55 protein-coding genes and 1 riboswitch (2 of these 56 cut by a window edge) are annotated in these 56,132 nt (G+C 58.0%); of the genes, 37 read left to right on the forward strand and 18 right to left on the reverse strand.

Features of this window, described 5'->3' with window-relative positions:
- The 8 genes from ACR0NA_RS09200 to smpB all read left to right on the forward strand — a co-directional run.
- Nucleotides 1–51 carry the end of a queuosine precursor transporter gene (locus tag ACR0NA_RS09200; protein ID WP_170653600.1) on the forward strand. 600 nt of this gene lie to the left of the window's left edge, so only the last 51 of its 651 coding nucleotides appear in the window; the start codon falls outside the window, past its left edge; the stop codon is at nt 49–51.
- 64 nt (nt 52–115) lie between these two features.
- Complete coding sequence (arfB, locus tag ACR0NA_RS09205) at nt 116–535, forward strand: alternative ribosome rescue aminoacyl-tRNA hydrolase ArfB (protein ID WP_480728244.1); 420 nt, start codon at nt 116–118, stop codon at nt 533–535.
- 61 nt (nt 536–596) lie between these two features.
- Nucleotides 597–1,343, forward strand: a complete 747-nt coding sequence (locus tag ACR0NA_RS09210; RefSeq protein WP_480728245.1) for an SDR family oxidoreductase — start codon at nt 597–599, stop codon at nt 1,341–1,343.
- 57 nt (nt 1,344–1,400) lie between these two features.
- On the forward strand, nt 1,401–2,420 hold the full coding sequence (locus tag ACR0NA_RS09215; protein WP_480728247.1) for a P1 family peptidase: 1,020 nt from the start codon (nt 1,401–1,403) through the stop codon (nt 2,418–2,420).
- 115 nt (nt 2,421–2,535) lie between these two features.
- Nucleotides 2,536–2,949, forward strand: a complete 414-nt coding sequence (locus ACR0NA_RS09220; RefSeq protein WP_480728249.1) for a c-type cytochrome — start codon at nt 2,536–2,538, stop codon at nt 2,947–2,949.
- Between the two features lie 171 nt (nt 2,950–3,120).
- Nucleotides 3,121–3,663 (forward strand): isopentenyl-diphosphate Delta-isomerase, encoded by a 543-nt coding sequence (gene idi / locus ACR0NA_RS09225; RefSeq protein WP_480728251.1) that lies wholly within the window; start codon nt 3,121–3,123, stop codon nt 3,661–3,663.
- Between the two features lie 55 nt (nt 3,664–3,718).
- Nucleotides 3,719–4,969 carry a flavin-dependent oxidoreductase gene (locus tag ACR0NA_RS09230; protein ID WP_480728253.1) on the forward strand — a complete coding sequence of 417 codons (1,251 nt, stop codon included), beginning with the start codon at nt 3,719–3,721 and terminating at the stop codon, nt 4,967–4,969.
- 61 nt (nt 4,970–5,030) lie between these two features.
- Nucleotides 5,031–5,507 (forward strand): SsrA-binding protein SmpB, encoded by a 477-nt coding sequence (gene smpB, locus ACR0NA_RS09235; protein ID WP_480450851.1) that lies wholly within the window; start codon nt 5,031–5,033, stop codon nt 5,505–5,507.
- Between the two features lie 14 nt (nt 5,508–5,521).
- Here smpB and ACR0NA_RS09240 read toward each other — a convergent pair whose 3' ends face one another.
- The 4 genes from ACR0NA_RS09240 to panB all read right to left on the reverse strand — a co-directional run bounded on the left by ACR0NA_RS09240 (nt 5,522) and on the right by panB (nt 10,295).
- On the reverse strand, nt 5,522–7,186 hold the full coding sequence (locus tag ACR0NA_RS09240; RefSeq protein ID WP_480728256.1) for a sulfatase-like hydrolase/transferase: 1,665 nt from the start codon (nt 7,184–7,186) through the stop codon (nt 5,522–5,524).
- Between the two features lie 18 nt (nt 7,187–7,204).
- Complete coding sequence (locus ACR0NA_RS09245; RefSeq protein WP_480728258.1) at nt 7,205–8,434, reverse strand: DUF3179 domain-containing (seleno)protein; 1,230 nt, start codon at nt 8,432–8,434, stop codon at nt 7,205–7,207.
- Between the two features lie 173 nt (nt 8,435–8,607).
- A complete protein-coding gene (gene panC / locus ACR0NA_RS09250) occupies nt 8,608–9,459 on the reverse strand; it encodes a pantoate--beta-alanine ligase (protein WP_480728260.1) in 852 nt (283 codons plus the stop codon).
- Nucleotides 9,456–10,295: a 3-methyl-2-oxobutanoate hydroxymethyltransferase gene (panB, locus tag ACR0NA_RS09255; protein WP_480728263.1), complete on the reverse strand. Its 840-nt coding sequence runs from the start codon at nt 10,293–10,295 to the stop codon at nt 9,456–9,458. The genes panC and panB overlap by 4 nt, the downstream gene beginning before the upstream one ends.
- Before the next feature lie 171 nt (nt 10,296–10,466).
- On the opposite strand from panB, the gene ACR0NA_RS09260 reads away from it, so the two are divergent.
- The 11 genes from ACR0NA_RS09260 to cobO all read left to right on the forward strand — a co-directional run bounded on the left by ACR0NA_RS09260 (nt 10,467) and on the right by cobO (nt 22,438).
- Complete coding sequence (locus ACR0NA_RS09260; RefSeq protein ID WP_480728265.1) at nt 10,467–11,954, forward strand: ABC transporter substrate-binding protein; 1,488 nt, start codon at nt 10,467–10,469, stop codon at nt 11,952–11,954.
- A gap of 48 nt (nt 11,955–12,002) precedes the next feature.
- Complete coding sequence (locus ACR0NA_RS09265; RefSeq protein ID WP_480728268.1) at nt 12,003–13,085, forward strand: ligand-gated ion channel; 1,083 nt, start codon at nt 12,003–12,005, stop codon at nt 13,083–13,085.
- 40 nt (nt 13,086–13,125) lie between these two features.
- On the forward strand, nt 13,126–14,073 hold the full coding sequence (locus ACR0NA_RS09270) for an ABC transporter permease (RefSeq protein WP_170653624.1): 948 nt from the start codon (nt 13,126–13,128) through the stop codon (nt 14,071–14,073).
- Entirely contained in the window at nt 14,070–14,885 is an 816-nt protein-coding gene (locus ACR0NA_RS09275) for an ABC transporter permease (protein WP_480728270.1), read from the forward strand. The genes ACR0NA_RS09270 and ACR0NA_RS09275 overlap by 4 nt, the downstream gene beginning before the upstream one ends.
- Nucleotides 14,882–16,480 (forward strand): ABC transporter ATP-binding protein, encoded by a 1,599-nt coding sequence (locus ACR0NA_RS09280; RefSeq protein ID WP_480728272.1) that lies wholly within the window; start codon nt 14,882–14,884, stop codon nt 16,478–16,480. Before ACR0NA_RS09275 ends, ACR0NA_RS09280 begins: the two co-directional genes overlap by 4 nt.
- Before the next feature lie 48 nt (nt 16,481–16,528).
- Nucleotides 16,529–17,980, forward strand: coding sequence for an aldehyde dehydrogenase family protein (locus ACR0NA_RS09285; RefSeq protein WP_480728274.1), 1,452 nt, complete (start codon nt 16,529–16,531; stop codon nt 17,978–17,980).
- A 252-nt stretch (nt 17,981–18,232) separates the two neighbouring features.
- A riboswitch (FMN riboswitch) is annotated at nt 18,233–18,380 on the forward strand.
- Nucleotides 18,381–18,453: 73 nt separating this feature from the next.
- On the forward strand, nt 18,454–18,894 hold the full coding sequence (locus ACR0NA_RS09290; RefSeq protein ID WP_480728275.1) for a 6,7-dimethyl-8-ribityllumazine synthase: 441 nt from the start codon (nt 18,454–18,456) through the stop codon (nt 18,892–18,894).
- Between the two features lie 149 nt (nt 18,895–19,043).
- Nucleotides 19,044–20,144: a chorismate synthase gene (gene aroC / locus ACR0NA_RS09295; RefSeq protein WP_480728277.1), complete on the forward strand. Its 1,101-nt coding sequence runs from the start codon at nt 19,044–19,046 to the stop codon at nt 20,142–20,144.
- Between the two features lie 37 nt (nt 20,145–20,181).
- Nucleotides 20,182–20,790 carry an HD domain-containing protein gene (locus ACR0NA_RS09300; RefSeq protein WP_480728279.1) on the forward strand — a complete coding sequence of 203 codons (609 nt, stop codon included), beginning with the start codon at nt 20,182–20,184 and terminating at the stop codon, nt 20,788–20,790.
- Between the two features lie 54 nt (nt 20,791–20,844).
- Complete coding sequence (locus tag ACR0NA_RS09305) at nt 20,845–21,780, forward strand: DMT family transporter (protein WP_480728281.1); 936 nt, start codon at nt 20,845–20,847, stop codon at nt 21,778–21,780.
- 58 nt (nt 21,781–21,838) lie between these two features.
- Nucleotides 21,839–22,438: a cob(I)yrinic acid a,c-diamide adenosyltransferase gene (gene cobO / locus ACR0NA_RS09310; protein WP_480728283.1), complete on the forward strand. Its 600-nt coding sequence runs from the start codon at nt 21,839–21,841 to the stop codon at nt 22,436–22,438.
- A 21-nt stretch (nt 22,439–22,459) separates the two neighbouring features.
- On the opposite strand, the gene ACR0NA_RS09315 is transcribed toward cobO, so the two are convergent.
- The 4 genes from ACR0NA_RS09315 to ACR0NA_RS09330 all read right to left on the reverse strand — a co-directional run bounded on the left by ACR0NA_RS09315 (nt 22,460) and on the right by ACR0NA_RS09330 (nt 26,618).
- Nucleotides 22,460–23,980 carry a trimethylamine methyltransferase family protein gene (locus ACR0NA_RS09315; RefSeq protein WP_480728286.1) on the reverse strand — a complete coding sequence of 507 codons (1,521 nt, stop codon included), beginning with the start codon at nt 23,978–23,980 and terminating at the stop codon, nt 22,460–22,462.
- 220 nt (nt 23,981–24,200) lie between these two features.
- Complete coding sequence (locus tag ACR0NA_RS09320) at nt 24,201–24,566, reverse strand: SPW repeat domain-containing protein (RefSeq protein ID WP_480728288.1); 366 nt, start codon at nt 24,564–24,566, stop codon at nt 24,201–24,203.
- Between the two features lie 110 nt (nt 24,567–24,676).
- Entirely contained in the window at nt 24,677–25,627 is a 951-nt protein-coding gene (locus tag ACR0NA_RS09325; RefSeq protein ID WP_480728290.1) for an AraC family transcriptional regulator, read from the reverse strand.
- A 124-nt stretch (nt 25,628–25,751) separates the two neighbouring features.
- Complete coding sequence (locus ACR0NA_RS09330) at nt 25,752–26,618, reverse strand: branched-chain amino acid aminotransferase (protein WP_170653647.1); 867 nt, start codon at nt 26,616–26,618, stop codon at nt 25,752–25,754.
- A gap of 158 nt (nt 26,619–26,776) precedes the next feature.
- Here ACR0NA_RS09330 and ACR0NA_RS09335 point away from each other — a divergent pair, with 158 nt between their 5' ends.
- The 7 genes from ACR0NA_RS09335 (at nt 26,777) to dxs (ending at nt 32,860) form a co-directional block, all read left to right on the forward strand.
- Nucleotides 26,777–27,289, forward strand: coding sequence for a MarR family winged helix-turn-helix transcriptional regulator (locus ACR0NA_RS09335; RefSeq protein WP_170653649.1), 513 nt, complete (start codon nt 26,777–26,779; stop codon nt 27,287–27,289).
- Nucleotides 27,286–27,987 carry a response regulator gene (locus ACR0NA_RS09340; protein WP_170653651.1) on the forward strand — a complete coding sequence of 234 codons (702 nt, stop codon included), beginning with the start codon at nt 27,286–27,288 and terminating at the stop codon, nt 27,985–27,987. The genes ACR0NA_RS09335 and ACR0NA_RS09340 overlap by 4 nt, the downstream gene beginning before the upstream one ends.
- 73 nt (nt 27,988–28,060) lie before the next feature.
- Nucleotides 28,061–28,834, forward strand: a complete 774-nt coding sequence (locus tag ACR0NA_RS09345; RefSeq protein ID WP_480728292.1) for a delta-class carbonic anhydrase — start codon at nt 28,061–28,063, stop codon at nt 28,832–28,834.
- A gap of 40 nt (nt 28,835–28,874) precedes the next feature.
- Nucleotides 28,875–29,801 (forward strand): histone deacetylase family protein, encoded by a 927-nt coding sequence (locus ACR0NA_RS09350; RefSeq protein WP_480728294.1) that lies wholly within the window; start codon nt 28,875–28,877, stop codon nt 29,799–29,801.
- A complete protein-coding gene (locus ACR0NA_RS09355) occupies nt 29,798–30,040 on the forward strand; it encodes an exodeoxyribonuclease VII small subunit (RefSeq protein ID WP_170653656.1) in 243 nt (80 codons plus the stop codon). Before ACR0NA_RS09350 ends, ACR0NA_RS09355 begins: the two co-directional genes overlap by 4 nt.
- Nucleotides 30,040–30,906 (forward strand): polyprenyl synthetase family protein, encoded by an 867-nt coding sequence (locus ACR0NA_RS09360; protein ID WP_480728296.1) that lies wholly within the window; start codon nt 30,040–30,042, stop codon nt 30,904–30,906. Before ACR0NA_RS09355 ends, ACR0NA_RS09360 begins: the two co-directional genes overlap by 1 nt.
- A gap of 22 nt (nt 30,907–30,928) precedes the next feature.
- Nucleotides 30,929–32,860, forward strand: coding sequence for a 1-deoxy-D-xylulose-5-phosphate synthase (gene dxs / locus ACR0NA_RS09365; protein WP_480728298.1), 1,932 nt, complete (start codon nt 30,929–30,931; stop codon nt 32,858–32,860).
- 2 nt (nt 32,861–32,862) lie between these two features.
- Here dxs and ACR0NA_RS09370 read toward each other — a convergent pair whose 3' ends face one another.
- Complete coding sequence (locus ACR0NA_RS09370) at nt 32,863–33,714, reverse strand: SDR family oxidoreductase (protein ID WP_480728300.1); 852 nt, start codon at nt 33,712–33,714, stop codon at nt 32,863–32,865.
- Nucleotides 33,715–33,802: 88 nt separating this feature from the next.
- Here ACR0NA_RS09370 and ACR0NA_RS09375 point away from each other — a divergent pair, with 88 nt between their 5' ends.
- Nucleotides 33,803–34,435: a class I SAM-dependent methyltransferase gene (locus ACR0NA_RS09375; protein WP_170653664.1), complete on the forward strand. Its 633-nt coding sequence runs from the start codon at nt 33,803–33,805 to the stop codon at nt 34,433–34,435.
- Between the two features lie 6 nt (nt 34,436–34,441).
- Here the strand turns inward: ACR0NA_RS09375 and ACR0NA_RS09380 are convergent, their stop codons facing one another.
- From ACR0NA_RS09380 to ACR0NA_RS09390, 3 genes are read right to left on the reverse strand one after another with little or no spacing between them, the layout of a single operon-like run.
- The gene (locus ACR0NA_RS09380) at nt 34,442–35,221 is read right to left on the reverse strand and encodes a carnitinyl-CoA dehydratase (protein ID WP_170653666.1); all 780 of its coding nucleotides are present in this window, start codon (nt 35,219–35,221) and stop codon (nt 34,442–34,444) included.
- Nucleotides 35,218–37,233 carry an acetate--CoA ligase family protein gene (locus ACR0NA_RS09385; protein ID WP_480728303.1) on the reverse strand — a complete coding sequence of 672 codons (2,016 nt, stop codon included), beginning with the start codon at nt 37,231–37,233 and terminating at the stop codon, nt 35,218–35,220. Before ACR0NA_RS09385 ends, ACR0NA_RS09380 begins: the two co-directional genes overlap by 4 nt.
- 29 nt (nt 37,234–37,262) lie before the next feature.
- Nucleotides 37,263–38,423: an acyl-CoA dehydrogenase family protein gene (locus ACR0NA_RS09390; RefSeq protein ID WP_170653668.1), complete on the reverse strand. Its 1,161-nt coding sequence runs from the start codon at nt 38,421–38,423 to the stop codon at nt 37,263–37,265.
- 77 nt (nt 38,424–38,500) lie between these two features.
- Here ACR0NA_RS09390 and ACR0NA_RS09395 point away from each other — a divergent pair, with 77 nt between their 5' ends.
- Entirely contained in the window at nt 38,501–39,460 is a 960-nt protein-coding gene (locus tag ACR0NA_RS09395; protein WP_480728305.1) for a GlxA family transcriptional regulator, read from the forward strand.
- Between the two features lie 466 nt (nt 39,461–39,926).
- Here ACR0NA_RS09395 and ACR0NA_RS09400 read toward each other — a convergent pair whose 3' ends face one another.
- Nucleotides 39,927–41,504, reverse strand: a complete 1,578-nt coding sequence (locus tag ACR0NA_RS09400; RefSeq protein WP_480728307.1) for a DUF5928 domain-containing protein — start codon at nt 41,502–41,504, stop codon at nt 39,927–39,929.
- A 144-nt stretch (nt 41,505–41,648) separates the two neighbouring features.
- On the opposite strand from ACR0NA_RS09400, the gene ACR0NA_RS09405 reads away from it, so the two are divergent.
- Nucleotides 41,649–42,467, forward strand: a complete 819-nt coding sequence (locus tag ACR0NA_RS09405) for a sulfotransferase family protein (protein WP_480728309.1) — start codon at nt 41,649–41,651, stop codon at nt 42,465–42,467.
- A 98-nt stretch (nt 42,468–42,565) separates the two neighbouring features.
- Here the strand turns inward: ACR0NA_RS09405 and ilvD are convergent, their stop codons facing one another.
- Nucleotides 42,566–44,398 (reverse strand): dihydroxy-acid dehydratase, encoded by a 1,833-nt coding sequence (gene ilvD / locus ACR0NA_RS09410; protein ID WP_480728310.1) that lies wholly within the window; start codon nt 44,396–44,398, stop codon nt 42,566–42,568.
- A gap of 105 nt (nt 44,399–44,503) precedes the next feature.
- On the opposite strand from ilvD, the gene ACR0NA_RS09415 reads away from it, so the two are divergent.
- From ACR0NA_RS09415 to ACR0NA_RS09435, 5 genes are all read left to right on the forward strand, one after another.
- Entirely contained in the window at nt 44,504–45,061 is a 558-nt protein-coding gene (locus tag ACR0NA_RS09415; RefSeq protein WP_480728693.1) for a helix-turn-helix domain-containing protein, read from the forward strand.
- Between the two features lie 39 nt (nt 45,062–45,100).
- Entirely contained in the window at nt 45,101–45,376 is a 276-nt protein-coding gene (locus ACR0NA_RS09420; protein ID WP_170653678.1) for a CBU_0592 family membrane protein, read from the forward strand.
- Nucleotides 45,377–45,499: 123 nt separating this feature from the next.
- A complete protein-coding gene (locus tag ACR0NA_RS09425; RefSeq protein ID WP_480728312.1) occupies nt 45,500–46,636 on the forward strand; it encodes a Hint domain-containing protein in 1,137 nt (378 codons plus the stop codon).
- Between the two features lie 79 nt (nt 46,637–46,715).
- A complete protein-coding gene (sseA, locus tag ACR0NA_RS09430) occupies nt 46,716–47,570 on the forward strand; it encodes a 3-mercaptopyruvate sulfurtransferase (RefSeq protein WP_480728314.1) in 855 nt (284 codons plus the stop codon).
- A complete protein-coding gene (locus ACR0NA_RS09435) occupies nt 47,570–48,754 on the forward strand; it encodes an amino acid aminotransferase (RefSeq protein WP_480728316.1) in 1,185 nt (394 codons plus the stop codon). Before sseA ends, ACR0NA_RS09435 begins: the two co-directional genes overlap by 1 nt.
- A 131-nt stretch (nt 48,755–48,885) precedes the next feature.
- Here the strand turns inward: ACR0NA_RS09435 and ACR0NA_RS09440 are convergent, their stop codons facing one another.
- On the reverse strand, nt 48,886–50,199 hold the full coding sequence (locus ACR0NA_RS09440) for an ammonium transporter (protein WP_480728317.1): 1,314 nt from the start codon (nt 50,197–50,199) through the stop codon (nt 48,886–48,888).
- Between the two features lie 34 nt (nt 50,200–50,233).
- Nucleotides 50,234–50,572, reverse strand: coding sequence for a P-II family nitrogen regulator (locus ACR0NA_RS09445; RefSeq protein ID WP_170653688.1), 339 nt, complete (start codon nt 50,570–50,572; stop codon nt 50,234–50,236).
- A 259-nt stretch (nt 50,573–50,831) separates the two neighbouring features.
- Between ACR0NA_RS09445 and ACR0NA_RS09450 the strand changes: the two genes are divergently transcribed.
- Together ACR0NA_RS09450 and ACR0NA_RS09455 are read left to right on the forward strand one after the other, a co-directional pair.
- A complete protein-coding gene (locus tag ACR0NA_RS09450; protein ID WP_480728320.1) occupies nt 50,832–53,024 on the forward strand; it encodes a transglycosylase domain-containing protein in 2,193 nt (730 codons plus the stop codon).
- A 203-nt stretch (nt 53,025–53,227) separates the two neighbouring features.
- A complete protein-coding gene (locus ACR0NA_RS09455; RefSeq protein ID WP_480728322.1) occupies nt 53,228–54,037 on the forward strand; it encodes a hypothetical protein in 810 nt (269 codons plus the stop codon).
- 60 nt (nt 54,038–54,097) lie between these two features.
- Here the strand turns inward: ACR0NA_RS09455 and leuB are convergent, their stop codons facing one another.
- Nucleotides 54,098–55,201 carry a 3-isopropylmalate dehydrogenase gene (gene leuB, locus ACR0NA_RS09460; protein WP_480450792.1) on the reverse strand — a complete coding sequence of 368 codons (1,104 nt, stop codon included), beginning with the start codon at nt 55,199–55,201 and terminating at the stop codon, nt 54,098–54,100.
- 91 nt (nt 55,202–55,292) lie between these two features.
- Here leuB and ACR0NA_RS09465 point away from each other — a divergent pair, with 91 nt between their 5' ends.
- On the forward strand, nt 55,293–55,820 hold the full coding sequence (locus tag ACR0NA_RS09465) for a redoxin domain-containing protein (RefSeq protein WP_480728324.1): 528 nt from the start codon (nt 55,293–55,295) through the stop codon (nt 55,818–55,820).
- A 6-nt stretch (nt 55,821–55,826) separates the two neighbouring features.
- Here the strand turns inward: ACR0NA_RS09465 and ACR0NA_RS09470 are convergent, their stop codons facing one another.
- Nucleotides 55,827–56,132: the 3' portion of a LysR family transcriptional regulator gene (locus ACR0NA_RS09470; protein ID WP_480728327.1), read on the reverse strand. The gene runs 588 nt beyond the window's last position; only the last 306 of its 894 coding nucleotides appear in the window; its start codon lies off the right edge, out of view; its stop codon occupies nt 55,827–55,829.

A 56,132-nucleotide genomic window follows, 5' to 3' on the forward strand; every position in this document is an offset into this window, starting at 1 on the left:
CCGTTCCGGGTCATCGTGTCTTGGCTGGATCCAAGAACAAGCACTGCCTGAATACATGGGGCCACCTGCAGAGGTGGCCCTTTTTGTTTGGCCCGACCGCCTGTAAGGTCGCGCCATGTTGCGCGTGAGCGAAGATATCATTCTGCAAGACTGGGAAATGACCGAAAGCTTTGTGCGCGCGTCTGGTCCCGGCGGGCAGAACGTGAACAAGGTTTCGACCGCGGTCGAATTGCGGTTTGAGGCCGCACGCTCTCCGTCCCTTCCCGATCCGGTCAAGGCGCGCTTAAAACGCTTGGCAGGCCGCCGCTGGACCAAAGACGGCGCGATCGTCATTCAGTGTGACGAAACCCGATCGCAATCCCGCAACCGCGATATTGCGCGTACCCGACTGGCCGAACTGGTTGCCCGCGCCCTGAGCAAACCCAAGCGTCGCATTGCAACTAAACCCACCTACGGCTCGGTCAAGCGCCGCCTCGCCACCAAAAAGGCCCGCTCGGATGTAAAGGCGCTGCGCGGCAAGGTGTCCGAAGAATAATCTGGTATCTTTTCGACACGTTGCTACTCTGCCTGCCGAAGTGTCAGGAGAGGGCAACATCATGAGGCTGGAGGGAAAAACCGCGATTGTGACCGGCGGTGCGTCCGGGTTTGGCGCGGGGATCGTTGCAAAGTTCATTGCTGAAGGCGCGCGGGTTATGATCGCCGATATCAACGGCGAAGCGGCCGAGGTAATGGCAAGCCAGCAGGGTCCGAACGCCTTGGCCTATCGCGTGGACATTGCCGATGGCGCGTCTGTCGGGACGATGGCGAACGCCGCCCTGACGACCTTTGGGCAGGTCGACATTCTGGTTAACAATGCGGGTGTGACCCATTTGCCGACACCGCTGGAAAATGTGAGCGAAGACGAATTCGACCGGGTCTTCAACGTGAACATGAAATCCGTCTATCTGACAGCGCGCGCGCTTGTACCACATATGAAAGAACAGGGCAGTGGCGCCATTCTTAACGTCGCCTCGACCGCCGGATTGTCCCCGCGCCCCAACCTCAACTGGTACAATGCTTCAAAGGGCTGGATGATCACCGCAACCAAGACGATGGCGGTGGAGCTGGCCCCTTCCGGCATTCGGGCCAATGCGATTTGTCCGGTGGCAGGGGAAACCCCACTGCTCAAGTCATTTCTGGGCGAAGACACGCCGGAGATGCGCGCCAAATTTCTGTCCACGATTCCCATTGGCCGATTTTCGACACCACAGGACATGGGCAACGCCGCCTGCTTTCTGTGCTCGGACGAGGCCAGCATGATCACAGGTGTCGCGATGGAGGTTGACGGGGGGCGCTGCATCTGACCCGCCTGAAACACCTGCGCCAGAGACCGCGTTCCCCGGCCTAAAAATGAGGTCAGAATGAATCCAGGACCCAGAAACCTGATTACCGATATCCCCGGCCTCAGGGTCGGAAATGCGCAGGATGACAGGCTGAAATCCGGTGCGACGGTTCTGACTGCGGACGATCCGTTCACCGCATCGGTTCATGTCATGGGGGGCGCACCAGGAACCCGTGAAACGGATCTGCTGGCGCCGGACAAATCCGTGGCAAAAATCGACGCGCTGGTCTTGTCGGGCGGATCTGCCTATGGGCTTGATGCCTGCTCAGGCGTATCGGATGCCTTGCGCGCGCAGGGCCGAGGGTACCGCGTGGCGGATGCAGTCATTCCGATTGTACCCGGAGCGATCATTTTCGATCTGCTGAATGGCGGCGAAAAGGACTGGCAGGAAAACCCCTATCGCTCACTGGGCCGGAAGGCGTTCGAGGCCGCTGCGTCTGATTTCGATCTTGGAACCACAGGTGCCGGAACCGGGGCGCTGACCGCCATGCTGAAGGGCGGATTGGGATCGGCGTCCATTGTGCTGGATTCGGGCATCACGGTCGGCGCACTGGTTGCCGCAAATCCCATGGGAACGGTCACGACACCGGGTGATCGTCATTTCTGGGCTGCCAGTTTCGAGATTGGTGATGAGTTCGGCGGTCTGGGCCCGGACCCTTCTTCAGGGCTTGGGCGTGGGTTTGACAGCCGCAAAATGCTGACCATGAAGGCACAAGCGCAGGAGCGCGCGAACACCACAATAGCCGTCGTTGCCACAGATGCGGCTCTGACAAAGGCGGAATGCCAGCGCATGGCCATTGCTGCCCATGATGGCGTTGCGCGGGCCATCGTTCCCGCGCATTCTCCGGGCGACGGGGATCTTGTCTTCAGCGTCAGCACCGGCGCCCACCCCCTGCAGGAGGCAGAGCAAGGTCTGACTGCGATTGGTCACGCCGCCGCCTTATGCCTTAGCCGGGCGATTGCGCGGGCGGTTTATCTGGCGACCCCGCATGACAATGACCTTTTGCCCTGCTGGTCCGAGTTTCTAGAACACGATTAGTCACATCTGGTGGAATTCAGTGCGTCACGTTGCCCTCGCGTGGCAATCTGCGCGTTGACACTTCGGGTATGGAGGGCACCATTCAGGACAGCCAAATCTTATCGGAGCATGAGCTATGAAATGGATTACCGCTACTGCGCTTGTCGGCCTTATGGCCGTTCCCGCCTTTGCTGAAGGTGATGCCGAGAAGGGAAAAAAGACCTTCAACAAATGCAAATCGTGCCACATGATCGAGGCCCCGGACGGCGAGGCCATTGTCAAAGGTGGCAAGACCGGGCCGAACCTTTACGGTATCGCAGGGCGCACAGCAGGCACGCTTGAAGGTTTCAAATATGGCGAAAGCATCGTCGAAGCCGGGGAAAACGGGCTGGTCTGGGACGAGGCGAGCTTTGTCGAATATTCTCAGGACCCAAAGGCATTCCTGAAATCCTATCTGGACAGCACGTCCGCCAAATCCAAGATGACCTTCAAACTCAAAAGCGGTGGCGAAGACGTTTATGCTTATATCCTGAGCGTTTCCGCTGAATAAGCCCTGACAAACCAGAGTTGAGAATGTGCAAAAGGCCGCAGCCCCTGCGGCCTTTCGTGCGCTTGATCAGCAGGCGGTTCGACGTCACCTTGGTGGCGATAGTGGCCCGTGCGGCCACCCCAAAGCCCGTGTAGCATGCCGGACCGGCGCAGCGGCAGCAGGAGACGTCAAATGGGAATACTGATCCCGGCCTGGGTCGATGGCGAACTGGCCCCGGTGGACAAGCTGGAGGCGCACGAACAGGGCCTCAAGCACAAGGCGGTGTCGGTCTTTGTCGTCCGCGGAACCGAAATCCTGATGCAGCGCCGCGCCCTTGGAAAATACCACACGCCGGGTTTGTGGGCGAACACATGCTGTACCCATCCGGATTGGGATGAAAACTCTTCGGTCTGTGCCGTGCGCCGACTGCGCGAGGAACTCGGGATTACCGGGCTTTACCCCGAATACCGCCATCGGCTGGAATATCATGCAGATGTCGGTAACGGCATGGTCGAAAACGAAGTAGTCGATGTATTTCTTGCCCACGTGCGTGGTCCGCTGAAAATCGAGCCTAATCCGGACGAAGTGATGGAAATCCGGTGGGTCGATTACCACGACCTGCTAGCCGAGGTTCGTCGCCACCCCGAACGCTTTACGCCCTGGTTGAAGATTTATCTGCACAACCATGCGGACACGATTTTTGGCCCGGATCTGATCATCTCGGCCAAAAGCTGAACCTTGCAGTTAAGCGTTTTGCCTGCTTCTGTGTCCGCAACGGGAGGGGCTGCGGATGACAGTATTGATTGCAGGCGGTGGTATCGCGGGGCTGAGCCTTGGTCTGACATTGCATCAGATCGGTGTTCCGTTCCGAATATTTGAGGCAGCCCGGGAAATCCGCCCCATGGGTGTCGGTATCAACCTGCAACCCAACTCGGTTCGAGAGCTTTTTGATCTGGGCCTTGGCGACGCGCTTGAGGATATTGCAGTTCGTACCCGCCAATACGGCTTTTATTCCAAACTGGGAAAAACCATCTGGGAAGAACCGCGCGGTCTGTGGGCGGGCTACGCCTGGCCGCAATATTCAGTGCATCGCGGCGCATTGCAGATGATGCTCTACCACACATTGCTCGAGCGGGCCGGACAGGACTGCGTTCTGCCCGGCAAACGCGCGGTGGGCTATGAGACCGGCGATAGTGCGACGCTGTTGCTGGAGGATGGGACGCGTGCTGAAGGGGCGATTCTGATTGGTGCAGATGGCATCCATTCGGCGTTACGGGCACAGATGTATCCCGACGAAGGAGAGCCGATCTGGAATGGCAGGGTGCTGTGGCGTGCAACCACGCGCGCGCCTGAGTATTTCGGCGGGGCCGCCATGGTGATGGTTGGGCATGACACGCTGCGGCTGGTGGCATATCCGATCTCGCAATCGGACAGTGACGGGCAGGCGACAATTAACTGGATTGCCGAAAAGCGGTTTCCGCTGGATGCCACATGGAAGAAAGAAGACTGGAACCGTGCTGCCAATATCGACGACTTTCTATCGGATTTTCAGGATTGGCGCATTGACTGGATCGACATTCCTGCTCTGATCCGCGGCGCTGAGGTGGTGTACGAATACCCTATGGTGGATCGCGATCCGTTGCCGCGCTGGACAGATGGCCGGGTGACGCTGATGGGTGATGCGGCACACCCGACCTATCCCGTCGGGTCCAACGGCGCCAGTCAGGCGATTGTCGATGCACGCCTGCTTGGTGCCAGAATGTTGGAACATGGCGTATCCCCAGAGGCGTTGTGCGCCTATGAGGTCGAGGTCAGGCCACTTACAACCGCCGTTGGAAATGCCAACAGGGCGGGCGGTGGGCCGGATGGCGTCTTGCAAAGGGTCGAAGACCTTTGTGGTGGCGATTTTGAGGATATCGATCAGGTGATTCCGCGTGCCGAACTGGCGGCGCATGCCGAGAAATACAAGACGATCGCCGGTTTCTCGATTGCCGAACTGAATTCTAGACCCGGCACAATTCCGGCGGGTGCACGTATTTGATCGGGCGCCATTTCCAAACCCGACTTGCAAGGGGCGCATAAGCCGCATAAATCAACGCGTCATGGCCAAGCAGAAGACAGATCCGAACTACAAGGTGATTGCCGACAACCGGCGCGCCCGCTTCGATTACGCGATCGAGGACGATATCGAGTGCGGCGTCGTGCTGGTCGGGTCCGAGGTCAAGGCCCTGCGCGCGGGCGGCTCGAACATTGCTGACAGCTATGCAGCCGTCGAGGACGGAGAGTTGTGGTTGGTCAACAGCTATATCCCACCCTACGAACAGGCCAAGGTATTCAAACACGAAGAACGCCGCCGCCGAAAACTGTTGGTGTCGCGCAAACAGATGTCGGACCTGTGGAACGCAACACAGCGCAAGGGCATGACGCTTGTACCATTGGTGCTGTATTTCAACCACAAGGGTCTGGCAAAGGTAAAGATCGGCATCGCCAAGGGTAAGAAAACCCATGACAAGCGCGAAACTCAGGCCAAACGTGACTGGTCACGGCAAAAGCAGAGGCTTTTGAAAGATCACAGCTGACGTCGTGTCAGACCCTATTTCTGAACGGATGCGCGCTTGATCTGAAACGCCTCAACCGCTTTGGCAGTCTCGGGCCGTATATTTTCCACACCTTCATATGGCATACCAAAGGCGGGTGGTTGGTCCGGGTATTTTTCCTTGCGGGCCAGATGGCGGCCAAGGATGCGGACAAACTCCTGTCCGCCCCAGGCGCCTACTTCGGTTGAAACCGGATACTTCTCGTGCGTGTCGCGGTAGATATCGAAAAACTCGGCCAGAATGGGGCTTTCACCGGGCGCGGGCAAGTTCAGGCGCAGCTTGTCCTTTACGATCGCCTTGGGCTTGTCCACCGAATAGATGATCACACTGTCACGGCGGCCTTTGGTTTCATCCTCGAACAGGATCGAGGCCGACTGATCAACACCATCCACCAGACGATCTGTCGGGATATGGCTTTCGGCCCCGGCAAAACGCGACAGCGTTGTATAGAGGTCAGAGACATGAATGATGTTGTTGATCATCGAATCCGCTTCGATCATGCCGGGCCAGCGAATAAAGGCATCGACGCGGACGCCGCCTTCGGTCGTATCTCCCTTGCCTCCCTTGTAGATCATCGGTGAAAAACCGGATTGCGGGGCATATTTGGTGAAATGACCGTTGTCGCCCATCACGATGACAACAGTGTTTTCAGTCAATCCCAGTGCATCAATTTCTGCAAACAGATCGCCCAGCCACCCATCCAACTGTTGCATCTTGTCGACATAAAGACCCCCGTTGGGGCTTTGCGGTCCATCGCGTCCGGTTCGGGTATTATCCAGCGGAATCATGGGCCAATATTGCAGGAAAAATGGCTCTGACCCGTCCGCCATCCGCCTCAGTTCGTCCAGCGTCTTGTCCTGAAACGCCTGATTCATCTCGTCATATTTTGCCGAATTCCAGCGCTCACCGGCCTCCATCCGAACTTCGCGGACAGGCCCGCCTGCCTCGCCTTCGATGACGGTCATCATCGCCGAAGCGTCTGGCCTGAACAGATCGTCCAGAGTGTAAACTGGGTCGAAATCCGCGATTCCGACCGAGACCTGCTCGCGGATTGCGTCGTCATGAAAGATCGTCAGCTGACCTTGCTGGTGAATCGCGTGCTGGGCATAGTCGAATCCCTGATTCATCGCCCAGCTTTCGGCGATGTCGCCCATGTGCCATTTCCCTACATGGCTGGTTGCATAGCCTGCCTGTTTCAGCACCTCGGCCAGCGTGACCTCATTTTCAGGCAGGCCGAACCCGGCGATGTCGACCGTGGTGTCGCCCATGCCCATGCGAACAGGCAACCGGCCGGTCATTTGCGCAACCCGTGTCGGTGTGCATGAGGGTTCGGTATACATGCGCACCATACGCATTGCCTGATCGGAAAACGCGTTGATATTCGGCGTCTCATATCCGCGAACGGCGTTCAGCTCGGGGATTCCCATATCGCCGAATCCCATATCGTCAATCAGAACGCTGACGATATTTGGGGGTTTGCCCTCGTTTGCTGCGCGAAATTCCTCGAGCACTGCGTTCACCGCCGCATCATCCTGCGCCCACTGGTCCGCGTGCTGTGCCTCAAGGATGTAGTATTCGGAATCGTGCACGACGTCCGTGCCCTGCGCCGCAGCCGTGGTTGCCGCGGTTCCCAATGCAAAAACCAAACATAGACTCTTCACAATATTCCCCCTTGCTTGTCAGGCGGCTTTGACCTGATCGGAAACACGATTGATGTCGGTGTGCGGAAAAAACTCGACCCAGACATGCCAGAACATGCCCGGCTTTAGCACCTCGACACGCTCCAGCTTGCCAGCCGGGGTATTGCCGAAGAAATCAATCTCGGTGATCGGAGCGCCGGTGGTGTTATACCAGACCCCCAGACTTTCGTAGCGGGGATGCCAGGCCACCACGACCGGCTGACCGCCGACCTGAGCGTTGATGATGTTGCCGTGTTCGACAACAAAGTCGTCGGTCCAGCACACGGCATCGCCACCGATATTCACGCCCCAGACATAGGTCTTGTTATCCAGCCGCTCATCGGAATGGCTCATGTTGTCCATGACTGGCGCCGCTTCGCGATGCTGTTTGCCGATCGACGCCGAGAACAGCATTTCAAGCGCACTGTCGAATAGGAACAGGACCGGGTTGCCGGGCGGCTTGTTAAGAAAGACCTTTCCATCGGGATAGGCCTTTTGAAAGCCCCGGAATGTCATCCGGAAGGTGGGCCATGGCTTCATCGCCTGCGACGGCTTTAACGGGCAGACCGCGCCGGATTCCGTTTGCGAACTGTCAGCTTCACGAAACCCATAAATCTGCTGGATCGGCTCGCCGGTCTTGTTGTCACGCAGGATCAGGTTGTTGCCGTGCTGGGCCAGTACCTCCAGGTCCAGCGGCTGGCCTTCGATTTCGGGTGAGTAGCCGATGCCCAGATTGGCCATCGCGCAATAGGTCATTATCACATTCCGGCCACCCAGACCTTCGTCATTCCCGGCTAGATGCGGCCGCATGATCTGCGCATCCGGATGCGCGCGCGCGACACCATCGTTTTCGATGACCAGAACGGGACTGGAGGGGCTGACGAATTCGCGGGCTTCGTCAATGCTGTAATAGCTGGCGGTGGATTTCTGATTGCGCAGACCGATATGCACCCAGACATACGGGAAACCGATCAGAACCAGACTCAAAAGCAGGGCAATCCAGTAAATCCATCCGGGACCTGCCCCAAATGCAAAATGCATCAGGGTCATCAGGATCAGCCCGCCGATGGCCGCTGCCAGCAGCTGATACTCATTCCGGATAAAGCGCACCATATTCTCGCGCCTGACCTTGAGGACCATTTGGCTGACGTCGCCAAGGTCCCGGAAATAGATGAATCCAATCCCCAGCGAAACAACTAGGCTGAGGTAAAAGATTATGTTTGCAAACATAAAACCCCTCCACGATTCCCGACCATGTTATTCCGGCCGGGGCGTTACGCAAAGCCTGCACGCATTCAGATGAGTTATTTTAATGTTGGCACCAAGACTCCGAGGGCTGGCCCCTTTCGGAGCCAACCCACAAAGGCGGGGTGTCTCAGAGATCTTGCGACGCCGTCGCCGGATCAGGCTTTGGCAACTTCAAAATTGTCGATCAGCCGCACGCCGTCCGCCCACGCGGCAACGAACAGGCGGGCCGGGCGGGATGCGTGCGTCAGCGGTTCAAGCGATTCGGCGCAGCGCAACTCGACATATTCGACCTGTGAAAACCCGGCCGACAGCAAATCCACCTTTGCCTGATTTTCCAGCGCGTCAAAGGGGTGCCCCTGAGACAAAGCTTCGCTCAGCCGTCGCATGATGGTGCTTTTTTGCGCAGCGATGTCCAGACCTTCGGGTGACAGGCGCAGATTGCGCGATGACATGGCAAGACCCGAAGCTTCGCGCACGGTGGGGCAGCCTATGACCTCAATAGGAATATCCAGATCGCGGGCCATGCGGCGAACGACCATCAGCTGCTGAAAGTCTTTTTCACCAAAATAGGCTCTGTCTGCCTGCGTCTGCAGGAACAGTTTGGCAACCACAGTGGCCACTCCGTCAAAGTGGCCGGGGCGGAACTCGCCCTCCATCACATCTGTCAGACCGGCAACCGCCACCGTTGTGGCAAAGCCGGTGGGATAAATCTGATCTGGGTCCGGAACATAGATTGCGTCAACACCATAGGGGGCCAGTTTGGCGGCATCTTCATTCTCGGTGCGCGGGTACTTGGCCAGATCTTCAGGGTTGTTGAACTGCTTGGGGTTCACGAAAATGGTTACGATGACCCTGTCGCATCCGGCTTTGGCGGCCTCGACCAGTGACAAATGACCCTGATGCAGCGCGCCCATAGTCGGCACAATGCCTATTTCCTCGCCGTTGCGTTTCCACTCACTTACCTGCGCACGCAGGTCGGTGAGGCGGCGCAGGATCATGGCGGTCATGACTTTGATCCCTTATGCGGCACCTGATCCGCAAAGACATGCTCGTCGGCAGGAAACGAGCGCGCGCGAACCTCGGCGGCGTATTCGGCGATGGCTGCCTCGGCCTGCGGACCGAGATCTGCATAACGTTTGACGAACTTCGGTTTGAAGGCGGTGAAAAAACCCAACATGTCATCGACCACCAGTATCTGCCCGTCGCAGCCCGCAGATGCGCCGATGCCAATGGTCGGAACAGGTATTTCGGCTGTAATTCTGTCGGCCAGACCCTGTGGAATCTTCTCTAACACGACGGAAAACGCGCCTGCATCAGCGACGGCGTGGGCATCTGCCAGCACCGCCTCGGCCTGCTCATCACGGCCCTGAACCTTGTAGCCACCCAGCGTATTGATCGATTGCGGCGTCAGCCCGATGTGGGCCATCACCGGGATGCCGCGTTTCACGAGAAACCGGATCGTCTCGGCCATCTCGACCCCGCCTTCCAGCTTGACGGCGCCCGCGCCGGTTTCGGCCATCAGCCTAGCGGCGTTTCTGAACGCCTGCGCCGCGTCGTGTTCATAGCTGGCAAAGGGCATGTCGATGACCATCATTGCCTGGTCCAGACCCCGCGCCACGGCCTGCCCGTGCAGGATCATCATTTCCATCGTCACGCCAAGGGTCGAGGTCAGCCCGTGCAGCACCATACCGACGCTGTCCCCCACCAAGACGAAATCACAATGGGTATCCATCAGCCTTGCCATTGGTGTTGTGTAGGCGGTCAAGCTGACCAGAGGATCGGTCCCTTTCCGGGCGCGAATATCCTCGGCGTTCGGGGCTTTCTTGCGGGCGGTGGCGCTCATGCTCACTCCTGCGGCGTTCATATTGCAGTGCGGCATAGCAGAGAGTGCGCCTGCAGAGAAACCCCGGTTGCGCGAACATTCCCTTGATTGACCCAAAGTTTGCAGGAACACTGTGGTGGTATTGGTCGCCCTACGAAAAGGGCCAACCGGTTATTCAGGGGAGAAAAATTTATGGGACAGCCGCTCTTTCGCACGTTCGCTTCGGCCTTGGCGGTCGGTGCAAGCCTGTTGGCTACACAGGCGCTGGCAAAGTCGGACATCACGATCGCCATGCAGCTCGAGCCGCCGCATCTGGACCCGACCAGCGCCGCCGCGCAGGCGATTGATTCGGTCGTTTACACCAACGTCTTCGAAGGACTGACCCGTTTCATGGGCGATGGATCGATCGTACCGGGGCTGGCGGAAAGCTGGGAAATTTCGGACGATGGCAAGGTCTATACCTTCAAATTGCATGATGGGGTGACCTTTCATGATGGTTCGGCCATGGATGCTGAGGATGTCAAATTCAGTCTGGACCGTGCCCGCGCCGAAGACAGCGCCAACGCGCAAAAAGCGCTGTTTGACGGAATCGAAAGTGTCGAGGTCGTGGACCCGCTGACGGTCAAGGTGACGTTGAGCGAGCCGAACGGGAATTTCCTGTTCAACATGGCATGGGGTGACGCTGTGATCGTTGCGTCGGAAAGTATCGAAGACATCAAAACCAACCCGGTCGGAACCGGCGCCTACAAGTTCGGCGAATGGGTTCAGGGCGACAAGATCGTGCTGGAGCGTAATCCGGATTATTGGGGGGAACAGCCTGCGCTGGAGCAGGCAACGTTCAAGTTCATCTCGGACCCGACCGCAGCCTTTGCCGCAGTCATGGCCGAAGATGTTGACGTGTTCTCAGGCTTCCCGGCACCCGAGAACCTGCCGCAATTCGAGGCCGATCCAAGGTTTCAGGTTCTGGTCGGATCGACCGAGGGTGAAACGATCCTGTCCACCAACAACAAGCAGCCGCCGTTTGATGACGTCCGCGTGCGGCAGGCGATTGCCCATGCCATCGACCGTCAGGCAATCATCGATGGGGCTATGTTTGGGTATGGTACGCCCATCGGCACTCATTTTGCGCCCCATCATCCGGCCTATGTCGATTTGACCGGAAATTCGTCCCATGACCCGGAAAAGGCTAAGGCGCTGCTGGCAGAAGCCGGATTTTCGGATGGGTTTGAAACCACCCTGCACCTGCCGCCGCCATCCTACGCGCGCCGCGGGGGCGAGATCATTGCCGCACAACTGGCCGAGGTCGGCATCAAGGCTGAAATCATCAATGTCGAATGGGCGCAATGGCTTGAAAGTGTATTCAAGGGCAAGGATTTTGGCCTGACTATTGTCAGCCATACCGAACCGATGGATATCGGCATTTACGCGCGGCCGGACTACTATTTTCAGTACGATAATCCCGACTTCCAGCAACTGATGGAGACGCTGAACTCCACGACCGACCCTGCCGAACGGGACAAACTGCTGGGGGACGCGCAGCGGATCATCGCCGAGGATTTCGTCAATGGTTACCTGTTCCAGTTGGCCGCGCTGAGCGTTGCCAAAGCAGGCGTTCAGGGGTTGTGGGTAAACGCCCCGACCGCAGCCAACGACCTTACGGCTATCACTTGGTCTGAATAATGACCCTTGCCGGGGCCTCATACTGAGGCCCCTTTTTGTTTATTAACTATGTGGATTTTTCGTTTCATAAATTCGGCGGTTTTGCGTCTGACGGCGTTGGTAACTGCGCTGGTGCTTTTCGGGGCATCCCTTGGTGCGCAGGAACTGTTCAGCGGACAGTTGGGCGAGCTGGTGGGAACGCCCGAAAACCCTCTGGAAGTTGGTGTTGGAATCAAGATTGACCAGATCACCAGCGTTGATCAGAAGGCTGAAAACTATGGCGCAGTCGTTGTCTTGCGGTTCGAATGGATCGACCCGGCGCTGGCCTTTGATCCCGAGGTGTTGGGGCGCGATATCCGGGTTTTTGATCCGGCGACGTTGCTCAAGCATGCTGGTGAAATAGGCACTGTTGTTCCGGCTTTTGTCATTCATAACCAGCAATCCAACCGCTGGATTCACGAATCCGCCGCCGCACTGCGCCATGATGGGCGGGTTTTGTACGTGGAAAAATCGTCACTGACACTTCAGGCGCCCCACTTCAATTTCCTGAAATACCCGTTCGATACGCAGGAATTCCACTTTGAGGTGGTGTCGGTGTTTCCGTCGGACTTTGTGACTTATGTCCCCATGGAGGAATATTCCGGCCTCGGCGACCTGTTGGGTGAAGAGGAATGGATACTCGACAATGCCCGGCTTCTTCAATCCACGGTCACGGGCTTCTCAGGCCGCGATAGTGATCAGGTTGAACTGGTTTTCGAAGGCAAACGGCATCTGACCTATTACGTGATCCGGGTATTCCTGCCGATGCTCGTCCTGATCACGGTTGGCTGGGCACTGTTCTTTCTGGATGAATATCGCAGGCGGATCGAGATTGCAGGCGGCAACCTGCTGGTATTTGTCGCGTTCAACTGGGCGATTTCAGCCGATCTGCCAAAGCTGGGGTACCTGACGTTTCTCGACTTCATCCTGCAATGCATGTTCGTGATGACCGGGGCGATCATTGTTTTCAATGTTGCCCTGCGGAAAATCAAAACAACCGGTCGCGAGGCATTGGCCAGAAAACTCGACAATTACGCGATCAAGTGGATCTACCCTTTGGGATATGCAGCAATCGTCGGTTACGCGGTTTTTGCCTATTTGCTGGTGCCTTAGGTGCTGGACCCGAACCCGAACCACCCCTAACGTGGCGCTGATGCTTCGTTATGCGCTCAAACGGCTGTTTTCGCTGGCCCTTAGTCTGGCTGTGGCTTCGATCGTCATCTTTGCGGTGATCGAGGTGGCACCGGGTGATCCGGCGTCGTTCATGCTGGGCGTCAATGCGCAGCCCGACACGCTGGCCGCACTCAGGGCCGAGCTTGGACTGGATGTTCCCAAAACCCAGCGGTACTTCGATTGGATCGGCGGTATGCTGAGCGGGGATTTCGGTACCTCCTACACCTATCGTACACCGGTTTCAGGCATGATTGCGGACAGGTTGTGGGTCTCATTACCTTTGGCGCTTTATGCACTGGCCCTGTCCACGCTGATCGCCTTTCCGGCAGGAATTTATGCTGCCGCGCGTCGGGGCAAACCCGGCGATTTGGCTGTCATGGGGACCACGCAGTTGGGGATTGCGGTGCCGAATTTCTGGTTCGCCATGATGCTGGTGCTGATTTTCGCCATTAATCTGCGTTGGTTCAATGCCGGTGGCTTTGCTGGCTGGGACAAAGGGCTGTGGGCTGGGCTGCATTCCCTGACACTGCCCGCAATCGCCCTTGCACTGCCGCAGGCAGCCATTCTGGCGCGCGTCATGCGCTCGGCCCTGCTGGATATTCTGGGCGAGGATTTCATGCGCACTGCACGCGCCAAAGGCCTCAGCCGTCGTCAGGCGCTGTGGCGGCACGGGGTGCGCAACGCGCTGATCCCGGTGCTGACGATTATCGGGCTGCAGTTTTCCTTTCTGCTCGCCGGGTCGATCATCATCGAACAGGTCTTCTATCTTCCGGGTCTGGGAAGGCTGGTCTTTCAATCCATTTCCTCCCGCGACCTCATCGTGGTGGAATCCGTTGTCATGCTGCTGGTCTTTGCGGTCATTACCGTGAACTTCGTGGTGGATCTGGCCTATGCCGCCGTTGACCCCAGACTAAGGAGCAGGACATGAGCCGAAACCTGATCCTTGGCGCTATATTGTCTTCGCTGGTGCTGCTGGCCGCGCTGATCTCGTTTGTTTGGACGCCGTACGACTACGCGGCGCTGGATATCCCGGCCAAGCTGCAACCCCCCAACGCGCAGCACTGGTTTGGTACGGATCATTTCGGGCGCGACATTTTCTCGATGATCATGGTCGGCGCGCGCACCTCGATCGCTGTGGCGCTGGTGGCGGTGGGCATCGGCATGGCGCTGGGCGTACCCCTTGGTCTTACGGCAGCAGCGCGCAAAGGGTCGTGGCTGGATGAGCTGATCATGCGCGGCAATGATCTGGTCTTTGCGTTCCCGTCGCTCGTCATCGCCATCCTGATCACAGCCGTCTTCGGGGCAGGGGCAATCAACGCCATTATCGCCATCGGTATCTTCAACATCCCCGTCTTCGCGCGCATCACGCGCGGTGCAGCCCTGTCGCTGTGGGAGCGGGAGTTCATCCTTGCCGCCCGCGTTGCTGGCAAGGGCGCGGCGCGCATTTCTGCCGAGCACATTCTGCCCAACGTGGCCAACCTGCTGATCGTGCAAGGCACCATTCAGTTTTCGCTGGGTATCCTTGCCGAGGCGGGCCTGTCCTATGTCGGTCTGGGCGCACAGCCGCCCACGCCCAGCTGGGGCCGGATGCTGGCCGATGCGCAGACAATGGTCAGTATTGCCCCGCATTTGGCTCTGATTCCGGGACTGGCCATAATACTAACGGTGCTGGGACTGAACCTGATGGGCGACGGCCTGCGCGATTGGCTGGATCCACGGATCAGGGTGGCGCGCGCATGACCCTGTTGCAGATAGAAAACCTGTCGCTGTCGATCAACACGACCGATATCCTGCGGGACGTCAGCCTGTCCATTGCGCCGGGCGAGATTGTTGCGGTCACCGGCGAAAGCGGCTCGGGCAAGTCGATGACGGCGCTGGCAATCATGCAATTGTTGCCCGGCGGGGCACAGAGCAGCGGGTCGGTTCTGCTTGAGGGGCAGGAGCTGCTGAATGGTTCCGAAGATGACATGTGCCGCCTGCGCGGTGCCTCAATCGGAATGGTGTTTCAGGAGCCGATGACCGCGCTCAACCCGGTCAAGACGATTGGCGATCAGGTGATGGAGACCATCCTGATCCACAAGGCGATGCCACCGGACAAGGCGCGGGATCGTGCGCAAGAGGTGCTGATCCGGGTAGGCCTGCCCCCTGACAGGTTCCCCCTGTCCCGCTATCCGCATGAACTGTCCGGGGGTCAAAGACAGCGGGTGGTGATCGCGATGGCCATCGCTCTTCGCCCGAAACTGCTGATCGCGGATGAACCAACAACAGCGTTGGACGTGACGACTCAGGCGCAGATACTGGACCTGCTCAAGGGGCTGGTCAGTGAATATGGTATGGGCCTGCTGATGATCACGCATGATCTGGCAGTGGTTGCCGACATGGCCGACCGAATTGTCGTGATGCGTCACGGTAAGGTGGTCGAGGCCGGGGAAACCGGCCATCTGTTGCGCAACATGCAGCATCCCTACACCCGCATGTTGTTCGAGGCTTCGGATCATCAGGTCGCCTTGCCTGATCCGCCCGAACCCGACCCGCTGCTGGTGGTGGCGGATGTTGTGCGCGACTATCGCCTGCCACGCAAACGTCTATTTGAATCCCCGCGGCATCATCGTGCTGTCGATCACGTCAGTTTTGCGCTCAACAAGGGTGAGCGGTTGGGGCTGGTGGGTGAGTCCGGGTGCGGGAAATCGACTCTGACACGGGCCATTTTGGGGCTGGAGGAGGTTCAGTCCGGCGAAATCCTGCTGGATGGCCAGCCGGTATTCACCGGCCACAAACCCAATCTGGCGGTGCGCCGCAAAATGCAGGTGGTGTTTCAGGACCCGTTCGGCAGTTTCAACCCCCGTCATCGCGTTGCGCGGCTGATTACCGAACCGTTCCACCTGTTGGAAACGCCCCCGACCGGATCAGAGAGGCAGGATCGTATTGCCGAGATGCTGACCGCAGTCGGACTTGGTCCTGACGACGCGGGCAAGTACATCCACGAATTCTCGGGTGGGCAACGCCAGCGGATTGCCATTGCCCGCGCCCTGATCATCCGGCCGGAACTGATCCTATTTGATGAGGCTGTATCAGCCCTCGACGTTTCGGTCAGGGCGCAGGTTCTCGATCTGCTGGCCGAACTGTGCGCAACCTATGATCTGACCTATCTGTTCATCAGCCACGACCTGAGCGTCGTGCGCACAATCACTGACCGGGTGATGGTGATGCAGGCGGGCCAGATTGTCGAGCAGGGGGAAACCGAGCAGGTGTTTGCCGATCCCCAGCACGGCTACACCCAAAAACTTATCGCAGCGGCGCCGACCTTGCCGAACTTTGCAAGGGGTGCGGCGTGAAACATAAATTTCCCCTATTTAGGGCCTGATTTTGTCAAGGAGGCACCAATGAGCAACCCAATATGGTTCGATCCCGGCCATTGTCTGATTGGTGGCCAGTGGAAACCTGCCACATCAGGTGAAACCCTTGTCCTGACAAACCCCTCCGATGGATCTGAAATCTGCCGCATCGCGCGCGGCGGGCCTACCGAGATAGATCGGGCCGTTCAGGCAGCGCGCCTTGCGATGGAGGGGAAATGGGGCCGTTCAACAGCATTGGAACGGGGTCGCATCCTAGTCCGGTTGGGGCAGCTGGTGCTGGACCGGGTCGATGAGCTTGCCGCGCTCGAAGCGATGGATGTGGGCAAACCCCTGACACAGGCACGCGCGGATGCCGTGGCTCTGGCGCGATATTGCGAGTTCTACGGGGGGGCGGCGGACAAGGTGATGGGCGAAACCATCCCCTATCTGGATGGCTATACCGTTTATACGCTGCGCGAACCGCATGGGGTCACGGGGCATATCGTGCCGTGGAACTATCCGATGCAGATTATCGGGCGCTCTGTCGGGGCCGCCTTGGCGATGGGTAACGCCTGTGTACTGAAACCGGCAGAGGAGGCTTGCCTGACTGCGCTCGCCTTCGCCCATCTGGCGGTTGAGGCGGGGCTGCCAACCGGGGCCTTGAACGTCGTACCCGGATTGGGGGCCGAGGCGGGTGCGGCCCTGTCCGGCCATCCGGGGGTCGACCACATCTCATTCACCGGATCGGTTGCCACGGGCGCTCTGGTCCAGCAGGCAGCAGGGAAAAACGTGGTCCCGGTTACGCTGGAACTGGGTGGCAAGTCCCCGCAACTGGTCTTTGACGACGCCGATCTGGATGAGGCGCTGCCGTTTCTTGTCAATGCGGGCATACAGAATGCCGGTCAGACCTGCTCGGCCTCGTCCCGAATTCTGGTTCAGCGCGGTGTATACGATCAGGTCAGGGCCAGAATGGCCGAGGCGTATTCAGACCTTACCGTCGGACCCGCACAAGAGGATTTGCGGGTTGGGCCGTTAATTTCAGCCCGGCAGAAAGAGATCGTCAGCGGGTTCCTGGCCAAGGGCAGCGATCTGAACACCGCCGCGCAGGGCCGGGTGGTCGACCATGCGCCTGAAACCGGGGCCTATGTGCGCCCAACGCTGTTTGCCGACGTACCGCCGGATCACGTTCTGGCACGGGATGAAATCTTTGGGCCGGTTCAGGTGCTGATCCCGTTCGACACCGAAGACGAGGCCGTAAGAATCGCCAACGGAACAGAGTATGGACTGGTCGCCAGTATCTGGACGCGGGACGGCGCCCGGCAGATGCGTCTGGCCAAGCATCTGCGCGCGGGTCAGGTCTTTATCAACAATTATGGTGCCGGTGGCGGCGTTGAATTGCCGTTTGGTGGCGTGGGCAAATCAGGCCACGGGCGGGAAAAAGGGTTTGAGGCGCTGTATGGGTTTTCACAACTGAAAACGGTGGCCGCCCGCCATGGCTAGGTTGGGGCGGGATTTGCTGCCGACCAGCGGGTGATGTTAACTCTGCCCACATCGATTGGGATTGGACAGTGAAAGCCCTTTGTCGGCTTTAATGTCAATCGTGCCTTAAAGCATCCATGATCCGGGGCCTTCGGAGGCCAAATTTTTTTGCGCACATGTTCTTCCCCGCAAAAAACCGGTGCGGAGCGTACTCTGCCCTTCCGGCTTCGTTCATTTGCTCTTGCAGATGCAGCCCTCCATTTGGCAAGCTTGCACCGTTCTCAGGGCGGGGTGGAATTCCCCACCGGCGGTATGCGGATTATCTCCGCAAGCCCGCGAGCGGCTTCTGGCAACGGAAGTGTCAGCAGATCTGGTGAGATGCCAGAGCCGACGGTTACAGTCCGGATGAAAGAGAACGTGCAGGTCACGCCGCGATCCGGCGCGGCTGCTCGTGATCGCCTTGGGTGACGTGTCTGTTACGAAAGGAGATCACAATGACACACACCCGCTATGCTTTCGTCAAAGCCAACTGGCATTCCGATATCGTCGACCGCGCTCTGGATGGATTCCTCGAATTGATCCCCGCCGATAAGGTCGATGTTTTCGATGCACCCGGTGCCTTTGAAATGCCACTGCTGGCCCGCGATTTGGCCCAGACCGGCAAATACGCTGCAATTACCTGTGCAGCCTTCGTCGTGGACGGGGGCATCTATCGACACGATTTCGTGGCGCAGGCCGTCGTCGACGGGCTGATGCGCGCGGGTCTCGATACCGGCGTGCCAGTTCTGTCCATATCACTGACACCCCATCAGTATCAGGAAACCGATCATCACAATGCGATCTACCGCGCGCATTTCGTCCAGAAAGGCCGCGAAGCCGCGCAGGCTGCCCTGCAGATAACCCAAACACGCCAGAAACTCGATAACGCGGCCTGACCGCTACATCTTGTTTCAAATCCGGTGGCGGTGAATTCAGCCACCGGCTCAAGAGGAGGCAACGCCCACTCCTTTGCCCTTGCCATACGCAAATCCGCTTGAGGCCAAGGACACTCCCCGCTAATCACATCGTTCAAAGGAGCACGCCCATGTCGATGAACAGCTTTGGCCATCTTTTCCGCGTCACCACCTGGGGCGAAAGCCACGGTCCGGCGCTGGGCGCGACTGTTGATGGTTGCCCGCCGGGCGTGCAGGTTGACGAAGCGATGATCCAGCACTGGCTGGACAAGCGTAAGCCCGGTCAGAACAAGTTTACCACGCAACGGCGCGAAGCGGACGCGGTGAAAATAATGTCGGGCGTATTCGAAGGACAAACAACGGGCACCCCGGTCCAGCTTATGATCGAAAACACCGATCAGCGGTCCAAGGATTACGGCGACATCATGGACAAGTTCCGCCCGGGCCACGCCGATATCACCTATTGGCAAAAATACGGTATCCGCGACTATCGCGGCGGCGGTCGCAGCTCGGCCCGCGAAACAGCTGCGCGGGTGGCAGCCGGTGGGCTGGCGCGCGAGGCGATCAAACAGCTGGCCCCGAATGTCCAGATTACTGGGTACATGGTGCAAATGGGTCCGTACAAAATAGACAGAGACCGTTTTGACTGGGTGCAAATCGAACAAAACCCGTTCTGGACCCCCGACGCGCAGGCGGCCGGAGAATGGGCGGACTATCTGGACGATCTTCGCAAATCCGGCAATTCGGTTGGCGCGATAGTCGAGGTGGTTGCGCGCGGTGTCCCTGCTGGGCTTGGCGCGCCAGTTTATGCCAAGTTAGACACTGATCTTGCCGCCGCGATGATGTCGATCAACGCCGTCAAGGGTGTCGAGATCGGCGAAGGCATGGCCGCCGCCGAACTTACCGGCGAAGCCAATGCGGATGAGATTTTCATGGGTCAGAACGGCCCTCAATACAGCTCGAACCACGCAGGCGGCATTCTCGGCGGCATCTCGACAGGGCAAGATATCGTTGTACGTTTTGCTGTTAAGCCAACGTCTTCGATCCTGACGACGCGAAAAACCATCACCAAGTCCGGTGAGGAGACCGAAATAATTACCAAAGGCCGTCACGATCCCTGCGTCGGTATCCGGGCGGTGCCCGTGGGTGAGGCCATGATGGCTTGCGTTATTCTGGACCACCTGCTGCTGCATCGCGGCCAAATCGGCGAAAACCGTGGTCAAATTGGCTGATCTTCGCAACCAATTTCGTAGCATCGCCGCGTCCCGCATGGCGACGGATCCGGCGCATGATCTTGCGCATCTGGATCGTGTCTGGGTTAACGCCCGTGCCATCGCAGACGTGCAAACCGATATGCGCGTTCTGCTTGCTGCCTGTTATCTGCACGATCTGGTCAATCTGCCCAAAAACGCGCCTGACCGTCACCTTGCGTCGCGCCTGTCCGCTGAAGAATCAGAGCCTGTGCTGAAGGAAATCGGCTATTCGAGGACGGAAATTCAGGCCACGCAGCATGCTATCGCTGCCCATAGTTTCTCGGCTCAAATTCCTCCTGAAACACAGGAAGCCCGCATTTTGCGCGATGCCGATCGTCTGGACGCGCTTGGTGCAATCGGTATTGCGCGCACTTTTTCGGTTTCCGGTTCACTGGGGCGGGAGCTTTATGACCCCGCGGACCCGTTTGCCAGCGCACGGGCCTTAGATGATCTGCGCTTTTCGGTCGATCACTGGAAGGTCAAATTACTTAACTTGCCTGACGATATGTTGACCGATGGTGGAAAAGTGATGGCCGGTGCCCGGATCCAGCGAATGATCCGGTTTCTTGAAGAATTCGCCGAAGAAATCGGCAGCGACCTGCCACCGGACTGGATACCAAATTAATCGCGCCCCATCCGGGCGTTGATCTTTAGCCCATAAAGGCGCAGGGTCGCGCCGATGGCAAAATCCTTAACATCGCATCGACCCGTTCTTGCTGTGGTGCTCAAACTGAGCGCCCTTTTTCTGTTCACGGCGATGTCGGCACTGGTCAAGGCCCTGTCGGACGACTTTCCACCCGGTGAGATGGTGTTTTTCCGGTCGCTTTTTGCAATCCCGGTCATCGTCATCTGGTTGATTTCACGCGGAGAACTGGCGCACGGGTTCATTGTGAAAAAGCCATCGGGTCATTTCTGGCGCGGCGTTCTTGGGACGACCGCGATGGGGCTGACCTTTACCGGGCTCAGTCTGTTGCCTTTGCCCGAAGTTACCGCAATTGGGTATGCGACGCCGATCTTTACCTTGATTCTGGCGGCGCTGATGCTGGGGGAACGTATCCGGATGATCCGCATCGGCGCTGTAGGGATCGGGTTGCTTGGTGTTCTGATCATGTTGTGGCCCCGGCTGGGCAGCGGCGGAATGGAGACCGCTGCCACCATCGGCGCCCTGTGCGTGCTGGGTGCAACAATCGCCCGCGCTTTTGTGCAGATACACATCCGGCAACTGGTACAGGTTGATCATCCCGCAGCTATCGTATTCTATTTCTCGGCGACCGCGACAGTACTGTCCGCCCTGACGGCCTTTTTCGGGTGGACCATGCCAACCTGGGAACAGGCAGCGATATTGATCGCGATGGGGCTGATCGGGGGCGTGGCGCAAATCCTTGTCACGTCGTCTTATCGGTTTGGTCAGGCCTCGATGCTGGCGCCCTATGATTATACGACCATGCTGTTCGCTATTGTCATCGGGTACGTCTGGTTTGACGAGCTGCCGACGCTGGTGATGTTGTGCGGGGCGGCATTGGTCATTGCAGGCAACGTTCTGGTGATCTGGCGCGAACGCCAGCTTGGGCTTGAACGTGGCAAGGCACGATCGGTCACGGACCCCAAAGCATGACCTTTACCTTTTCCAAACTTCCCCTAGTTTGGCCCTGACAATGAAATGAGGTTCCCCCATGAGCGACGCGCAGGATCACAAGGAAAAGATGCAGCAGGTGCAGGCCCAGCACCGCAAGAAAGTGTCCGAGGCGGTCGATCCCGAACGCGGGCTGGTCCTGATCAACACCGGCAAGGGCAAGGGCAAATCCTCGGCTGCGTTCGGTGTCGTGATCCGGGCGCTGGGCTGGGGAAAGAAAGTCGCCGTTGTGCAGTTCATCAAGGGCAAGTGGAAAACCGGCGAGCGTCGGTTTTTTGAAGAACACAATCTGGTCACCTGGCACACGATGGGCGAGGGTTTTACCTGGGACACGCAGGATCGCGAACGCGATATCGCCGCCGCCACCGCTGCCTTTGGCAAGGCACGTGCGCTGATGGAAAGCGGCGAATACGATCTGGTGGTGCTGGACGAGATCAATATTGCCCTGCGTTATGAATATCTTTCGGTGGCCGATGTTCTCGAGGGTCTGAAGGCCCGGTCCGACAAGACCAGCGTGTTCCTGACCGGTCGTGACGCTCCGCAGGAGTTGCGCGACTATGCCGATCTTGTCACCGAGATGACCGAGGAGAAGCACCCGTTTCAGGCAGGGATCAAAGCCCAGCGTGGCGTGGATTTTTGAATCGACGCACGTCGAAACTAGCTAGTGCCAGATGTCGGGCAAGCTTGATTTCTTGCGCGCCATGAAGTCCTGCAAATCCTCTTCAATCGCCTCGTCCAGAGGCGGCGCCTGATAATCCGAAAGCTGCTTTTTCCACTTGGCATTGGCGCGGACCGCCATGTCCGCGCCACCACGCTCGGACCATGTTTCAAAGGGCTGTGTGTCGGACAGTTCGGCGTTGTAGAATGCGGTTTCGTAATTCCTGAGCGTATGGGCGCAGCCAAAGAAGTGTCCGCCGGGCCCAACCTCGGTAAAGGCGTCCATCGCAAAGGCTTCGTCATTCAAGGGCAACCCGGCCACAAATCGGTGCATCGCGCCCAGATAATCCGCGTCCATGACCAGCTTTTCGTATGAGATGGTCAGGGCGCCCTCCAGCCAGCCCGCCGATTGTAAGACAAAGTTCGCGCCGCTCAGTACGGCGGCATGAAGGGCAGTTACGCTTTCCATCATGGATTGCGCATCCGGTAGTTTCGAGCTGGTAAACGCGCCCGAACAGCGGATGGGCAGGCCAACACGTCTGGCAAGTTGCCCGGCCACATAAGACGCAAGCGCCGATTCCGGGGTGCCAAATGATGGCGACCCGGATTTCAGATCCACCGAGGTGACAAAATTGCCAAAAACTACAGGCGCCCCCGGGCGGACCAATTGTGCAAGTGCACATCCGACAAGCACTTCGGAATAGGCCTGAGTGACTGCCGCGATCATCGATACCGGTGCTGTCGCACCACCCAGCACAAAGGGAACGATGACGGGGCATTGATTCGCGGCGGCATAAGTTCGAATGGCGCCCGACATCGCATAATCGAACATCAAAGGTGAATTCATGTTGATGTTCGCCATGATCACACAGTTCTGGTCGGTGAATTCGCGTCCGAATGCAATGCGCGCCATCTCAATGCTGTCTTCTGCTCGTTCGGGTGCTGTGACTGACCCCATGAACGGCTTGTCGCTGTATTTCAGATGGGCAAAAACCATGTCCAGATGGCGTTTGTTCACCGGCAGATCGGTGGGTTCGCAGGTGGTCCCGCCGGAATGGTGCAGCCATGGGGACATGTAAACCAGCTTTGTCAGGTCCTGAAAATCGGCAATGGTGCCGTATCGGCGCCCCCGATCAAGGTCACTGACAAAGGGCATGCCATAGGCAGGACCAAACACCAGGTTGTTCCCGCCCAGATCCACCGTGCGGTCCGGATTGCGGGCGTGCTGACGGAATGTCCGCGGGGCCGTCTTCAGAAGACTCTGTATAAGGCCCGGCGGGAATTGTACCCTATCGCCCTGAACATCCGCCCCGGCTTCGCGCCAAAGTCGCAGCGCCTCGGGGTCGTCGATGAATCGGACGCCGACATCCCGCAATAGCTGCTCGGATCTGACCTCGATAAGCTCCAGCCCTTCTTCGCTCAGCATGTCATAGGGCGGAATTTCGCGCCGTACACCTGCGATGATTGCGGGCTTTGGCGTGCTTGGCACACGCCGGGCGGTGCGTCTTCGAATGGTGCGTTCCATGTCACATCCTGAAAACAGCTGTAATCAAAGACAGTTTCACAAGAAATGGCATCCGGAACTTCGCCGGATGCGACACGAGCCTCCAAACGCGACACAGCGGTTATCACGTTTTTGCGGGTTCGTGGACCCGCTGCGCACTAAGCGCGGATACAATTCGGGCCGCGCATTTCTATATACGCGGCCCGGATTTTAGCGATTTGCCGGATCGGTTCCGGTTGTTTCAGGCTGTCACGCCCCGTTCAGGTGCACTGAGTGAAATCACCAGCACCACCGCTGCGCCGTTCAGCCAGTAATAGGCGGCATCCAGACCGGAAAAGCCCAAAAGACCTGGTGCAAACAGGAAAGTGATGCCAACAACAAGGTCCACTGCAAGGTGGAACCTGTATGGCAGAACCCTCCAGATACCCAGATGGTGATCGGTCAGTACGGTCAGAACAAAGGCCGCCACACCGGTGATCACCGAAAGCCAAAGCGCCATCGGGTTGGACTGCCCCAACCCCAGAACAAATGGCAGAACGACCAGCGCAAGGGCGACCGGATAGTCAAGATAGGCATGCACTGTACGGGTCACAAAACGTAAAGACATTCGAGTTTCCTTTCCCTGGTTAAGATACCCCCAAGTTAGGAAAGTCACCCCGGACGCAGCAGCCCAGATCGTTTAGCATTCTTTGCAGATCGTTCGAAATCCAGCGCGCTTTAGTGCAACGCCCTGTATGCCGCCGGAGACAGTCCGATCTGTTTTTTGAACACGCGCGAAAATGCGGCCTCGGATGCGTATCCCACCTCGATTGCGGCATCGGCCACATTCCATCGGTTTTCCGTCAACCCGTGGCAGGCGATCTGCATCCGCCAGTTGGTCAGGTATTGCAAAGGCGTTGTTCCCATCTTTTGCGCGAACAGCTGCGCAAATGCCGTTCGCGACATTCCGGCCTCACGCGCAAGGGTTTCAACACTCCAACTTTGCGCCGGAGAATGGTGGAACGCCGTCAGGGCGCGGGAAATACGGGGATCGGCAAACCCGGCCAGTGCCGCATTGTCCGGGCTTGAACGTTCGAGATAAGCCCGTATTGCCTGGGCAAACAGCACTTCGGACAGTTTGAGCGCAATCAGGTCTCCCCCAATGCGCGCGCCGCCCACCTCCGAGCCGATCATCCGCAGCGTGGCTTCGATCCAGGTGCCCACTTCTTCGCCATAGTTTTCTATCAGAATGTATGGCGGCAACCGGTCAACCAACATGTGCCCTGCGCCCCGTTTGCCTGGCGCTTGCGTAAATGAGAAATGCCCGCAGATCAGCTGAGTATCCCGGCCTTCTTCAGCTCCGCCATAGACCAGAACGCCATCGCCATTGTAACCGGCGGCTTCCAATACGTTTTCCAGTGGTAATGCATCCACCGGCCGTACTTCGTTACACAGCAGCGCATGCGCCGCGCCATGCGGAATAAGGATCAAATCCCCTTGTTTGAGCCTAAGCATATCTCCCGTTTCAGGCAAAAACACCTTGAGTTCGCCGCGCTGCACAAAATGAAACCGCGCCACGTTTTCAAAACTTGGCACCTGAATTCCGAAGGGCGGCGTAAAGGAAGTTCGAAAATAGAATGTCCCCTTCAGGGACAGGCGGGTGAGGATATCGCTTAGCAGGTCTAACATGGCCAGAAGATAGGCAAGTATTGCCTTTCGTCCACTATGCGGAACGATCTGCAACATAAATTGGATGAATGGCACAAAAAAGCCCCCGCAAAACGCGGGGGCGGGAAAAGGTCGTTAAAAACTCTCAGGACCGGACGAGTTTCTCGTAGTCCTCGGCGATTTCGCGGGTCAGATCACCAACTTCGAAGGTGTATTCGCCAATCTGACCTACAGGTGTGACTTCGGCTGCTGTGCCGGTCAGCCAGCATTGTTCGAAATCTGACATCTCTTCGGGCATGATGTGGCGCTCATGCACGGTGATCCCTTTGTCCTTCAGCATTTGAACCACGGTCTGACGAGTGATGCCGTTCAGAAAACAGTCTGGCAGCGGTGTATGAACCTCTCCGTCCTTAACAAAGAAGACATTGGCGCCCGTCGCCTCGGCCACATAACCACGGTAATCCATGAACAACGCGTCCGAGCAGCCCTTGGCCTCGGCCTTGTGCTTGGAGATGGTGCAGATCATGTACAGACCCGCCGCCTTTGCATGAACCGGAATGGTCTCGGGGCTGGGTCGTTTCCATTCAGCGATGTCCAGCTTGGCACCCTGCATCTTTGCGTCGCCATAATACGCCCCCCACGGCCAGACCGCGATGGCCATGCGAACCGGGTTCTGGGCGGACGCGACACCCATGTCATCGCCCGAACCACGCCAGACAACCACGCGGACATAAGCATCCTGCAATCCGCTGGCTTTCAGCGCCTCTTCTTTTGCGGCCTCAATCTGATCGACAGTGTAAGGCATTGGCATATCGAGGGCTTCTGCCGACGCAATCAGACGCTCGGAGTGCTCGCGGCTTTTGAAGATTTTACCATTGTATGCCCGCTCGCCCTCGAACACGGACGAGGCATAATGCATCGCGTGGGTCAGAATGTGCACCTTCGCGTCGCGCCAGGGTACCAGTTCGCCATCCATCCAGATGACACCTTCACGATCGTCATAGCCCGCCATGCTAACCTCCAAAACCGGCCTGAATTTCCGATTGTTGCGCCCAATAGGTCCGGAGTGGACATAATGTTGCGCAAAAACTGCGAGTCGATACCTGTTCACTATTGGAATGTCAACAACGCTGACATAAACTCGGACAGAGCTAAGAAATGAGGCCCGATATGTCCGAAACCCGCCCCGCCCCTGTCTTTGGTGGTGAAAGCCTGTTGTTTCTGACAGACGAGCAATTGCGGCAGGGAATCGAGGCGATGTTCTTTGCCTATCGCGGATTTACGGCGGATCCTGATCGAATCCTGACCCAGATGGCCTATGGTCGCGCCCATCACCGGGCCATCCATTTCATCAACCGGGCGCCGGGAACCACTGTCAACAATCTCTTGGCCATCCTTGGTGTTACCAAACAGTCTCTGAACAGGGTTCTGAGGACTTTGATCGAAGATGGTCTTGTCGAAAGCCGTGTGGGCAAAGTGGATAAACGCGAACGGCATTTGTTTCTGACTGAGGCCGGTAAGGCGCTGGAAACCCGCCTGTCCGACGCCCAGCGCGCCCGGATGCGCGCCGCCTACAAAGATGCTGGTCCCGAAGCCGTGGCAGGGTTTCGTAAAGTACTTGAAGCGATGATGGATGCTGATATGCGTCGCGCCTATACCAAATTGCGGGAAACAACTTCATGAGCGAAATGGACGCCCACCTGCTGATCGTTGACGATGACGAACGCATTCGCGATCTGCTCAGGAAGTTTCTGATGCGGAACGGCTTTCTGGTGACAGCCGCACGAGACGCCGCGCATGCGCGTCGAGTTTTGTCGGGGCTGGATTTTGACCTGATCGTTCTGGATGTGATGATGCCCGGAGAGGATGGCGTCAGCCTGACGCGGGCGCTGCGTGAAACGCACAACACGCCTATCCTGCTGTTGACGGCGCGGGGGGAAACCGAACACCGGATTGCCGGGCTTGAGGCCGGAGCGGACGACTATCTGGCCAAACCTTTCGAACCCAAGGAATTGCTGCTGCGGATCAATGCGATCCTGCGGCGTATGCCGGAAACACCGGCACAGGACAGCGTTTCCAAGATCCTGCATCTTGGGCCTATTCGATATGACATCGAACGCGGTGAGATGTGGCAGGGCGAAAACCCGGTGCGTCTAACGGCGACGGAAAGCCAGCTGATGAAGATATTTTCTGCACAGCCTGGTGAGCCGATCAGCAGGGCAAAGCTGGTCGAGGACCTTGGGCGTGACCGGGGACAGGCGCAGGAGCGCGCCGTTGACGTTCAGATCACCCGTCTGCGCCGCAAGATAGAACAAGACCCCAAGCGGCCACGTTATTTGCAGACGGTTCGCGGCGCGGGCTACATGCTGGCACCGGACTGACGTTACGCTCTTTGTGAGTAATACTCTGGCTCATGATACACTGCGCGCGATTTTATCGAGTGGAGTGATTATTATGCGTTTCCTCACATTATTTATTGCAATGCTTCCAATGTCTGCAATGGCGCAGGAGTTGTGCCGGAATTACGGACCTCAGTCCCCTCGGGACATCTCCAACGATGCGGGCACGAATCCCATCAGTTTTCCGGTCGCAACAGACATCAGACGGATGAACCTGTGCGACATTCATTCGCATACGCTGGCCGAACACAAGGGGCCGGGATTTTCGGTACTGGCGGCTGAAGACGGGATGGTGGGGTATAGATGCAACCAAACAGATGAGCTTAGCGAAGCGGAACTCACCCAGCCCGAAGGCACTGTAAGCTATGGCGGAGCAAAACCGGGCGACACGATCGAAGTGCATTGGGTGTTTACCACATGCGATGTGGCCCCCGGGCCTACACTGAATTCCTGCTTTAGCGACAGTTGTGCAAACCCTGCACTACTTGTTGAAAGTCAGGTGTTTTTGGTCGTCAATGATGACAAAGCGGCTGATTTCGCAATGTTTGCCTATGACGGCAACATTGCCAACGGCTTTCACCAACCCATGGCCTTGCCGTCCGCTGGCGATGCAGCCGTGACGTACAGGGGCTCGACAACGGGTCCGGACTTTAGCCAGATAATCTGCTCTCCTATGCAGGTGACGTGGAACGTGCGGGCGGATTGCAAGAAAGTTTCGTATAGCTCTCTTCAGGATTGGGCGGCGAAAGGAAATGCGTTCGAAGAGGTTCAGAGCCACGGTGCCCGGCAGTTGGTAACGGCCCCGGAATTGTTGTCGCAAATAGATTGACTATTTACCTTCGCGTCCTCGCGTTGATAGCCTGCGCGCCATGACAACCGCCCTGATTACCCATGCCGATTGCCTCGGCCACGTTACCCCGCAGGGCCACCCGGAAAGGGTGGCGCGTCTGGAACATATTCTTCACGCGCTCGAAGCGCTGGAACTCAGGCGCGTGACCGCGCCGCTTGCCGCCGATGACGATCTGCGCCGGGTCCACCCGGACAGTTACATACGCGATATTCGTGCCGCGCGCCCGGACAGCGGATTTACCCAGATTGACGGTGATACGTTCATGTCGCCCGGATCGGTGGATGCGGCCTATCGCGCAGCCGGGGCGGTGGTGCGGGCCGTCGACATGGTTCTGGGCGGCGAGGTGCCAAATGCCTTTTGTGCCGTTCGTCCGCCGGGTCATCACGCCGAATCCGAAACAGCCATGGGCTTTTGCCTGTTCGGCAACGCGGCTCTGGCAGCTAAGCACGCCCTTGACCATCACGGGTTGTCGCGCGTTGCTGTTGTGGATTTTGACGTTCACCACGGAAACGGAACCCAGGATTTGCTGTGGGACGAGGCGCGCGCGCTGGTGGTAACCAGCCAGCAGATGCCGCTGTGGCCCGGTTCGGGTCGCCCGGATGAAACGGGTGTGCACGACACGATCCTGAACATCCCGCTTGCCCCCGGCTCGGGCGGGGCTGAGATGCGTGCGGCCTATGAGGGCCAGGTTTTTCCGCGCCTGCGCGCATTCAAGCCAGAGCTGATAATAATTTCCGCAGGATTTGACGCGCATCAGGACGACCCGCTGGCCAATCTGAACTGGTCCACCGGTGATTTTGCATGGGTTACCGCCGAATTGTGCGGGATCGCCAATGAGGTTTGTCAGGGCCGTATCGTCTCGACTTTGGAAGGCGGTTATGATCTGAACGCGCTTGCCGACGCGACACGCGCGCATGTGGAAGAACTGTTAAAGGCTGCACAATGACCGAGACACCCGTTGACCAGATGACTTTTGAACAGGCGATGAAAGAGCTTGAGACCGTTGTCGGACAGCTGGAACGTGGCGACGTGGCGCTGGACCAGTCGATTGCGCTGTACGAACGGGGCGCAAAACTCAAGGCGCGTTGCGAGGCCGAGCTGAAACGGGCCGAGGAAAAAGTGGCTGCCATCACGCTGGATGCTGGTGGTCAGCCAACCGGGACCACACCTGTCGAAGGGCTCTGATGTTTCACGAACAATTGGTCGGGGATGCCGAGCGCATTCAGAAGCAGTTCGATCTGGTTCTGGGGGCGCTGGATGATCTGGAGATCACGCAGGCGATGTCCTATGCCACCAGGGGCGGCAAGCGACTGCGCGGTTTTCTTGTGCTGGAAAGCGCGCGTCTGCACGATATCGACGAAGCGCAGGCAATCTGGCCCGCCACCGCAATCGAAGCGTTGCATGCCTATTCACTGGTACATGACGATCTGCCCTGCATGGATGACGATGATCTGAGACGGGGCAGGCCGACCGTGCATGTCAAATGGGATGACGGCACCGCAGTTCTTGCAGGTGATGCACTGCAAACTCTGGCCTTTGAACTTTGCACCCGCCCCGAGGCGGGAATTGCCGAAGTTCGCGCGGAATTGGCCCTAACATTGGCGAAAGCCAGCGGCGCCCAAGGCATGGTGCTGGGACAGGCGCTTGATATCGCCGCCGAAACCGCGTCTGAACCGCTTACGCTAGAACAGATAACCAGACTACAGGCAGGCAAAACCGGTGCCCTGATCGAATGGTCCGCCTGCGCCGGTGCCCGACTGGCCCAGGCAGATGGTACCCCGTTGCGCCAATATGCCCGGGCGCTTGGCCTTGCTTTTCAGATTGCTGATGACATTCTGGATGTCGAAGGTGATGCCGAAAAGGCCGGAAAACGCCTGCAAAAGGATGCACAGGCGGGCAAGGCGACGTTCGTCTCGCTTCTGGGGCTGGATGCGGCCAGATCGCGTGCCGCGGAACTGGTTGAAGCCGCCTGTGCGGCGTTGGATGGCTACGGATCAAGGGCTGAAACCTTGAAGGATGCCGCACGCTTCGTTATTGCCCGGGACAGCTAAGCCGCAAGGGATGCGCCAAAACATGACGTCTGACCGCCCGAATACACCGTTGCTGGATCTCGTGAACCGCCCGGCGGACCTGAAGCAGTTTTCGGATGCACAACTGACCCAGCTTGCGCAGGAGTTGCGGTCCGAGACGATCTCGGCCGTTTCCGTCACAGGTGGGCATCTGGGCGCGGGTCTGGGCGTTGTTGAGTTGACGGTGGCCTTGCACGCGGTCTTTGACACGCCGCGGGACAAGGTCATCTGGGACGTGGGCCACCAGTGCTATCCGCACAAAATCCTGACGGAACGGCGCGAGCGCATTCGCACTCTGCGGCAAAAGGACGGGCTGAGCGGCTTTACCAAGCGCAGCGAAAGCCCGTATGACCCGTTCGGCGCGGCGCACAGCTCAACCTCGATCAGTGCCGCGCTGGGCTTTGCCGTAGCCCGTGATCTGGGCGGCAATATCCCCGAAGGTCTGGGCGATGCGATCGCCGTGATCGGAGATGGCTCCATGTCGGCAGGCATGGCCTTCGAAGCAATGAACAATGCAGGCCACCTGAACAAACGCCTGATCGTCATCCTGAATGACAATGAAATGAGCATCGCCCCCCCGGTGGGTGCATTGTCGAACTATCTTTCCAGACTTTATGCCGAAGAGCCGTTTCAGGACCTGAAGGCCGCCGCCAAGGGTGCCGTTTCGCTGTTGCCCGAACCGTTCCGCGAGGGGGCCAAGCGGGCCAAGGAGATGCTCAAAGGCATGGCCATGGGCGGAACGTTGTTCGAAGAGCTTGGGTTTTCCTATCTCGGCCCTATCGACGGGCACGACATGGATCAGTTGCTGCCGGTGCTGCGTACGGTCAAAGCGCGTGCGAATGGTCCCATCCTGATCCATGTTCTGACCAAAAAAGGCAAAGGCTATGCCCCCGCCGAACAGGCACGCGACAAAGGGCACGCAACCGCAAAATTCGATGTGGTAACAGGCGAACAGAAAAAGGCGCCCTCCAACGCACCTTCTTATACGTCTGTCTTTGGCAAAACTCTGGTCGAGGAAGCTGCACGGGACGACAAGATCGTCGCCGTCACCGCCGCCATGCCCGATGGAACGGGTCTGAACCTGTTTGCCGAACGGTACCCGTCGCGTTGTTTCGATGTGGCAATCGCGGAGCAGCACGGGGTGACCTTTTCGGCCGCGCTGGCCGCTGGGGGCATGAAACCGTTCTGCGCCATGTATTCGACGTTCCTGCAACGCGGATACGATCAGGTCGTGCATGACGTGGCAATCCAGCGCTTGCCGGTACGCTTTGCCATAGACCGCGCAGGTCTGGTGGGTGCGGATGGCGCAACACACGCCGGTTCATTCGACGTTGCCTATCTGTCGAACTTGCCCGGTATGGTCGTCATGGCCGCTGCAGATGAGGCCGAACTGGTGCACATGATCGCCACGGCGGCGGCCCATGACGATGGACCCATCGCCTTTCGCTATCCGCGTGGGGAGGGCGTGGGCGTCGATCTGCCAGAGCGCGGCGAGGTTCTGGAGATCGGCAAGGGACGGATGATACAGGAAGGTTCACGCGTTGCACTGCTGTCCTTCGGCACACGTCTGGCCGAAGTTCAAAAGGCCGCCGAATCCCTTGCTGCCAAAGGTATCACCCCCACTATCGCCGACGCGCGCTTTGCCAAGCCGCTGGACCGGGATCTGATCCTGGATCTTGCGTCAAACCACGACGTTCTGATCACTATCGAAGAGGGTGCGATTGGCGGCTTTGGCAGCCATGTCGCACAACTTCTGGCCGAGGAAGGTATCTTTGACACTGGACTGAAATACCGTTCGATGGTCCTGCCGGATATCTTTATCGATCAGGCCAATCCGGCGGATATGTACGCCGTTGCCGGGATGAATGCAGAACAGATAGAAGCCAAGGTTCTGGACGTTCTGGGCATAGCAACGATCGGAGAGAAGCGCGCGTGAACTCAGAAATTGTCTGATGTCACCAGCGCCTCTAATCCAACCCGGTAATTCGGGTAGATCAGTTTTACCCCCAACTCATTCTTGATCCGGTCATTCCGAACCCGCTTGTTTTCCTCGTAAAAACTGCGCGCCATCGGCGTCATTTCGGCCTCGTCAAACGGTACCGCGGGAGGAAGGGGCAGGCCCTGCAGTTCCGCCGCATAACCGATCACGTCCTGCGGTGGCACCGGTTCGTCATCGCAGACATTGTAGATCGCACCCGGATTTGGCTGTGCCATCGAAGCCATCAGGACCTGTGCTATGTCCTCAACGTGGATGCGCGAAAACACCTGCCCCGGCTTGATGATCCGCCGCAATCCACCGCGTTTGAGCTTGGAAAATGGGCCACGGCCCGGTCCGTATATCCCGGCGAGCCGAAAGATGTGAAGGGGAAGGCCGGGTATCGCGGCCCATTGCTCTTCGGCGCTGACCCGCCACCGGCCACGTTTTGCCGTTGGCGCGGGTGCAGTACCCTCATCCACCCATCCCCCCTTGTGGTCCCCGTAGACCGCGGTTGTGGACAGGTATCCAACCCAGGAAAACTGTGCTGCGCGGTTTGCAATCTCATCGCCCAATTCACTGAGAACGGGGTCGCCATCTGCATCTGGCGCTGTCGAGATGAGCAAATGGGTAACACCATCGAAGGAAGGCGTTTCACCGGGCCAGACAACCGGATGTGCGCCCGAGCCACGGATTTCGCCGTCCTGCTCGGGATTGCGCGTCGTGCCGATAATTTGCCAGCCCAGAGGCTTCAGCTGCCGGGACAGCGCCCGGGCCGAATATCCGTGTCCGAAAGAAAGTAACGTACCAGTCATGCCACCTAGATGATCCGGCTGCAAAAAGGATGCAAGCGCCGGATGGACGCACTTGATTCGAATCTCCTGTTGCGCCTTTCATTAAGTCATGACCGATAAAAAACCGAACCTGCACGCCGCTTACGCACTGGAAACCCCCGAAGATCACAAACTGCTCTATGCAGAATGGGCCGGAGACTATGACGATAGTTTTGCGGCGCTCGAAGATTATCAGCTGCATATCCACACTGCCCGCGCTTTCGTTGGTGCGGGGGGGCAGGGTCCGGTGCTGGATGTTGGTGCGGGCACAGGCCTTTGCGGTGCCATTCTGGCCGGGCTGGGAGTAGGGCCTATCGATGCCACGGATATCAGCGCCGAAATGCTGGATCAGGCGATGCGCAAGGACATTTACCGCGACGCGATCGAGGCTGATCTGAATCAGGGTATTCCGGTTCCGCGCGACAGCTATTCCGGCATCGTCTCATCCGGAACCTTCACGCACGGCCACCTCGGGCCCGAGGCCCTGCCGGCGCTGCTGCGTATTGCCCGACCCGGTGCGCAATTTGCCCTGTCGATCAATGCAAAACACTTTGAGACGATGGGATTTGCCGACGCCCTGCGTAAAATGGAGCAAGGCCAGATTGATAACCTGACCTTGCCCGAAGTCCGTATCTATGGCGACCTCGCTGCCGGTCCCAACAAGGACGACACGGCGTTCATCGCATTGTTTGACAAGGCCTGAGAGGCGTTATCGCCCTTTCCACACGGGATCGCGCTTTTCGGCAAAGGCCAGCGCACCTTCCTTGTTATCATCGGAGCCATAAAGAACGTCCACGGTACGCAACTGGCGTTTGGTGATCTTGTTCATGACATCCTGGAACTTGGAGTCTTCGGCCTCGCGCACGACCTCTTTGATCGCAGCGTAAACAAGTGGCGGACCACTCGCCAAAAGGCGGGCCAGCTCCCAGGCCCGGTCAAGAAGTTGATCGGCGGGAACAATTTCGTTTATCAGGCCCCATCTGTGCGCCTCTTCTGCGTCGAACCAGCGCCCGGTCAACAGCAACTCCATGGCGATATGATACGGGATGCGTTTTGGCAGCTTCACACTGGCCGCATCTGCGACAGTACCTGACCGGATCTCGGGCAGGGCAAAGGTCGCATGGTCTGCCGCCAAGATCATGTCCGCGCTGAGGGCGAGCTCCAGACCACCACCACAGGCAATTCCGTTCACCGCCGCGATGACCGGTTTGTTCATGTCCCGTAATTCCTGCAGCCCCCCGAATCCGCCAACGCCATAGTCACCGTCCACCGCATCGCCATCTGCCGCCGCCTTCAGATCCCACCCCGGGCAAAAGAACTTTTCTCCACCAGCAGTTAGGATCGCGACCCTCAGATCGGGATCATCGCGAAAATCGCGAAAGACCTCACCCATCACGCGGCTGGTCGCCAGATCAATCGCGTTTGCCTTGGGACGATCCAGGGTGACTTCCAGAATGGCGCCATCGCGCCTCGTCTTTACAGGGTTCATGAACTGGCCTTTCGGATCAGGGCATCTACTGCCACCGCAGTTTCTGCGGTGCATATGAGCGGGTTGATTTCAACTTCACTGACAGTTGCCGCATTGGCAACCACGTATCTTTGAACGGCTTCGACAGCATCCAGAACCGCGTCCATGTTCGCAGCGGGGTTTCCGCGATACCCACCCAAAAGGGGCGCACAGGCTAGCTTTCCAAACGCAGATTTTACTGCGTCTCTGCTCGAAGGGATCAGAACTGAAACGGAATCGCGCAGAATCTCGGTCAACACCCCGCCGGCGCCAAGCGTCAGGACAAAACCATGCGCAGGGTCGCGTGTGACACCGATCAGCAATTCTGCCACGCCACCGGTCACCATCTCTTCGATCAGAACCTCGTTGGTTCCGATTTCTTCGGTTACGGAAGTCAGATCTTCGGTATTGACGCCAAGCTTTACCGCCCCGTGTTCGGTCTTGTGGGCCAGCCCAACCCCTTTGACGGCAAACGGCGGTCGCATCTGACAAACGGCATGGTCAACTCCTCCTGCCGTCGCCAAAACACGCCGGGGCGTATTTACACCAAATTCGGCCAAGGCGTCTTTGGCCTCCGCTTCGGTCAGAACCAGATCAGCTGTACCACTGGTAGGCAACAACACAGGTTCTGCGGCTTCGGGTTGCGGACGTGATGCGGCTTCAGCAGCTGAAAGCGCCTCGTGCAATCCAGCGAATGGAACTACGCCCCCGCTCATCAATTGATGTGCCACATCCTCGGGCATCAGTTCAGGCAAACCGGCAGCAACGGCAAAGGGTCTGCCAGTATCACGGGCGCAGTTCAACGCCGCCTCGGTGGCACATTTCCAATCCGTTACATCTGTATGCGGATAGTCCACAATCGTTATGGTTAGAGCCACATCCGGTCCCGCCATGGCAGACCAGGCCCGGGTCATTGCCTGAGTATCCCGCCAAATATACGTGTGATAGTCCAGCGGATTGGCCAACGCCACCATTGGGCCAAGCGCCTGACCCAATGCTTCACGCCGGGCATGCGTCAGCGGTGGAAATACCAGATTTCGGCCTTCGGCCATGTCGGCGATCAGGCTGGCCTCACCCCCGGAACAGCTGATTGAGGCAATGGCATTGCTTTCCAGCCGCCCTGTTACGTGCAGAAGCTTGAGCGTCTCCAGAAAACTCGGGATGTCCGAGAGCCGGGCAATCCCCAACCGATCCAGAAACGCCTGCGCGCCCGCATCACTGCCGGCCAGCGAAGCGGTGTGCGAAATCGTTGCGGCCTGCGCATGGGCCGACCGTCCCACCTTGAGCGCGACGATAGGAACACCCTTGGCCCGGGCGCGTTCAGCTAAAGCCTCCCATTTTCTCAGGTCACCAAAGCCTTCAATGTGAACGCCGATCGCGGTGATACGGTCGTCCTCCAGCAATGCCGAAGCAATGTCGGCCTGATGTGTCTGGGCCTGATTGCCGCAGGTCAACATAAACGCCAAAGGCAAGGCACGACTTTGCATTGTCATGTTGATGGCAATGTTGGAGCTCTGCGTCAGGATCGCCACACCCTGATCCACCGGCTTCATCCCGTGCTGGTCCGGCCAGATCGCCACCCGTTCAAGCGCATTTACGAAGCCGTAGCAGTTCGGGCCAAGGATGGGCATATCGCCAGCAGCAGCAACCAACCGGGTTTGCAAATCAGCAGCCCCTGCATCTTCGGCAATAGCCTCGGTGAAACCCGATGCAAAACAGACAGCGCCGCCTGCTCCTTTGAGGGACAGGGCCGCAACGGCTTCGATAGAAGCTTGTCGGTTGATGCCAACGAAGGCCACGTCCGGCGCACCGGGCAGGTCCTCGATGGTTGCAAAGGCCTGCTCACCCAGAATCTCACCAGACCTTGGGTGTACGGGCCAAATCTCACCCTCAAACCCGATTTTGCGCGCCTGTCGGATGACTTCCTTGCACCATGCCCCGCCGCCAATAACAGCAAGTGTCGCAGGTGCCAGAACTCTGGTTAGGCGAGACATTGAGCGCCAGCGCGATCTTTCCACTTCTATCATGCACCCAAGGCCCGCAATAAGTCGCGGCTGATAATGTGGCGTTGAATTTCGCTGGTTCCGTCCCAGATCCGTTCAACCCGCGCGTCGCGCCAGAAACGTTCAAGCGGATAATCGTCCATCAGGCCCATTCCACCATGCACCTGAATCGCAGCGTCGGTTACCCGGGCCAGCATTTCCGATGCATAGAGCTTGGCAGAGGCGATTTCCCGGTTCGCCGGCAAGCCCTTGTCCAGGCGATCCGCAGCCGCAAGCGTCAACAGATCTGCTGCATCAATTTCGGTGATCATGTCGGCAATCTGAAAGCTCACGCCCTGGAACTTTCCGATTTTCTGGCCGAATTGCTCGCGTGTCGCCGCATAATCCAGCGCAAAGTCAAAGGCCCGGCGTGCGCGTCCAACACTCATTGCCGCGACCGTGATCCGGGTCGCGTAAAGCCACGTGTTCATCACATCGAAGCCACCATCGACCTCACCCAGAACCTGAGCATCGGGAAGCCTGCAATCGTCGAATTCAAGCACCATGTTCTTGTAGCCGCGGTGGCTGACGGATTTGTAGCCATCCCGAATTGTGAAGCCGGGTGTGCCACGGTCCACCAGAAATGCTGTAATTCGTTTCTTTGGACCCTTAGGCGTCTGATCTTCACCTGTTGCGATAAACACGATGATGAAGTCGGCATGTTCGGCGCCCGAGATGAAATGTTTGGTGCCGTTTACGACCCAGTCACCGCCATCGCGCACCGCTGAACACTTCATCCCACGCACGTCCGAACCCGCGCCCGGCTCGGTCATTGCAAGGGCGTCCATCTTCTCGCCCCGCACTGCGGGCATCAGGTATTTTTCGATCTGATCGCCTTCGCAGGCCATCAGGATGTTCTGCGGTCGGCCAAAGAAATGGTTCAATGCCATCGAGCCGCGCCCAAGTTCACGTTCGACCAGAGCGAATTCCAGATGATTCAGTCCGGCGCCCCCGACGCTTTCGGGGAAGTTGCAGGCGTAAAATCCCAACTCCAACGTCTTGCGTTTGATGTCGTCGGCAATCTCTTTCGGAACTTCACCGCTACGTTCCACGAGGTCTTCATGGGGATAAATCTCGTTCTCCACAAAGCTGCGGACGGTTGAGACAATCATCTCCTGCTCTTCGGACAGGCCATACTGCATTGCTGATCTCCAGATTTGGATTTGGAGTCAGCTTGAAGGGACTTGCCTGACGTATCATGCAGGAATAGACATCTTTCATGCCAGATTGGAAAAAACCTGCCACCGCAGCGCAGAACTTTGGTGTTCTTCTGTTCGATGGATTTTCGAACCACTGCCTTGCGAACACAGTTGAACCCTTGCGGGCGGCGAATACGCTATCGGGTCGCCTTTTGTTTGAATGGCGTTTTCTGTCGCTGGGGCCGGGGCCTGTTACGTCTTCATCCGGTCTGCAGGTTGCTCCACATGCTACTTTGTCCGAAACAGCCGGGGATATGCTGGTGGTCATGCCGTCCTACGGGTTTCAGGCGCATGGGGGATGGCGGACCCAAGCCAGTCTGCGTTCTGCGGCGGCTCGATTTCAGGTTCTGTGCGGCATGGATACCGGAAGCTGGTTGTTGGCCGAAGCTGGATTGCTCGACGGTTATCGGGCCACAATCCATTGGGAGGAACTAACGGCCTTTTCAGAACGGTTCCCCGAGGTTGAAAGCAGCAGGGAGCGCTACGTCATTGATGAAAACCGCATCACATGTTCTGGGGCAATGGCGGCTTTTGACCTGATCATGCACCTGATCGGGCGGGATTATGGACAGGCGCTGGCGTTGGAGGTCGCGCAACTGTTCATGACGCGCGAGTCGGCTCGCTCTCATTTTGGGGGGGCCGGATCGACCAGTATTTCGGTCAACAAGGCACTGGCACTGATGCAGGAACATGTAGAGGATCCCATCTCAATTCCTGAAATCGCACGGCGGATCGGCAGATCGCTGAAGGTACTTGAGACGCGCATGCAAGCCGAGCTTGGTGCGAACCCGGCCCAAGTCTATCGCCGCCTGCGACTAAATCTGGCGCGAAAGCTTGTGGTTGAAACGGACCTTTCGGTTGGCGAGATCGCCTTGCGTTCAGGCTATGGTAATCCGAGTGCGATGACACGTGCATTTCGCGCTGAGTTTGGCGCATCTCCGCGAGCGATGAGGGCTGGCCTTGATAAGGTTAGAGACTGATTGCAGTGTTTTCCTGAAGAACGATCTTATTCTCCTGCATGTAATTGGATTCTGTGACATCGTGCTTGGTACCCTCAAAACCGGCACCCAACGGCAATTTCGGCGCAGAAGTCAGACACACTTGCCAGTCTGACTAGGCCCAAACGCGCCGCTATCACAGGTTGATCGCATTCCGTTCAATCAACTGGTTTCCGCGGTGGCGACAGTCAATTTCAAAGAAAAGCTTGGACACATTTTCGCCATAATGACAGACTGACAGTGAGGGTGGCACGTCTTTATTTTATCACGTTAGTATTCCTCAGGGGGGTAAGAGTTCGGCGTGCCACCCCACGAAAATCCCAACTTCAATTGGTAGTGGTGCAGAAGGTTCTGCCTTGGTGCTTCGCGGTTCTCGGAATTCAGGTTCGTGTCCGGATGGCAGTACAGTCCTGAACCACGGTTTGACATAGGGCCGGACGGTTTGCGTTCAGTCGGTGAACAGATAATCCAACTGCATGATCTTTCTGCTCTGATCCTCAGAGAGTGACAGAAACTCAGCAATATTATTTGCGTTCTCATCCATGGAAGACGTCTCGGCAATCCGCCAGAGCTGGTCGATACCCGCATCGCGGATACAATCAGATTCGTAAGCCAGATCGTTACGGATTGTCGGCAGCAAGTGTTTCATGGTTGCTTCCGGAGTGTGGGGTGCCGCCAACCCGACACGATGGGCGTGCCCAATCAGATAGTCGTCGGAATACTGGCATCTGATTTCCATGACATGCGTCTTTGCCTGATCGGCACAAAAATCCTGGATCAGATCCAGATTTGCCGGATCGACACATATTATCAGCTTGTCGGTATCGAATTGTTCGAACAGCATTCCAACAACAGCACGACGATGCCGGTTGCGTTTCTCAAGCGTGGCCTGAATGCCCCCGAGATCAGGAAGCCATGTGTCCTCTTCGTTGAACAAGTACTGGACGCTTTTGATATCCGTTTCATCGCTGATCCGTTGCACAAGCCGCTTTGCGACGTGCCACTTTTTGCAAACAACCAGAAATAGCTGACGTTCGGGTCCTGTGGTGCTGCCCACCTCCCAGAACCGGCGTCCGAACCGGCGTCCGACCCTGCCGCGGCCTGCCAGAAAGCTGTACAGGTTCCGGCCCTCGTTCGAGACGCGGAATTCCACGCCACTGCTGGCGTAAAGATTGCCCAGACGCTCTTTCAGTTCTGTCGCTTCCGGGCTGATTTTACGGGCGAACAGATAGTCTTGGGCCAAAAGCATGTCATAGTGGTCATTGCAGAACGTGACCGGCATGCCATAGTCCGAGAAGATCAGGAACGTGAGCGTCCGGTTCTCGATCTCTTCCTTGGGAACGAAGTGGCGCACGAGCGTTTGAAAGAACGTCTCGTCCGGAATCCACGTCGTCGAAAAGAACCTCTTTACGTCCCGGCGCTTGCGCAGAAACTCAAGTATCATTTCGATGGTCCGACGGCGCAGGCACCACCATTGGCTACCGATCATGATCTGCATGTCATGCGGAACTTCGCGGGTCAGCCCGAATTTCTTTTGCAGTTCGTAAGATGTGTAAAATCGCCGGGCTTGCGTTCTTTCGTTGAAATAGTGGCGATAGATCAGCCGGTCTTCCTTCATTCCGGTCTTGATCCAGTCGCTTTCGAAAAAGTCGTGACTTTCGATAAAATCAGCGTCGTTTTCATCCAGAAAGCGATGGGTATATTCCGCCGTCTTGATCGCCATGCAGTCGCCCGACAGCATGTAGAAATGCGTAGCGCGCGGGAACGCCTCAACCGCAGCCTCTATTGCGTGCAAGGTGGCCTGAACCAGTGACCACGCCCCCCAGCCGCATTTGATGCGTTTGCGTGCGAATGTGACATTTGGGTTGTCTTTCAGCGCATTGCGAATGCGGTTGTAATCAACCGCGCTGGCACGGGCATCGAAATGGATCGCCATGCAGTCGCCAGCAGCTGTCAACTGTTCGGCCTGTGCGATGATTGCATCAGGACCTTTGTGGCACAGCAAAATATACGCAATTCTTGCCATTATAGGTACGATTTTTCCGGTTTCCGCCTGGTTTCACCCCTGATACTGAGGATGAGCGATTGAATAAACAGAATATTTTTGGTTCTTTGAACCCAAAAGCTGGCCGATCAGTTTGAGACTCGGCAGGCGAAGGAGGGGTGGCATATGGGATTTCCAGGCACGTGGATGACGGAAAGCGAAAGCGTGGTTTACCGCGTCGTGCCGAAATGCGCATGTTCAACCATCGGCCAGATCATGTATTTTTCGGATCACGGGCAGTTCTTTGACGGCGACATTCACGATGCCAAAGACGGCATGCATAAATGGGCCTTCGATCAGAGCCAGGGGCCCATTACCAACAATGTCCGTGCGCATCGTTCTTATGCATTCACCTGTGTTCGCAACCCGTATACACGTATCCTAAGCTCATTCTTCGACAAGATTTGCGGTATCCAACGCAACGGCCGCCGCTATCGCGGAAATCTTGTTCCATCGCTGGTCTACAACTACGGGATCGAGGTCGGCGGCGATGACGGGCAGGGTGATTTTGACCAGATCAAGAGCTTCCGGCGCTTTCTGCTGTTTGCCCGTGACACGATCCGCTGGCGTCGCCCGATGGACCCGGACATTCACTGGTCGGCCATGTCGGGGCATGTATCAACCTTTATCGTCAACGGCGGTCGGTATGACCAAATATTCTGGACCGAAAAGTTCAATGACGGAATGCAGGGCGTCCTGAACCATATCGAAACACCCAACTCGATAAATCTGTCTGAAATTCCTCGGTTCAACGAGTCCGAGGGGCACGGCCCGAAGCGTGCGCATCCAGTAGAGGACTACTTTGACGATCTGTCGATGCATCTCGTGTATGAAATCTACAAAAGCGATTTCGAGCTGTTCAAATACGATTTTGAAAACCCGGCCAACAAGATGCCGACAGGTGAGATCGACCTGGACGAAATTCACGCAAAACTGGGTGACTGAAGCGGTAAGTTCCGCACTTGTCACCAATGCCTCTGACGAGACATCTTTTCCGGTTGGGCCTGGCACCGCAGAATGCGCGGTGCCAGGCCCAGGTTTGATCAGACCTGTCGCACGGCCCCTTTCGCCGCACTGGTTGTCAGTTTGGCATAGGCCTTGAGCGCAGTAGACACCTTGCGTTTGCGTGGCTCTGCGGGCACCCAACCCTTTTCGTCCTGTTCTTCGCGCCGCGCCGCCAGTTCCTCGTCCGACACAGCCAGATGGATGGTGCGGTTGGGGATGTCGATCTCGATCTTGTCACCCTGTTGCACCAAACCGATCTCACCGCCTTCGGCCGCCTCAGGTGAGACATGGCCGATCGAGAGCCCGGAGGTGCCGCCCGAAAAGCGGCCGTCGGTCAGCAGGGCGCAGGCTTTGCCCAGACCTTTGGATTTCAGATAGGAGGTCGGATACAGCATTTCCTGCATGCCTGGCCCACCGCGGGGACCTTCGTAGCGGATTACGACCACGTCACCTGCCTCGACCTTGCCGGTCAGGATGTCGTTGACCGCCTGATCCTGACTTTCGCAGACATAGGCGGTGCCGGTGAAGGTCAGGCTGTTCGGGTCGACGCCTGCGGTTTTTACGATGCACCCCTCGCGGGCGATGTTACCGAACAGCACCGCCAGTCCACCATCCTGGCTGAACGCGTGCTCTTTGTTCCGGATAACGCCGTTTTCGCGGTCGGTGTCCAGTTCCTTGTATCGGTTTGACTGGCTGAAAGCCTGCGTGGTGCGAACGCCGCCGGGCGCAGCCTTGAACAGTTCCTGCGCCTTGGGGTTGTTGGCGATCTTGATGTCCCAGTTTGCAATCGCCTCAGCCATTGTCGCCGAATGCACCGTGCTGCAATCTTCGTGCAGCAGCCCCGCCCGGCTCAGTTCGCCCAGAATCGAGAAGATGCCGCCCGCGCGGTGGACGTCTTCCATGTGTACGTTCTCGGTATTTGGCGCGACCTTGCACAGACACGGCACCTTGCGGCTCAGGTGATCCATATCGCTCATGTTGAAATGAACCTCGCCTTCATGCGCGATGGCCAACAGGTGCAGCACGGTGTTGGTCGAGCCACCCATGGCGATATCGAGGCTCATGGCGTTTTCAAACGCTTGGAAGGTTGCGATCTCACGCGGCAGGAAGCCTTTTTCGTCCAGCTCATAGTGGCGCTTGGTGATCTCGACGATGCGGCGTCCAGCTTCAAGGAACAGGTCCTTGCGGTCGGCATGGGTGGCCAGCGTCGAGCCATTGCCCGGCAGCGCCAGACCCAGTGCCTCGGCCAGACAGTTCATCGAGTTGGCGGTAAACATGCCCGAGCAAGACCCGCAAGTTGGGCAGGCGTTTTCCTCGATATGCTTCACCTGCTCATCAGTGTAATGATCATCGGCGGCAGCGACCATCGCATCGACAAGGTCGATCTTTTTGACGTCCAGATCGGCAATGTCGATCTTGCCTGCCTCCATTGGCCCGCCAGAGACAAAGATGGCAGGGATGTTCAGGCGCATCGCCGCCATCAGCATTCCGGGCGTGATCTTGTCACAGTTCGAGATACAGACCATGGCATCGGCGCAATGGGCGTTGACCATGTATTCGACGGAATCGGCAATCACCTCGCGCGAAGGCAGCGAATACAGCATACCATCATGGCCCATGGCGATACCGTCATCCACCGCGATGGTGTTGAACTCTTTGGCGACGCCGCCTGCGGCCTCGACCTCGCGGGCGACCATCTGGCCCAGATCCTTCAGATGTACGTGGCCCGGAACGAACTGCGTGAACGAGTTGACGATGGCGATGATCGGCTTGCCAAAATCGCTCTCGGTCATGCCGGTGGCGCGCCACAGCCCGCGGGCACCGGCCATGTTGCGGCCGTGTGTGGAAGTTCTGGATCGGTACATTGGCATGATTCTGTTTCCCTTTTGCCCGCCCTGCGATAGGGGTTGCGTATGTTATAGCGCACGCTACCCTATGTGCGTTATAACGTACAAGCTATATTGCAGGGCATGAGCATGGATTCGGACGATATTACCCTCAGACTACGCGATGTACGCGCCGCAGCGGGTCTGAGCCTGTCGAAAGTGGCTGAAATGACCGGGGTCAGCAAGGCGATGTTGGGCCAGATCGAGCGCGGCGAATCAAGCCCGACCATCGCCACACTGTGGAAGATTGCCAAGGGGTTTCAATTACCGCTGAGCGCGCTGATCGGATCCGCAGAGCTGCGTGATCCGGCAGATACCGATGTGTTCCGCACAGTGACCTTTCCCGGCAGTATCAAGGTAAAGATCGTATTCCCGTTCGACCCGACCCTTGGGGCCGAGACGTTTCACGTTGATTTGACAGCGGACCAGTGTCACGAGTCCCCCGCCCATGCGGCCGGCGTGACCGAAGAGGTTTTTGTACTGGATGGCACGCTGGATGTGCTGCGTGATGGAGAGTGGATTACGCTGCAGGCCGGTCAGGGGTTGCGTTTTGCCGCTGATCTGCCACATGGCTACCGTGCTGGCGGGGCGGGCGCAGCATTCCTCAACATGCACCACTATGCGCAGCAGGGCGCGGCGATCGTCTGATGCCATCAGTATTGGAACATCGCTTTTCGGAGGCAGAACATGACGGCATTTTTTGACACCCTGACGCTGGCAGATGCTGTCGGTTCATTTGGGGCACTTATGGTGGTTGCGGCGTATTTCGCCACTCAGATGCGCTGGATGAATTCCGAAGATCTGGCTTTTCCGGTGGTCAACATGCTGGGGTCGGTCCTGATCGTCTATTCACTTTTACAGAACTTCAATCTCGCCTCGATGCTGATCGAGAGTTTCTGGATTGCGATCAGTCTGGTCGGCATCGTTCAACATATACGCCTGCGCCGGGGTGGTTTGCGTTAGGAAACGAAACGCAATATTCATACCCTTCGGATTTAGTTTGGAGAGCATGTGGCGTTCCGTGGCTGGTGATAGCGCAAGCGAGCCCTAGCGTTAGATTCAGACAAGGCGGCCGGGTACCGGAACATGGCATTCATCTCGGAAATCGATTTTCGCGGCGGCGGTGGCGCACCAAACGGCGAAACCGTCGAAATCATTCTTGGCCCCGGAGACAACCCCGCCGATTTTGTTGTCAGTGCCTATCGTGACGACGGAACCCTGCACACCTCTGCCGGTATTCCGGGGGGCGAGGTCACGCTGTCCAGCCTGACCGGCACACCTGATCCTGATAATCCCGGATTCACCGTCTACGTCATCCCGCTGGGCCTGAGAAACGGACCCAGCAATGCGAACGAGGCCAGCGGCGTCGCACTGACCGATACATCATCGGGCAATGTCATCTCGTTTTTCAGCTCTGACAGGCAGGGTACGATCACGGCAACAGAAGGCGCAGCGAGTGGTGCGGCTTCGGACTCGTTTCTGGACCATCGTGCGCTTTCACCGGGTGAAAGCTATCAGTGGGACATCTTCGGCAATCAGACGATCGGGCCTGCAACGCCCGGGGATGCCGTCTTGTGCCTAACAGCCGGAAGCGCGGTTCGCACGTCCAAAGGTCTGGTTTGCCCAACGCAACTTGCGGCGGGCGATCTGGTCTGGACATTGGACCACGGCTATCAGCCGCTTCGTTGGGTGGGCCTGAGGCGCGTAACGGCCCAGGAACTCAGCAATCATCCCCTGCAGCGACCGATTTTGTTGGAGCAGGGTGCACTGTCAGAGGGCGTGCCCAGAACAGACCTGCATCTTTCGCCGCAGCACAGGGTTCTGATCCGATCCGCAGTGGCGCAACGCATGTTTGGTAGCGAAGAAGTTCTTGCTGCGGCGAAAAAGCTGGATGCCTTTGATGGTATCACCGCTGCGGAGTGCTCCGATGGCGTGATCTATGTGCATCTGCTGTTTGATCGACATGAAATCATCGACGTCAATGGGGCGCTGGTTGAAAGCCTGCTGATTGCGGATCAGTCCACCGCCGGGCTGCTTGACGGATCGCTTTGGAGTCAGGCCGGAAACCTGCCATCGGCCACCAACGCCGTAACCCCGTGTCGCCAAATTGCGCAGGGGCGGCGCTTGCGGCACCTTCTGGAACGAATGCAAAAGAACGGCAAAGACCTGCAACCTGCCGCCATCTCTTACCCGTCGCCGCAGCGTGTTGGGCGCGGGCAATAGCGGCCTGCGAATATCCTGTATCTTGCGTCACATTTCCCGGCAGTATAGGGACACCAATGTGCGCGTAGGGGAGGCTTTGATGCAGGACGATCCGAAAACCCTTGTTTCCACTGAATGGCTTGCCGCTCATATCAAGGACCCGGACCTGAGGGTTCTGGACGGGTCGTGGTATTTGCCGCAGCAAGCGCGCGATGCCAGGGCCGAGTACGAGGCCGCACATATCCCCGGCGCACGTTTCTTTGATATCGACGAGATTTCCGATCATCGCTCGGACCTACCGCACATGGCACCGCCTGTGGAAAAGTTCATGTCCCGTCTGCGCGCGATGGGCGTCGGCGATGGCCATCAGGTCGTGGTGTATGATGGCGCCGGGCTGATGTCAGCCGCGCGGGTCTGGTGGCTGTTTCGCCTTATGGGGCAAGAGAATGTGGCCGTTCTGGACGGTGGGCTGCCCAAATGGCAGGCTGAAGAGCGTGAAATCGAAGATCTGCCACCGGTCATTCGCGACCGCCACATGACCGTGCGGGTTCAGAACCATCTTGTGCGCGACGTCACGCAGGTATCTGCCGCCGCCAAGCTGGCCGATCATGAAATTATCGATGCCCGTTCGGCGGGTCGGTTCACTGGTAGCGAAGCAGAGCCGCGCGAAGGCCTGCGCTCGGGCCATATTCCAGGCTCGCGGAACGTGCCCTTTGGTGCATTGCTGAACAAAGATGGCACGATGAAAACGCCTGAGGAATGCCGCGCAATATTCGAGGCGGCAGGCGTTGACCTGTCCAAGCCCGCGATCACCTCGTGTGGTTCCGGCGTGACCGCCGCGATTCTCAGCCTTGCACTTGAGCGTTTGGGCAAGAAAGATCATTCACTTTACGACGGCTCCTGGGCTGAATGGGGTGCCTTCCCAACCCTGCCCGTCGCAACCGGAGAAACCTGATGTTCGAAAACCTGAAGGCGCAGCCAGCCGACAATATTCTGGCGCTTATGCAGATGTACCGCGACGACCCGCGCGATCAAAAGATTGATCTGGGTGTGGGCGTCTACAAGAATGCCGAAGGGGTGACCCCGGTCATGCGAGCGGTCAAGGCGGCCGAGAGACGCATTCTGGAGGAACAGGAAAGCAAGGCCTATACCGGGCTTGCAGGTGATCCGGCATTTGCCGATGCGATGATCGGGCTGATTCTGGGTAACGCAGTGCCGCGCGAAAACATTGCGGCCGTGGCAACGCCGGGTGGCACAGGGGCATGTCGTCAGGCATTTGAGCTTATTCGCATGGCGAATCCGAAGGCCCGTGTTTTCGTGTCAAACCCGACCTGGCCGAACCATTTGTCGATCCTGAACTATCTGGGAATCGAAACGGTTCAGTATCGGTATTTCGACAGCGAGACCCGCGGTGTCGATTTTGATGGTATGATCGAGGATCTGAAAACCGCCGAGGCCGGAGATGTCGTCCTGCTGCATGGCTGTTGTCACAACCCAACCGGCGCGAACCTTAATCTGGTGCAATGGCAAGAGGTCGTGGCCCTGATCAACGAGCGCGATCTGGTTGCCATGATCGATATTGCCTATCAGGGCTTTGGTGACGGTCTGGAAGAGGACGCGCAGGCGACCCGACTTGTTGCATCGTCGGTCAAGCATTGTGTGATCGCGGCGTCGTGCTCCAAGAATTTTGGTGTTTACCGTGAACGAACTGGTTTGTTGATGGTCGTCAGCAATGGCGGGGCAGATACAGGGCTGAATCAAAGCAATCTGGCGTTTCTGAACCGCCAGAACTATTCGTTCCCCCCCGATCACGGTGCGCGGGTTGTCACGACAATTCTTAACGATCCTGAACTGCGGGCTGATTGGGAGGCCGAGCTGGAGGAGGTTCGCCTTTCGATGCTGGAGCTGCGTCAGCAACTGGCGGACGAACTGCAGCGCCTGAGCGGATCAGACCGTTTCGGTTTCATCGCGGAACACCGCGGCATGTTCTCGCGTTTGGGCGCTTCGCCCGAACTGGTCGAGAAGCTGCGCAATGATTACGGGATTTACATGGTCGGTGACAGCCGCCTGAACATTGCCGGATTGAATGCTGCGACTGTGCCAATTCTGGCCAAGGCAATCATCGACGCGGGCGTCTGAGCCAGCCATCTGTGAATGACAAAAGCCGCGCGGCACAGCGCGGCTTTTTTTTATTGACCCAGCCCAAAAGAACCTGCCCAGAAGAAAAAGCCGGGCGCGAACGCCCGGCCTTCGAGTGGTTAACTCAGGACTTAGCCCTTGGAGAACTCGGGGTAGGCTTCCATACCCAGTTCTGCCATGTCGAGGCCGTTGATTTCGTCCTCTTCGCTAACACGGATGCCTAGGGTGGCTTTCAGGATGATCCACAGAACCAGAGCGCCTACAAAGGTGAAGACACCGTATGCGATGATGCCAGTCAGCTGTGTGATCAGGTTTGCTTCGCCGTAGAAGATCACGGCGATGGTGCCCCAGATGCCCGCGAACAGGTGAACCGGGATCGCACCAACAACGTCGTCGATCCTGAACTTGTCCAGCATCGGAACCGCGAAGACCACGATGATACCGCCCACAGCGCCGATCCACAGCGCACCGAACAGGGTTGGTGCGAGAGGCTCGGCAGTGATCGAAACCAGACCGGCCAGCGCGCCGTTCAGAACCATGGTAAGGTCAGGCTTCTTGTACAGAAGTTGGGTCAGGATCAGGGCTGCGACGGCACCCGAAGCTGCGGCCATGTTGGTGTTGGCAAAGATGCGCGAGACGTCCGATACATCACCCACGGTGCCCATCGCCAGTTGCGAGCCACCGTTGAAGCCGAACCAACCCAGCCACAGGATGAACGTACCCAGAGTTGCCAGTGCCAGGTTCGAACCGGGCATCGGGTGTACTTTACCCCCTTTGGTGTACTTGCCGATACGCGGGCCAAGGACGATGACACCTGCCAGAGCAGCCCAGCCACCGACCGAGTGTACAACGGTCGATCCGGCGAAGTCGGAAAAGCCCATGCCGTCCAGCCAGCCGCCGCCCCATTTCCACGAACCCGAAATCGGATACATGATACCGGTCAGGACGACGACGAAGATCAGGAAGGGCCACAGTTTGATACGTTCGGCCACGGCACCGGACACGATGGACGCGGTTGCCGCCACAAAGACCAGCTGGAAGAAGAAGTCCGAACCGATCGACGCGTAATCCAGCGCGGCGTCTGCGGGCGCAACACCCACTGCATCAAGCACGGTCGGGCCACCAATGGCAAAGATACCATTGAAGTCGCCCGGATACATCGTGTTGAAGCCAACCAGCCAGTACATGATTGCGGCAATGGAAAACAGCGCCACGTTCTTGATCATCTGCATGGCGACGTTCTTAGAGCGCACCAGGCCGCCTTCCAGCATGGCAAAGCCTGCCGCCATGAAGAAGACGAGGAAACCCGCCATTAGGAACAGCAGCGTGGTAAAGATATACTGGGTGTGCAATGCAGCTTCGCCAGCTGCGGCCTCTTGCGCAAGACCCATCTGCGGCAGCGCGACAATCGCGGCAGCAGGGATGAGAGATTTCATCAGGTTCATTGTCAGTCCTCGAATGATAGTGAATGGGGGCGCCTTACAGCGCCTCTTCGTTGGTTTCCCCGGTCCGCACGCGCAGGGCCTGCTCGACGTCGAGGACGAAAACCTTGCCGTCGCCGATCTTGCCGGTTTTGGCGGTTTTGGTGATGGTTTCGACGATCTGGTCGGTCATCGCGGCGGGCACGACGATTTCCAGCTTGATCTTGGGCACGAAATTCACGGCGTATTCAGCGCCCCGGTAAATTTCTGTGTGGCCCGACTGTGAGCCGAAACCCTTGATTTCGGTCACCATCATGCCGCGCACGCCTGCTTCGGTCAGCGCTTCGCGTACCTCTTCCAGCTTGAATGGTTTGATTGTCGCAATGATCAGCTTCACGTCTTTCCCCTCTGCTTTCCGGGCAGGCCGGTTATTTTGCACCTGCAGAAAAAGAGCGCGGCTGACGCGTCAATGAAACGGTTTGGAGAGAGTCACGCAGGGGAAAATCCCACTAGTTTGCACAATTTTTGCACAAATAGGCAGTATTGCCTAAAATTAAGGCAAAGAATTGAGGGGAAATACCGGAATTTCACACCTCAACATGTACGGCGTGCCGGGGTATGGTGCGCCAAAAGCAAAGAACGGGCAGAGTTTGAGCATGGCTGAGTCCAAACGCCGCAAGCCGCGACTGGTCGCGGAGAAAAGATACCCGTCGGCGGGCGCAAAGAAGACGTCTGCCAAACGCAGCAGCAAACCTGCGGGAAAGAAGGCGGCGCCCAAAAAGTCCGCGACTACCCGGAAAGCGGCCCGCAAAACCACCCGTCGTAAATCCGGTGGCGGAGGAATAGGAGGATTCTTCCGCCGCATTTTCCGTTGGATATTCCGCCTGATCTGGGGGCTGACATGGCGCATCGGTGCCATTGCGGCGCTGTTGCTCGCTCTGGCGGTGGGGCTGGTTTATACGACACTACCCGAGGCCGACACCTTGCTGGACGGTCGCGCGCGCGGCTCGGTGACATTGCTTGACCGGGAAGGGAACGTTTTTGCGTGGCGCGGTGATCAGTTTGGTGGTGTCATCACGGCGGATACTGTTTCGAAACACCTGAAGAATGCGGTGATCGCGACCGAGGATAAGCGGTTCTACCGTCATTTCGGCGTTAGCCCCCGCGGTGTCGCCAGCGCCGTCCGCATCAACCTGAGCGAGGGGCGCGGCCCGTTATCCGGTCACGGTGGTTCGACCATTACGCAGCAAACCGCAAAACTGCTGTGTCTGGGCGTTCCCTACGTTCCCGGTGAATGGGAATCTGAGGCGGCATACGAATCCGACTGTCGACAGGGATCGCTGTGGCGCAAGGCCAAGGAAGCGGTCTATGCGATGGCGATGGAGGTCAAGTATTCCAAGGATCAGATCCTGACGATCTATCTGAACCGTGCGTTCCTAGGCGCTGGCGCCCGTGGCTTCGAAGCCGCCAGTCAGCGTTATTTCGGCAAGTCCGCAGCCGAGGTGAACCCTTCGGAGGCGGCGATGCTGGCGGGGCTTTTGGTTGCGCCGACACGCTATGCCCCCACCAATAACCTGCAACGATCGCAGGACCGGGCGAATCTTGTTATCGGATTGATGGAAGATCAGGGCTATCTGTCCACAGCGCAGGCCAATACTGCGCGCAGCAATCCTGCCGAATTGTCCGAGGCGGCGGCTGCACGGGCGGGTGGGTATTTTGCCGATTGGGTCATGGCCAGCGGGCCCGAGTTCTTTACGCGCAACACGACCGAAGATGTGGTTATCCGGACAACTCTGGATCAACAGATGCAGCAGGCAGCCGAAGAGGCCCTGCAATTTGTGTTCCAGGAAAAGGTCAGTCCGGGTTCCAAGGCACAGGCGGCCATCGTGGTCATGTCCGCGGACGGTGCCGTTCGTGCCATGGTTGGTGGGCGCAAGACCCGTGTATCAGGTGCGTTCAACCGGGCAACACAGGCATTGCGGCAGACCGGCTCCGCCTTCAAACCTTTTGTATATGCCACGGCGTTGGAGCTTGGGTATTCTCCACTCGATACGGTGGTGGATGAGCCTTACTGCATCAACATCCCCGGTTCGGGTCAGTGGTGCCCCAAGAACTATACCAACAAGTACTATGGCCGCGTTACTCTGGCCGATGCATTAAAAAACTCGCTGAACATACCTGCAGTGAAAGTTGCCGAGGCGGCAGGGCTCGACAATGTGCGCACCGTTGCCAGCGAATTTGGCATCGACAGCGATCTGGCGGCCGGTCCGGCCTTGGCTTTGGGCGCGTCCGAAAGCACGCTGATCGAGATGACTGGCGCCTATGCGGGCATTCTCAACGGCGGGTCGTCGGTTGAACCCTATGGGTTGACCGAACTCAAGCTGTTGGGGGACGTGGACCCGGTTATGGTAACGACCTCGGGCATTGGTGAGCGTGTCATTCGCGAGGACGCCGCAAGGCAGCTGACCTGGATGATGGAGCGTGTCGTGTCGCAGGGGACAGGCAGCCGTGCGGCGTTGCCCGGCTGGCAGGTGGCGGGTAAGACCGGCACAACGCAGGCGGCACGTGACGCGTGGTTCATCGGCTTTACAGCCGATTACGTTGCCGGTGTCTGGATGGGATATGATGACAACACGCCACTATCCGGTGTGACCGGCGGCGGCCTGCCCGCCGAGATCTGGCGCGAGACCATGATCCGCATCACCGAAGGCATGACACCAACCCCGTTGCCTGCGCAGGCACCCGAACCCCCGGTAAAGACGGCACAGCCGCGCCAGCAGAAAAAAGGTGGCGGTGGGTTTGGCAGGGCCGTGGACAACCTGTTGCGGGACATCTTCGGTCGCAACTGAACGTATTGATTTGCTGTAAAACAACACGGTCGGGTTTGTTTTGACCCGACGTTAGTGAATCGTGGATACGTCATCCGAAGAATGTTATGAATGTCAGAATATATTGATTTGGCGCAGTTCATGGCCCTTTGACCGGATTCCGATTTTGCGGTCCGATGCGGGAACTGCCAACCGCTTTTGAACCAAGGCTTGAGGGGGGAACAATGAAATTTGTGTCAAACCGCATCTGGATTTCGGTCTTTGCCGGTATTCTTGCTGTCACCTTGGGCAATACGGCACAGGCGCAGGCCCTGACACGATCAGACGCCGAAGACGAAGGCTGGCGTCATTCCATCACGCCCTATTTGTTTCTGCCGCTTACCACGAAAGGTACATCCACGGTCAGCGGAGTCAGCACTGAACTGGATCTGAGCCTGAGCGATATTCTGGATGCGCTCGATGGTGCACTGTCCCTGCGATACGAAGGCTGGAACGGCAATTGGGGCATAATTTCCGAACTCTACTACGTCCGGCTTGGCGGGGATGGCGAACTGCCCGTGCCAAATGTGGGGGTGAATGTGGACGTGCGGCAGGCCTATCTCAGTCTGCAGGGTGCGTACAGATTTGCCCGTGGGGTGAACTCATCCGGCCGGCGGTATGCAGTTGATGCCACGGCAGGCATCCGAATGAACCGGCTGAAGCAGGAAATCGACCTGACCGGACCCGGGCCCGGCAGAACATTCGGTGGGACAGAGGAATGGGTCGAGCCCATGATCGGGCTGCGCTACGCGACAGAGCTAAACGACGACTGGGCTTTTGCCGCCCGCGCAGAGCTGAGTGGCTTTGGTGTCAACGGCGACGATCTTCAATATCTGGTGCTGGCCGGTTTTGACTGGCAGGCGTGGAAAAAGACGTCTGTCAGGTTCGGATATCAGTTCTACGGGATCGATTATTCGACCAATGCCGATACAGGTCCGTTTGCCTATAACCTGGATCAGAACGGTTTGTACGCGGCGATATCGTTCAGCTTTTGACACCAAACGAATGACTGCGCCAGATAGGGGACCGGCGGCAGAGGCCGCCGGTCAGTTCGTTCAGAGGCTTTCGTCAAGTGCTGCCAGAATCGCGTCGCCCATTTCGGTGGTCGAAACAGGGGTTACGCCTTCATCAGCCAGCAGATCGCCCGTGCGTACACCATCCGCCAGAACTTTCTCGATGGCTGCTTCCAGACGGTCCGCTTCGGCGCCCTGATCAAAGCTGTAGCGCAGAGCCATGGCGAAGCTGAGGATACAGGCGATCGGGTTGGCCTTGCCCTGACCGGCGATATCAGGGGCCGAGCCGTGTACGGGCTCGTACATCGCCTTGGGGCGGCCATTGGCCATCGGAGCACCCAGAGATGCCGAAGGCAGCATACCCAGCGAGCCGGTAAGCATTGCGGCACAGTCCGACAGGATATCGCCAAACAGGTTGTCGGTGACGATCACGTCGAACTGCTTGGGCGCGCGAACCAGCTGCATCGCGCCGTTGTCAGCGTACATGTGGGTCAGTTCGACCTCGGGGTATTCCTTGGCCACGCGGTCGACGACCTCGCGCCACAGGATGCCGGATTCCATGACGTTGGCCTTCTCCATCGAGCAGACCTTTTTGTTCCGGCGCATTGCCAGTTCAAAGGCCGAGCGCGCGGCGCGTTCGATCTCGGATTCGGTATAGCGCTGGGTGTTGATGCCTACGCGCTCGTTACCTTCCTCGAAGATGCCACGTGGCTCTCCGAAATAGACACCCGAAGTCAGCTCGCGCACGATCATGATGTCGAGGCCGGCGACCACGTCCTTTTTCAGGGACGAGAAATCGGCCAGCGCGTCAAAACACTGGGCTGGGCGCAGGTTGGAATACAGGTCCATCTCTTTGCGCAGACGCAGCAACCCGCGTTCGGGTTTCAGGCTGAAATCCAGATCGTCGTATTTCGGGCCACCCACGGCGCCCAGCAGAACGGCGTCCGCCTCCTGCGCCTTGGCCATGGTCTCGTCCGACAGCGGTTTGCCGTGTGCGTCGTAGGCCGCGCCGCCTACAAGATCCTCGCTCACGTCAAATTGAAGACCGCGATTGGAACCGAACCAATCGATGATTTTGCGCACTTCGGCCATAACTTCCGGGCCAATTCCGTCTCCGGGCAGGATGAGGAGCGAGGGGTTGGACATGAAGGGTCTCCTTGCGTTTCGTTGCAATCGCCCTAGCGTGTGCGCCGCAACGGGTCAATGAGACGATCCGGCCAAAACACGAGGAAAATACATGCTGATACCGGGAAATGCCGTCCCTGAACTGAAAATCGAGACATTGGCGCACGGAACCTTTGATCTAGACCGGGACAAGGGCGAAAACGGGACGCTGGTCATACAATACCGCGGTCTTCATTGTCCGATTTGCATCCGCCAGATGGGCGAGGTCGAGGCCGCGCTGGATGAGTTCGCTGAGCTGGGAATCGAAGTCATCATGCTGAGCACCGATTCTGAGGAGCGCGCGGCCGAGACGGTGGGTAAGGCCGGTACCGAGCGTCTGCGCGTCGGGCACAGCCTGCCGCTGTCGGGTGCGCGTGACGACTGGGGGCTCTATCTGTCCAAAGGGCGCGAAGGCACCGCCGAGGCGCCATTCTTTGCCGAGCCGGGGCATTTCTATATTGCGCCCGATCGCAGCCTGTATTTCGCATGGACGCAATCGACCCCATTCGGGCGCCCGTCTATTTCTGACATCAAGGGCGGCATCAAATACGCGCTGGATAATCAATACCCGCCGCGCGGGACCTACACCGACGCGCTGTAACGAAACTCAGATACTGGCCAGCAACCCGTTGGCCAGCAAATCCCAGACCCTGCGGATGCGCGGGGTCTGGCGCATCGCCTGTGGTGCCGCCAGCCAGACCGGAAGCGGTGGAATGTGCAGATCCAATGGCAGGACCTCGATATCAGGGTCGGCTAATGCGATGCGAAGCTGGCTGAATCCGATCCCGCACCCGGCCCGGATCAGTTGCCAATAGGCGCTTTGATTGTCGCAGCGCGTGGCAAAACTCTCTCTATCAGCCTCCCAGCCCAGTTGCCGCATGGTCGCAAGGATCAGATCATTCGCGTCATATCC

It is taken from the genome of Ruegeria sp. C11 (assembly GCF_056537725.1).

Excerpts from the sequence above, each read along its gene's own strand:
- ACR0NA_RS09285 (WP_480728274.1), top strand. The coding sequence starts at position 16,529 with ATGAGCAACCCAATATGGTTCGATCCCGGCCATTGTCTGATTGGTGGC.
- ACR0NA_RS09360 (WP_480728296.1), top strand. The coding sequence starts at position 30,040 with ATGTTTCACGAACAATTGGTCGGGGATGCCGAGCGCATTCAGAAGCAG.
- ACR0NA_RS09425 (WP_480728312.1), top strand. The coding sequence starts at position 45,500 with ATGGCATTCATCTCGGAAATCGATTTTCGCGGCGGCGGTGGCGCACCA.
- ACR0NA_RS09370 (WP_480728300.1), bottom strand. The coding sequence starts at position 33,714 with ATGACTGGTACGTTACTTTCTTTCGGACACGGATATTCGGCCCGGGCG.
- ACR0NA_RS09270 (WP_170653624.1), top strand. The coding sequence starts at position 13,126 with ATGCTTCGTTATGCGCTCAAACGGCTGTTTTCGCTGGCCCTTAGTCTG.
- ACR0NA_RS09290 (WP_480728275.1), top strand. The coding sequence starts at position 18,454 with ATGACACACACCCGCTATGCTTTCGTCAAAGCCAACTGGCATTCCGAT.
- ACR0NA_RS09210 (WP_480728245.1), top strand. The coding sequence starts at position 597 with ATGAGGCTGGAGGGAAAAACCGCGATTGTGACCGGCGGTGCGTCCGGG.
- arfB (WP_480728244.1), top strand. The coding sequence starts at position 116 with ATGTTGCGCGTGAGCGAAGATATCATTCTGCAAGACTGGGAAATGACC.
- ACR0NA_RS09395 (WP_480728305.1), top strand. The coding sequence starts at position 38,501 with ATGCCAGATTGGAAAAAACCTGCCACCGCAGCGCAGAACTTTGGTGTT.
- ACR0NA_RS09330 (WP_170653647.1), bottom strand. The coding sequence starts at position 26,618 with ATGGCGGGCTATGACGATCGTGAAGGTGTCATCTGGATGGATGGCGAA.
- ACR0NA_RS09435 (WP_480728316.1), top strand. The coding sequence starts at position 47,570 with ATGTTCGAAAACCTGAAGGCGCAGCCAGCCGACAATATTCTGGCGCTT.
- dxs (WP_480728298.1), top strand. The coding sequence starts at position 30,929 with ATGACGTCTGACCGCCCGAATACACCGTTGCTGGATCTCGTGAACCGC.
- ACR0NA_RS09245 (WP_480728258.1), bottom strand. The coding sequence starts at position 8,434 with ATGTTTGCAAACATAATCTTTTACCTCAGCCTAGTTGTTTCGCTGGGG.
- ACR0NA_RS09305 (WP_480728281.1), top strand. The coding sequence starts at position 20,845 with ATGGCAAAATCCTTAACATCGCATCGACCCGTTCTTGCTGTGGTGCTC.
- ACR0NA_RS09280 (WP_480728272.1), top strand. The coding sequence starts at position 14,882 with ATGACCCTGTTGCAGATAGAAAACCTGTCGCTGTCGATCAACACGACC.
- panC (WP_480728260.1), bottom strand. The coding sequence starts at position 9,459 with ATGACCGCCATGATCCTGCGCCGCCTCACCGACCTGCGTGCGCAGGTA.
- ACR0NA_RS09440 (WP_480728317.1), bottom strand. The coding sequence starts at position 50,199 with ATGAACCTGATGAAATCTCTCATCCCTGCTGCCGCGATTGTCGCGCTG.
- idi (WP_480728251.1), top strand. The coding sequence starts at position 3,121 with ATGGGAATACTGATCCCGGCCTGGGTCGATGGCGAACTGGCCCCGGTG.
- ACR0NA_RS09265 (WP_480728268.1), top strand. The coding sequence starts at position 12,003 with ATGTGGATTTTTCGTTTCATAAATTCGGCGGTTTTGCGTCTGACGGCG.
- ACR0NA_RS09450 (WP_480728320.1), top strand. The coding sequence starts at position 50,832 with ATGGCTGAGTCCAAACGCCGCAAGCCGCGACTGGTCGCGGAGAAAAGA.
- ACR0NA_RS09390 (WP_170653668.1), bottom strand. The coding sequence starts at position 38,423 with ATGCAGTATGGCCTGTCCGAAGAGCAGGAGATGATTGTCTCAACCGTC.
- ACR0NA_RS09340 (WP_170653651.1), top strand. The coding sequence starts at position 27,286 with ATGAGCGAAATGGACGCCCACCTGCTGATCGTTGACGATGACGAACGC.
- aroC (WP_480728277.1), top strand. The coding sequence starts at position 19,044 with ATGTCGATGAACAGCTTTGGCCATCTTTTCCGCGTCACCACCTGGGGC.
- panB (WP_480728263.1), bottom strand. The coding sequence starts at position 10,295 with ATGAGCGCCACCGCCCGCAAGAAAGCCCCGAACGCCGAGGATATTCGC.
- ACR0NA_RS09345 (WP_480728292.1), top strand. The coding sequence starts at position 28,061 with ATGCGTTTCCTCACATTATTTATTGCAATGCTTCCAATGTCTGCAATG.
- ACR0NA_RS09230 (WP_480728253.1), top strand. The coding sequence starts at position 3,719 with ATGACAGTATTGATTGCAGGCGGTGGTATCGCGGGGCTGAGCCTTGGT.
- ACR0NA_RS09220 (WP_480728249.1), top strand. The coding sequence starts at position 2,536 with ATGAAATGGATTACCGCTACTGCGCTTGTCGGCCTTATGGCCGTTCCC.
- ACR0NA_RS09455 (WP_480728322.1), top strand. The coding sequence starts at position 53,228 with ATGAAATTTGTGTCAAACCGCATCTGGATTTCGGTCTTTGCCGGTATT.
- ACR0NA_RS09375 (WP_170653664.1), top strand. The coding sequence starts at position 33,803 with ATGACCGATAAAAAACCGAACCTGCACGCCGCTTACGCACTGGAAACC.
- ACR0NA_RS09415 (WP_480728693.1), top strand. The coding sequence starts at position 44,504 with ATGGATTCGGACGATATTACCCTCAGACTACGCGATGTACGCGCCGCA.
- ACR0NA_RS09300 (WP_480728279.1), top strand. The coding sequence starts at position 20,182 with ATGGCGACGGATCCGGCGCATGATCTTGCGCATCTGGATCGTGTCTGG.
- ACR0NA_RS09215 (WP_480728247.1), top strand. The coding sequence starts at position 1,401 with ATGAATCCAGGACCCAGAAACCTGATTACCGATATCCCCGGCCTCAGG.
- ACR0NA_RS09335 (WP_170653649.1), top strand. The coding sequence starts at position 26,777 with ATGTCCGAAACCCGCCCCGCCCCTGTCTTTGGTGGTGAAAGCCTGTTG.
- ACR0NA_RS09275 (WP_480728270.1), top strand. The coding sequence starts at position 14,070 with ATGAGCCGAAACCTGATCCTTGGCGCTATATTGTCTTCGCTGGTGCTG.
- cobO (WP_480728283.1), top strand. The coding sequence starts at position 21,839 with ATGAGCGACGCGCAGGATCACAAGGAAAAGATGCAGCAGGTGCAGGCC.
- ACR0NA_RS09465 (WP_480728324.1), top strand. The coding sequence starts at position 55,293 with ATGCTGATACCGGGAAATGCCGTCCCTGAACTGAAAATCGAGACATTG.
- ACR0NA_RS09350 (WP_480728294.1), top strand. The coding sequence starts at position 28,875 with ATGACAACCGCCCTGATTACCCATGCCGATTGCCTCGGCCACGTTACC.
- ACR0NA_RS09320 (WP_480728288.1), bottom strand. The coding sequence starts at position 24,566 with ATGTCTTTACGTTTTGTGACCCGTACAGTGCATGCCTATCTTGACTAT.
- smpB (WP_480450851.1), top strand. The coding sequence starts at position 5,031 with ATGGCCAAGCAGAAGACAGATCCGAACTACAAGGTGATTGCCGACAAC.
- ACR0NA_RS09260 (WP_480728265.1), top strand. The coding sequence starts at position 10,467 with ATGGGACAGCCGCTCTTTCGCACGTTCGCTTCGGCCTTGGCGGTCGGT.
- ACR0NA_RS09315 (WP_480728286.1), bottom strand. The coding sequence starts at position 23,980 with ATGGAACGCACCATTCGAAGACGCACCGCCCGGCGTGTGCCAAGCACG.
- ACR0NA_RS09385 (WP_480728303.1), bottom strand. The coding sequence starts at position 37,233 with ATGTCTCGCCTAACCAGAGTTCTGGCACCTGCGACACTTGCTGTTATT.
- ACR0NA_RS09400 (WP_480728307.1), bottom strand. The coding sequence starts at position 41,504 with ATGGCAAGAATTGCGTATATTTTGCTGTGCCACAAAGGTCCTGATGCA.
- ACR0NA_RS09355 (WP_170653656.1), top strand. The coding sequence starts at position 29,798 with ATGACCGAGACACCCGTTGACCAGATGACTTTTGAACAGGCGATGAAA.
- ilvD (WP_480728310.1), bottom strand. The coding sequence starts at position 44,398 with ATGCCAATGTACCGATCCAGAACTTCCACACACGGCCGCAACATGGCC.
- leuB (WP_480450792.1), bottom strand. The coding sequence starts at position 55,201 with ATGTCCAACCCCTCGCTCCTCATCCTGCCCGGAGACGGAATTGGCCCG.
- ACR0NA_RS09380 (WP_170653666.1), bottom strand. The coding sequence starts at position 35,221 with ATGAACCCTGTAAAGACGAGGCGCGATGGCGCCATTCTGGAAGTCACC.
- ACR0NA_RS09420 (WP_170653678.1), top strand. The coding sequence starts at position 45,101 with ATGACGGCATTTTTTGACACCCTGACGCTGGCAGATGCTGTCGGTTCA.
- ACR0NA_RS09405 (WP_480728309.1), top strand. The coding sequence starts at position 41,649 with ATGGGATTTCCAGGCACGTGGATGACGGAAAGCGAAAGCGTGGTTTAC.
- ACR0NA_RS09325 (WP_480728290.1), bottom strand. The coding sequence starts at position 25,627 with ATGTTAGACCTGCTAAGCGATATCCTCACCCGCCTGTCCCTGAAGGGG.
- sseA (WP_480728314.1), top strand. The coding sequence starts at position 46,716 with ATGCAGGACGATCCGAAAACCCTTGTTTCCACTGAATGGCTTGCCGCT.